The sequence below is a fragment of the Streptomyces sp. NPDC059874 genome (assembly GCF_042731135.1).
GTDB lineage: Bacteria > Actinomycetota > Actinomycetes > Streptomycetales > Streptomycetaceae > Streptomyces.
The window spans coordinates 1-55,690 of record NZ_JBHWJY010000010.1 but is presented as its reverse complement, the minus strand read 5'-3'; the positions used below and the strand labels follow the sequence as shown (position 1 = coordinate 55,690).

General features: G+C 73.9%; 50 protein-coding genes (1 of these 50 cut by a window edge). 28 read left to right on the top strand and 22 right to left on the bottom strand.

Annotation, left to right across the window (positions count from 1 at the left end):
• Positions 1-1,673, top strand: the 3' portion of a protein-coding gene (locus ACFV9H_RS08385; RefSeq protein WP_385395071.1) for an ABC transporter ATP-binding protein. Its footprint begins 43 nt before the window's first position; 1,673 of the gene's 1,716 nt are visible here — the last part of the coding sequence; its start codon lies beyond the left edge, outside the window; the stop codon is at positions 1,671-1,673.
• Positions 1,674-1,806: 133 nt separating this feature from the next.
• Entirely contained in the window at positions 1,807-2,322 is a 516-nt protein-coding gene (locus ACFV9H_RS08380; RefSeq protein WP_385395068.1) for a hypothetical protein, read from the top strand.
• A 70-nt stretch (positions 2,323-2,392) separates the two neighbouring features.
• Here ACFV9H_RS08380 and ACFV9H_RS08375 read toward each other — a convergent pair whose 3' ends face one another.
• Positions 2,393-2,911 (bottom strand): ATP-binding protein, encoded by a 519-nt coding sequence (locus ACFV9H_RS08375; RefSeq protein ID WP_385395066.1) that lies wholly within the window; start codon positions 2,909-2,911, stop codon positions 2,393-2,395.
• Positions 2,912-3,097: 186 nt separating this feature from the next.
• Between ACFV9H_RS08375 and ACFV9H_RS08370 the strand changes: the two genes are divergently transcribed.
• Complete coding sequence (locus ACFV9H_RS08370; protein WP_385395063.1) at positions 3,098-4,057, top strand: alpha/beta hydrolase fold domain-containing protein; 960 nt, start codon at positions 3,098-3,100, stop codon at positions 4,055-4,057.
• A 107-nt stretch (positions 4,058-4,164) separates the two neighbouring features.
• Positions 4,165-4,923, top strand: coding sequence for a phosphatase PAP2 family protein (locus ACFV9H_RS08365; RefSeq protein WP_385395060.1), 759 nt, complete (start codon positions 4,165-4,167; stop codon positions 4,921-4,923).
• Between the two features lie 291 nt (positions 4,924-5,214).
• On the opposite strand, the gene ACFV9H_RS08360 is transcribed toward ACFV9H_RS08365, so the two are convergent.
• From ACFV9H_RS08360 to ACFV9H_RS08345, 4 genes are all read right to left on the bottom strand, one after another.
• Positions 5,215-5,646, bottom strand: coding sequence for a GNAT family N-acetyltransferase (locus tag ACFV9H_RS08360; RefSeq protein WP_385395057.1), 432 nt, complete (start codon positions 5,644-5,646; stop codon positions 5,215-5,217).
• A 93-nt stretch (positions 5,647-5,739) separates the two neighbouring features.
• Positions 5,740-6,747, bottom strand: coding sequence for a LacI family DNA-binding transcriptional regulator (locus ACFV9H_RS08355; protein ID WP_385395054.1), 1,008 nt, complete (start codon positions 6,745-6,747; stop codon positions 5,740-5,742).
• Positions 6,748-6,865: 118 nt separating this feature from the next.
• A complete protein-coding gene (locus ACFV9H_RS08350) occupies positions 6,866-8,440 on the bottom strand; it encodes a carboxylesterase/lipase family protein (protein ID WP_385395052.1) in 1,575 nt (524 codons plus the stop codon).
• Between the two features lie 103 nt (positions 8,441-8,543).
• Positions 8,544-9,236 carry a phosphatase PAP2 family protein gene (locus tag ACFV9H_RS08345; RefSeq protein ID WP_385395050.1) on the bottom strand — a complete coding sequence of 231 codons (693 nt, stop codon included), beginning with the start codon at positions 9,234-9,236 and terminating at the stop codon, positions 8,544-8,546.
• Positions 9,237-10,699: 1,463 nt separating this feature from the next.
• Here ACFV9H_RS08345 and ACFV9H_RS08340 point away from each other — a divergent pair.
• The 3 genes from ACFV9H_RS08340 to ACFV9H_RS08330 all read left to right on the top strand — a co-directional run bounded on the left by ACFV9H_RS08340 (position 10,700) and on the right by ACFV9H_RS08330 (position 14,530).
• Positions 10,700-11,950, top strand: coding sequence for an MFS transporter (locus tag ACFV9H_RS08340; protein ID WP_385395047.1), 1,251 nt, complete (start codon positions 10,700-10,702; stop codon positions 11,948-11,950).
• 100 nt (positions 11,951-12,050) lie between these two features.
• Complete coding sequence (gene surE, locus ACFV9H_RS08335; RefSeq protein WP_385395045.1) at positions 12,051-12,962, top strand: 5'/3'-nucleotidase SurE; 912 nt, start codon at positions 12,051-12,053, stop codon at positions 12,960-12,962.
• Positions 12,959-14,530: a carboxylesterase/lipase family protein gene (locus ACFV9H_RS08330; protein ID WP_385395043.1), complete on the top strand. Its 1,572-nt coding sequence runs from the start codon at positions 12,959-12,961 to the stop codon at positions 14,528-14,530. The genes surE and ACFV9H_RS08330 overlap by 4 nt, the downstream gene beginning before the upstream one ends.
• Before the next feature lie 162 nt (positions 14,531-14,692).
• On the opposite strand, the gene ACFV9H_RS08325 is transcribed toward ACFV9H_RS08330, so the two are convergent.
• Both ACFV9H_RS08325 and ACFV9H_RS08320 read right to left on the bottom strand, forming a co-directional pair.
• On the bottom strand, positions 14,693-15,466 hold the full coding sequence (locus tag ACFV9H_RS08325) for a hypothetical protein (RefSeq protein ID WP_385395040.1): 774 nt from the start codon (positions 15,464-15,466) through the stop codon (positions 14,693-14,695).
• Between the two features lie 66 nt (positions 15,467-15,532).
• On the bottom strand, positions 15,533-16,606 hold the full coding sequence (locus ACFV9H_RS08320; RefSeq protein ID WP_385395038.1) for a DUF2330 domain-containing protein: 1,074 nt from the start codon (positions 16,604-16,606) through the stop codon (positions 15,533-15,535).
• Positions 16,607-16,692: 86 nt separating this feature from the next.
• Between ACFV9H_RS08320 and ACFV9H_RS08315 the strand changes: the two genes are divergently transcribed.
• Together ACFV9H_RS08315 and ACFV9H_RS08310 are read left to right on the top strand one after the other, a co-directional pair.
• A complete protein-coding gene (locus ACFV9H_RS08315) occupies positions 16,693-17,202 on the top strand; it encodes a hypothetical protein (RefSeq protein WP_385395035.1) in 510 nt (169 codons plus the stop codon).
• An 81-nt stretch (positions 17,203-17,283) separates the two neighbouring features.
• A complete protein-coding gene (locus tag ACFV9H_RS08310; protein ID WP_385395033.1) occupies positions 17,284-18,885 on the top strand; it encodes a hypothetical protein in 1,602 nt (533 codons plus the stop codon).
• Here ACFV9H_RS08310 and ACFV9H_RS08305 read toward each other — a convergent pair.
• Entirely contained in the window at positions 18,849-19,562 is a 714-nt protein-coding gene (locus ACFV9H_RS08305) for a response regulator (protein WP_385395031.1), read from the bottom strand. The two genes, ACFV9H_RS08310 and ACFV9H_RS08305, sit on opposite strands and share 37 nt — an antisense overlap.
• Before the next feature lie 518 nt (positions 19,563-20,080).
• Positions 20,081-20,971: a sensor histidine kinase gene (locus ACFV9H_RS08300; protein ID WP_385395029.1), complete on the bottom strand. Its 891-nt coding sequence runs from the start codon at positions 20,969-20,971 to the stop codon at positions 20,081-20,083.
• A 130-nt stretch (positions 20,972-21,101) separates the two neighbouring features.
• Between ACFV9H_RS08300 and ACFV9H_RS08295 the strand changes: the two genes are divergently transcribed.
• Both ACFV9H_RS08295 and ACFV9H_RS08290 read left to right on the top strand, forming a co-directional pair.
• Positions 21,102-21,812: an ABC transporter ATP-binding protein gene (locus tag ACFV9H_RS08295; protein ID WP_385395027.1), complete on the top strand. Its 711-nt coding sequence runs from the start codon at positions 21,102-21,104 to the stop codon at positions 21,810-21,812.
• Entirely contained in the window at positions 21,809-24,115 is a 2,307-nt protein-coding gene (locus ACFV9H_RS08290) for an FtsX-like permease family protein (RefSeq protein ID WP_385395024.1), read from the top strand. The genes ACFV9H_RS08295 and ACFV9H_RS08290 overlap by 4 nt, the downstream gene beginning before the upstream one ends.
• Positions 24,116-24,141: 26 nt before the next feature.
• Here the strand turns inward: ACFV9H_RS08290 and ACFV9H_RS08285 are convergent, their stop codons facing one another.
• On the bottom strand, positions 24,142-24,876 hold the full coding sequence (locus ACFV9H_RS08285; RefSeq protein WP_385395022.1) for an ABC transporter ATP-binding protein: 735 nt from the start codon (positions 24,874-24,876) through the stop codon (positions 24,142-24,144).
• A gap of 173 nt (positions 24,877-25,049) precedes the next feature.
• Between ACFV9H_RS08285 and ACFV9H_RS08280 the strand changes: the two genes are divergently transcribed.
• The 6 genes from ACFV9H_RS08280 (at position 25,050) to ACFV9H_RS08255 (ending at position 35,428) form a co-directional block, all read left to right on the top strand.
• Positions 25,050-28,382: an FtsX-like permease family protein gene (locus tag ACFV9H_RS08280; protein ID WP_385395019.1), complete on the top strand. Its 3,333-nt coding sequence runs from the start codon at positions 25,050-25,052 to the stop codon at positions 28,380-28,382.
• Complete coding sequence (locus ACFV9H_RS08275; protein ID WP_385395016.1) at positions 28,379-31,189, top strand: hypothetical protein; 2,811 nt, start codon at positions 28,379-28,381, stop codon at positions 31,187-31,189. The genes ACFV9H_RS08280 and ACFV9H_RS08275 overlap by 4 nt, the downstream gene beginning before the upstream one ends.
• Entirely contained in the window at positions 31,186-32,145 is a 960-nt protein-coding gene (locus ACFV9H_RS08270; protein ID WP_385395013.1) for an ABC transporter ATP-binding protein, read from the top strand. Before ACFV9H_RS08275 ends, ACFV9H_RS08270 begins: the two co-directional genes overlap by 4 nt.
• A gap of 88 nt (positions 32,146-32,233) precedes the next feature.
• A complete protein-coding gene (locus ACFV9H_RS08265) occupies positions 32,234-32,446 on the top strand; it encodes a hypothetical protein (protein ID WP_385395010.1) in 213 nt (70 codons plus the stop codon).
• A 56-nt stretch (positions 32,447-32,502) separates the two neighbouring features.
• Positions 32,503-33,801 carry an SGNH/GDSL hydrolase family protein gene (locus ACFV9H_RS08260; RefSeq protein ID WP_385395007.1) on the top strand — a complete coding sequence of 433 codons (1,299 nt, stop codon included), beginning with the start codon at positions 32,503-32,505 and terminating at the stop codon, positions 33,799-33,801.
• A gap of 109 nt (positions 33,802-33,910) precedes the next feature.
• On the top strand, positions 33,911-35,428 hold the full coding sequence (locus ACFV9H_RS08255) for a condensation domain-containing protein (RefSeq protein WP_385395004.1): 1,518 nt from the start codon (positions 33,911-33,913) through the stop codon (positions 35,426-35,428).
• Between the two features lie 21 nt (positions 35,429-35,449).
• Here the strand turns inward: ACFV9H_RS08255 and ACFV9H_RS08250 are convergent, their stop codons facing one another.
• A complete protein-coding gene (locus tag ACFV9H_RS08250) occupies positions 35,450-36,682 on the bottom strand; it encodes an RNA polymerase sigma factor (protein WP_385395002.1) in 1,233 nt (410 codons plus the stop codon).
• Between the two features lie 82 nt (positions 36,683-36,764).
• Entirely contained in the window at positions 36,765-37,121 is a 357-nt protein-coding gene (locus tag ACFV9H_RS08245; RefSeq protein WP_385394999.1) for a YciI family protein, read from the bottom strand.
• 183 nt (positions 37,122-37,304) lie between these two features.
• Between ACFV9H_RS08245 and ACFV9H_RS08240 the strand changes: the two genes are divergently transcribed.
• Positions 37,305-37,679, top strand: coding sequence for a hypothetical protein (locus ACFV9H_RS08240; RefSeq protein WP_385394997.1), 375 nt, complete (start codon positions 37,305-37,307; stop codon positions 37,677-37,679).
• A 38-nt stretch (positions 37,680-37,717) separates the two neighbouring features.
• On the opposite strand, the gene ACFV9H_RS08235 is transcribed toward ACFV9H_RS08240, so the two are convergent.
• Positions 37,718-37,987, bottom strand: coding sequence for a hypothetical protein (locus tag ACFV9H_RS08235; protein ID WP_385394994.1), 270 nt, complete (start codon positions 37,985-37,987; stop codon positions 37,718-37,720).
• Positions 37,988-38,083: 96 nt separating this feature from the next.
• Here ACFV9H_RS08235 and ACFV9H_RS08230 point away from each other — a divergent pair, with 96 nt between their 5' ends.
• The 3 genes from ACFV9H_RS08230 to ACFV9H_RS08220 all read left to right on the top strand — a co-directional run bounded on the left by ACFV9H_RS08230 (position 38,084) and on the right by ACFV9H_RS08220 (position 39,436).
• Positions 38,084-38,422, top strand: coding sequence for a thioredoxin family protein (locus tag ACFV9H_RS08230; protein ID WP_385394992.1), 339 nt, complete (start codon positions 38,084-38,086; stop codon positions 38,420-38,422).
• A 100-nt stretch (positions 38,423-38,522) separates the two neighbouring features.
• Entirely contained in the window at positions 38,523-38,876 is a 354-nt protein-coding gene (locus ACFV9H_RS08225) for a DUF1304 domain-containing protein (protein ID WP_385394990.1), read from the top strand.
• On the top strand, positions 38,873-39,436 hold the full coding sequence (locus ACFV9H_RS08220) for a TetR/AcrR family transcriptional regulator (RefSeq protein ID WP_385394987.1): 564 nt from the start codon (positions 38,873-38,875) through the stop codon (positions 39,434-39,436). Before ACFV9H_RS08225 ends, ACFV9H_RS08220 begins: the two co-directional genes overlap by 4 nt.
• Here ACFV9H_RS08220 and ACFV9H_RS08215 read toward each other — a convergent pair.
• Both ACFV9H_RS08215 and ACFV9H_RS08210 read right to left on the bottom strand, forming a co-directional pair.
• Positions 39,433-39,969: an AAA family ATPase gene (locus ACFV9H_RS08215; RefSeq protein WP_385394984.1), complete on the bottom strand. Its 537-nt coding sequence runs from the start codon at positions 39,967-39,969 to the stop codon at positions 39,433-39,435. The two genes, ACFV9H_RS08220 and ACFV9H_RS08215, sit on opposite strands and share 4 nt — an antisense overlap.
• A gap of 124 nt (positions 39,970-40,093) precedes the next feature.
• Positions 40,094-40,300, bottom strand: a complete 207-nt coding sequence (locus tag ACFV9H_RS08210; protein WP_385394981.1) for a cold-shock protein — start codon at positions 40,298-40,300, stop codon at positions 40,094-40,096.
• Positions 40,301-40,489: 189 nt separating this feature from the next.
• Here ACFV9H_RS08210 and ACFV9H_RS08205 point away from each other — a divergent pair, with 189 nt between their 5' ends.
• The gene (locus ACFV9H_RS08205) at positions 40,490-41,512 is read left to right on the top strand and encodes an isopenicillin N synthase family dioxygenase (protein WP_385394978.1); all 1,023 of its coding nucleotides are present in this window, start codon (positions 40,490-40,492) and stop codon (positions 41,510-41,512) included.
• Here ACFV9H_RS08205 and ACFV9H_RS08200 read toward each other — a convergent pair.
• Complete coding sequence (locus ACFV9H_RS08200; protein ID WP_385394976.1) at positions 41,430-41,798, bottom strand: HGxxPAAW family protein; 369 nt, start codon at positions 41,796-41,798, stop codon at positions 41,430-41,432. The two genes, ACFV9H_RS08205 and ACFV9H_RS08200, sit on opposite strands and share 83 nt — an antisense overlap.
• Before the next feature lie 90 nt (positions 41,799-41,888).
• On the opposite strand from ACFV9H_RS08200, the gene ACFV9H_RS08195 reads away from it, so the two are divergent.
• Both ACFV9H_RS08195 and ACFV9H_RS08190 read left to right on the top strand, forming a co-directional pair.
• Positions 41,889-42,422 (top strand): MarR family winged helix-turn-helix transcriptional regulator, encoded by a 534-nt coding sequence (locus ACFV9H_RS08195; RefSeq protein ID WP_385394974.1) that lies wholly within the window; start codon positions 41,889-41,891, stop codon positions 42,420-42,422.
• Positions 42,423-42,492: 70 nt separating this feature from the next.
• Positions 42,493-43,980 (top strand): DEAD/DEAH box helicase, encoded by a 1,488-nt coding sequence (locus ACFV9H_RS08190; protein WP_385394971.1) that lies wholly within the window; start codon positions 42,493-42,495, stop codon positions 43,978-43,980.
• A gap of 60 nt (positions 43,981-44,040) precedes the next feature.
• On the opposite strand, the gene ACFV9H_RS08185 is transcribed toward ACFV9H_RS08190, so the two are convergent.
• The 5 genes from ACFV9H_RS08185 to ACFV9H_RS08165 form a co-directional block, all read right to left on the bottom strand.
• Complete coding sequence (locus ACFV9H_RS08185) at positions 44,041-44,967, bottom strand: class I SAM-dependent methyltransferase (protein WP_385394968.1); 927 nt, start codon at positions 44,965-44,967, stop codon at positions 44,041-44,043.
• Between the two features lie 129 nt (positions 44,968-45,096).
• Complete coding sequence (locus ACFV9H_RS08180) at positions 45,097-45,588, bottom strand: hypothetical protein (RefSeq protein WP_385394965.1); 492 nt, start codon at positions 45,586-45,588, stop codon at positions 45,097-45,099.
• A gap of 135 nt (positions 45,589-45,723) precedes the next feature.
• Positions 45,724-46,395, bottom strand: coding sequence for a GNAT family N-acetyltransferase (locus tag ACFV9H_RS08175; protein ID WP_385394963.1), 672 nt, complete (start codon positions 46,393-46,395; stop codon positions 45,724-45,726).
• Between the two features lie 132 nt (positions 46,396-46,527).
• Entirely contained in the window at positions 46,528-47,034 is a 507-nt protein-coding gene (locus ACFV9H_RS08170; RefSeq protein WP_385394960.1) for an SRPBCC family protein, read from the bottom strand.
• An 89-nt stretch (positions 47,035-47,123) separates the two neighbouring features.
• The gene (locus ACFV9H_RS08165; RefSeq protein ID WP_385394958.1) at positions 47,124-48,143 is read right to left on the bottom strand and encodes an NUDIX domain-containing protein; all 1,020 of its coding nucleotides are present in this window, start codon (positions 48,141-48,143) and stop codon (positions 47,124-47,126) included.
• A gap of 416 nt (positions 48,144-48,559) precedes the next feature.
• Here ACFV9H_RS08165 and ACFV9H_RS08160 point away from each other — a divergent pair, with 416 nt between their 5' ends.
• Positions 48,560-49,012 (top strand): hypothetical protein, encoded by a 453-nt coding sequence (locus ACFV9H_RS08160; protein ID WP_385394956.1) that lies wholly within the window; start codon positions 48,560-48,562, stop codon positions 49,010-49,012.
• A 9-nt stretch (positions 49,013-49,021) separates the two neighbouring features.
• Here the strand turns inward: ACFV9H_RS08160 and ACFV9H_RS08155 are convergent, their stop codons facing one another.
• A complete protein-coding gene (locus ACFV9H_RS08155) occupies positions 49,022-49,966 on the bottom strand; it encodes a helix-turn-helix transcriptional regulator (protein WP_385394954.1) in 945 nt (314 codons plus the stop codon).
• Positions 49,967-50,044: 78 nt separating this feature from the next.
• On the opposite strand from ACFV9H_RS08155, the gene ACFV9H_RS08150 reads away from it, so the two are divergent.
• From ACFV9H_RS08150 to ACFV9H_RS08140, 3 genes are all read left to right on the top strand, one after another.
• Positions 50,045-50,653 (top strand): TIGR03086 family metal-binding protein, encoded by a 609-nt coding sequence (locus ACFV9H_RS08150; protein ID WP_385394952.1) that lies wholly within the window; start codon positions 50,045-50,047, stop codon positions 50,651-50,653.
• A gap of 72 nt (positions 50,654-50,725) precedes the next feature.
• The gene (locus tag ACFV9H_RS08145; protein WP_385395288.1) at positions 50,726-52,501 is read left to right on the top strand and encodes an RNA ligase family protein; all 1,776 of its coding nucleotides are present in this window, start codon (positions 50,726-50,728) and stop codon (positions 52,499-52,501) included.
• Positions 52,501-55,305, top strand: coding sequence for a poly(A) polymerase (locus tag ACFV9H_RS08140; RefSeq protein ID WP_385394951.1), 2,805 nt, complete (start codon positions 52,501-52,503; stop codon positions 55,303-55,305). Before ACFV9H_RS08145 ends, ACFV9H_RS08140 begins: the two co-directional genes overlap by 1 nt.
• Positions 55,306-55,690: the final 385 nt, after the last annotated feature.

The following is a 55,690-nucleotide window of genomic DNA, read 5'->3' as shown; positions in this document are numbered from 1 at the left end:
GACCGCTGCGCCGCACCGTGGTCCTGATGACGACCACCGCGATCGCCGAGGGCGTGTCCTACGCACTGCTGGTTCCACTGCTGCGGGCACTGTTCGGGAGCGATCCCGGCGCCGCCCGACCCTGGCTGATCGCGTTCGGGGTCGCCTTCGCGCTCTACGCGGTGCTGCGCTACCGCAGCGATCTGTCGGGATTCCGTGTCGGGGCGGCGCTCCTGGGCGGTATGTACCGCCGTCTCGGCGATCACCTGGCCCGGCTGCCCGTCGGATGGTACGGCGAAGGCCGCGTCGGGGAGCTGTCCGTACTGGCCGGACGCGGCGTCCTGCAGGCCATGGCCGTGATCGCGCACCTGCTGGCACCGTTCGTCTCGGCCTGCGTGACTCCCCTGACCATCGTTGCCGTGATGCTCGTCTTCAACTGGCAGATGGGCCTTGCCGCGTTGGCCGCCGTACCGGTCGTGGCGGCGATCCAGATCCGGACGGGACGCTCGATGGCCGCCGGTGATGCGGAGCGCGCCGAACGCGACCGTGAGGCCACCGGGAGGGTCATCGAATTCCTCCAGGCCCAGCCGGTGCTGCGGGCCGGCGGCCGGACCGGCGAACGATTCCGGCTGCTCGACGACTCGCTGCGTGAAGTCCGGCGCGCCTCCCGCCGCTCCACGCTGTCCGCGCTGCCCGGTGCGGTGGGCCTGACGCTGGCGGTGCAGGCGATGTTCACGGTGTTGCTGGTGCTGGGCGCCCACCTCGCGCTCGGCGGGAACATCGGCGCGGCGGAGGTTCTGACGATCCTGGTGCTGGCCGCGCGCTGCGCCGATCCGCTGTTGTCGCTGTCGGACATCGGCGGCAAACTCCGCGGGGCCCGGGCCGAACTGGCGAGGCTCGACGCGGTACTGCGCACCGAACCGCTGCCCGAGCCTCGCGAACCGGTCCGGCCGGACCGCCATGACCTGGAGTTCGACTCCGTCGCCTTCCGGCACGGCGACCGCACGGTGATCGACGGCCTCTCCTTGTCGTTGCCCGACGGGCAGCGGCTCGCCGTCGTCGGGCCGTCGGGGGCGGGAAAGAGCACCCTGCTGGAGCTGCTCGCACGGTTCCACGACGTGGACGCGGGCGCGGTGCGCGTGGGCGGCGTGGACGTGCGCGACATCGACACCGGGTCGCTGATGTCGCGGATCGCCTTCGTCTTCCAGAACGTCTACCTCTTCGACGGCACGATCGAGGAGAACGTGCGCCTCGGCCGTCCCGACGCGGACGACGCCGAGGTGCGGGCGGCGGCGACCGCGGCCCGGTTGGACGACGTGATCGAGCGACTGCCCGACGGATGGGCGACGAACGTCGGCGAGGGCGGCGCGCGGCTGTCGGGTGGTGAGCGCCAGCGCGTTTCGATCGCGCGAGCGCTGCTGAAGGACGCGCCCATCGTGCTGTTGGACGAGGTCACCTCCGCCCTGGACCCGGTGAACGAGGCGGCCGTCCACGAGGGCATCGAGCGCCTGATGGCGGGCCGGACGGTGGTGATGGTGGCGCACCGGATGCGGACCGTCCAACGCGCCGACCGTGTCGTCTTCCTGGACGCGGGCCGGATCGCGGAGGAGGGCAGCCACGACGAACTGCTACGCCTCGGTGGCCGCTACGCCGCCTTCTGGCACCTGTCCCTGGCACCGGAGGCGAGCGGCTGAGCCGGTTCCCATGACGTCGGCGCCGGGGGCAAGGGCGGGACTTTGACGACAGGGCCACAACTAGCTCCCCGCGCCGACGTGGCGGCGCACCGCGGCCCGCTGCCAGTCGGTGAGGTGAATGACGATCCACGACATGACGAAGAACGCCACCACCCCTGCCGCGAAGTGCAGCGCCACTCGGGTAGGTGAGGTTGCGCGCGCAGACGATGACCCAGCCGGCCGCGGCGACGAACGACAGTGTGGACAGTGCCGTGTTCACGAGGAAGAACACGAAGCCGTTGCCCAGGCGACCCTCGACGCACGGCACGACGGTCTCATCGAAGAACACCCGCAGCCGCATCCGCTCGAAGGAAGGCCCGACGGCGGCGATGCCGGCCAGTGCCACGATCAGGATCAGGGGTCCCAGCGCCTGGTGTCCGTTCCCCTGCGCCGCCTTCATCGCGTACCGGAGCACGAGGATCACCGCGAGGGCGAGGGGCAGCAGCAGGGCGAACAGCATGTGCCGCCAGGTGTCGCGCCGGAACGGCAGGGCGAGCAGTGCGCCGAGGCGTTCACGGAGAGCCGTCGCGGACGGGGTGGCCGCCTGGGCGGAGCCCTGAGGGTGCGTCATGGCGGCATGCCCCCCCGGCGAAGTGGATCACGACAATGAGGTTTCCCATGCCGGACGGCACCCTTGGGCTCGCCCGGGCATCGCCCGCGTCGGTGGGGCGGCGCCTCGATCAGGGAGCAGCGGGGAGACGAGCGCAAGGCGTGTCGAGTCGCGCCCGACCGGCAGGAATGCGCACCCGGACCGACTTCCCGAACTCACCCGCCACGACCGTGAGTTGACCACCCAACTCGGCCGCCAGCAGCTGCACGATCAGCAGCCCGCGCCCGCCCTCGGCCTCCGGATCGCCCTCCGCGCCGAGAGAGGGCAGCCGCGGCAGGGCGGCGCCCTGGTCGGCGACCTCCAGGCGCAGCCAACCCCCGCCGGAGGTCAAAGCGACCCGCATCCGGCCGGCGCCGACGTGCCGGACGACGTTGCCGACGAGCTCACTCACGGCCAGCAGCAGACCGTCGGCCTCGTCGACGGAGATCCGCCAGCCGGTGAGGATGACCCGCACCCGCGCCCTGACCTGCGGGACGTGGGCGGCGACGGGGTCGGTGACCCAGTGGACGAAGCTGCGGACCGAGGGGACCAAGGGGACCGAGGGGACCAAGGGGGCCGCGGGGTCGGCGGCGGTGGCGATGTGGTGCATGACGTGCTCCCGGGGAGGGAAGGCGCCGCGACCGCTGCATGACTCGTGTAACCAACCCGGAAGCTTGATCGCCCCAGGGCTTGTAGTCAGCGGAAATGCGTCGCTAGAGTCTTGATTACACGTGTAACACGCTACGCCCCTCCCGGCGCTTCCGACAAGCATTTCGGACAAATTGAAAGGCCCTCGATGACGCAATCCCCTCCGGCCGAGTTCGACATCGCCGACATGACCTGGCCCCCACCGCCGTACCAGGCTCCCGTACCGCCCGTGACGGGCGCGGACGGCGTGCGCCACTTCCACGGGGTCACGTACGCGACCACCCCCGGCTACCGACCCCGGTTGCTCGATGTGCAGGTCCCCGCCGGCGAGGGCCCGTTCCCCGCGGTCGTCTGGATCCACGGCGGCGGCTGGCTGGACGGCGACCGCCGCTACCCGCCGCCGACCGTGCCCGCCGCGCTGCTGCACGGGGCGGTGCTGGGAGCCGGGCTCGCCCTGGTCTCCATCGACTACCGGCACAGCCTCGAAGCGCCCTTCCCGGCCCAGTTGCACGACGTGAAGGCCGCGATCCGGTACGTCCGCCGGTTCGCCGGCGACCTCGGCATCGACCCGGAGCGCATCGGCGTCTGGGGCGAGTCGGCGGGCGGCCACCTGGCCGCGCTGGCCGGGCTCGTCGGCCCCGGCAGCCCGGACGGCCCGGCGTTGGAGGGCGCGCACGGCGTCGGCTCCGGCGCGACCGGGGTGCTGGCCGTCGTCGACTGGTACGGCTGCTCCGACCTGGTCGCCCTGTCCGAGCACCCGATGCCGCCGATGCCGTCCGGTGTCGAGTTCCCCGACCCCTACGAGGCACTGCTGGGCGCCGCCGCGTCCGCCTCCGGGTTCCCGGCGCTGGCGCGGGCCGCGAGCCCGGTGACGTACGCCGAGGGCTCGAACCCGCCGCCGTTCCTGCTGGTCCACGGGACCCGGGACGGCCTGGTCCCGTACAGCCAGAGCGAGTCCCTCGCCCAGGCGCTGACGCGCGCCGGCGGCGAGGTCACCCTGCGGCCCGTGGACGGCGCCGACCACATCTTCCTCGGTTCCCCGGACATCGCCTCGATCGTCGCGGAGAGCGTGGCCTTCCTCGCCGGGCACCTCGACGCCCGGGCCTGACCTCCTTTCCCGGTGGGGGCGCGGCACGTGCGGCGCCCCCACTCACCCCTCACCCCGCACACAGCACACACGGGTCGCGGCCACTCCCGCGGCCGCGAGAGGCAGTCATGTCCAGCAATCCCGCCCCCACCCTCCGCCCCTCGAGAGCCAGATCCACCAGATCCGCCAGATCCGCCGGCCGACCGGCGAAGCGCGGCACGGGCGTCCTCGCACTGGCCCTCGCGCTCCTGGGAGCGGCCGGGGTGTCCGCCCTCGTCGTCCGCTCGGACATCACGGATCCGCCCTTTCAGGGCCTGGACGACCGCTGGCTGTCCTGGATGGGCGGCCCGCACGACGGGATCTACGCGGCCGTCGCCTCGGCGCTGAACTGGTTCGGCGGACCCGTCGGGGCCCTCGTCCCGCTCTCCCTGCTGATCCTGCTGCTGGTGCGCCGGCGCCTGGTGTCCGCGGGCTTCCTGCTCGCCGTGTACCTGGGCGGCAACCTCCTCGTCGTGCAGTCGCTCAAGCACCTGGTGGACCGGCCCCGCCCGGCGAACCCGCTCGTCCGCGTCGACCACGGCTCCTTCCCGTCCGGCCACGCGGCGACGGCAGCGCTGCTCGTGGTGGTCGTCGGCGTCCTACTGGTCCCGGCGGCCAGGCGGCGGGCGTGGTGGCTCGGGGGCGCGGTCTTCACGCTGGCCATGATGTGGAGCCGTACGTGGCTGCACGCGCACTGGCTCACCGACACGGCGGCCGGCGCGGCCGCCGGGGCGGGGGCCGGGCTGCTGGCGTGGTGGCTCTTCCAGCCCGCCCTCGCCCGCGAACGCACCCGCGCCGAGGACCGCTGGGAGGCGGCCGTGGGCACTGCGGTGCCGGACGCGGGGTAGCGAGCAGATCGCACCCGTCGGGAAACGGCACCAGGTCGGGAACGCCCCGCGGTGGATCCGCACGACCGGCGCCATCGGCGAATTCTCATGCTCTGGTCACGACGGCCACGGCTCCTCGGCCGGCCGGCGCAGCGGACCGCCCACCGAGCTGTCCCGACACGTCGCTCACCCGCACGCGGGCGCAGCCTCACGGTCTCTTTTCGGAGGGGCACGACCTCGGGAAACAGCTCTTCGACGTCCACGGGACGCGGGGGCGCCCGGCGGCCGACCATCGGCCGGGATCCCCCCCCCTCACGGCGCGGAGCTCATGATCATCAGCTTTTCGGGATCGGGGAACGGCACGAACCCGGCCTTCGCGTAGACCCCGTGGGCGTCGAGGGTGGACAACATCACGCGCTTGAGCGCGTAGGGCGCGAGATGGTCGCGGACGGCTTCGGCCAGCCATGTGCCGAGGCCCGCGCCGCGGTGGTCGCGGTCGACGTACACGTCGCAGAGCCATCCGAAGGTGGCCAGATCGGTGACGACTCGCGCATAGGCGACCTGACGCCCTTCCCTGTCGTAGACGCCGAAATTGACCGAAGCCCGAATCGACTGCTCGACCGTCGCCCGGCTGCGGCCCAGCGCCCAGAAGGCGTCCGTCGACAGCCAGTGGTGCACGAGGTCGACGTCCAGTCGATCCGGATCGACGTCGACCTCGTACCCGTCTTCCCTGCGAGTGATCATGCGACGGAATGGTAGTGCTCGGGGTTGTCCGCGGTCAGAGATCGATTCCGTGCCAGGCGCCACACGCGGTCGGCCAGGGGGCGCAAGGCGGGTTCAGGACGTGCCGCGGTGGACGAGTACGGCCTCCACCGGCGGGACCAGCGGCGCCTTGCCCGATTCGATCAGGGTGTGCACCGTGTCCGCGATCAGCGCCGGCGACGGCAGGTCGAGGCGGATCGTGGTGAGCGGGGGCTCCTGGAGGGTGGAGAGGACGAGGTCGTCCGAGCCGACGACGGCCACGTCGTCCGGCACGGCGATGCCCTCCGCCCGCAGCGCGTGCATGAGCAGGGCGGCGTACTCGTCGTTGTAGGCGAAGACCGCGTCCAGGCCCAGGCTCGGCCACCGGCGGGCCAGCTCCGTAGCGGAGTCGCGCGTGTAGGCCAGCTCCACGGGGGTGACGGTGGCCATGTGGCGGGCCGCGACGGACTCCGCTCCCGCGAGGCGGGGTTGGGCCAGGGTGCCGAGGCCGCGTTCCCGTGGCAGGACCACGCCGATCCTGGTCCGGCCGCGGGCGATGAGGTGCTCGGCGGCGGTGGCACCGATGCGGGCGTGGTCGAAGCCGATGGTGTGCACGCCTTCGACGGGGCGGGCCGCGAAAGCCAGCAGGCCGCGGACCCCGGCGCGGGCGAGGAGTTCGGCCGCCTGGGCGGTGAAGCGGTCGCCGTCGAGGGCGACGACGGCCGCCGGGCGCAGTTCGGCCCAGGCCCGGGCGGCGTCGATGGGGTCGGCGAAGCGGCCCGCGTGCAGCACGGCCGTGTAGCCGCGCTGGTCGAGCTCGCTGTGCAGGTCGTCGACCCAGTCGCTGACGAGCCGGCCGACCGCGGAGATCGACGCGGGCATCAGGACCAGGTTGCTGCGGCCCGCGCGCAGGGACCGGGCGGCGGCGTGCGGTACGTATCCGAGCTGCTTGGCCGCGTCGAGCACGCGGGCGCGGGTGTTCGCACTGACCCGGTGGCCCTGTGTGTCGTTCAGGACGAAGGAGACCGTGGCCCGTGACACCCCGGCGAGGCGTGCCACGTCCGCGCTGGTGATGGACGTGGGGACGTGAGCTTCTTTGGTCATGACGTCCCTCGACGATCCTCTTGCCGCTCGCTCTTAACCTACCTTCTTTAGGTTACACGAGTTAGGAAAGGAGGCCGGGTTCCGGGGTTCCGGGGTCACGCGGGCGGGGCTTCCGGCGTCACGCGGGCCGGCGCCCGGGCCCGTGCAGGAGGCGGGAGGCGCCCGCGAGGTCACCGAGGGCCGTCACGACCGAGTCGAAGCGCATCGTGGTGCGGGTCCTCGTGTCGTACGGGTCCCACGTCGGCATGCCCGGATGGTTCGGGTCGCCCGTCCGAACGAACGCGATCCAGGCCCGGTGCATCGTGTGCGCGAGGCCGTCCCGGACGGCGGGTGCCAGCCCGGTCAGGAAGGGCGCGTGCGACCACTGGTCGAAGTTGTCGAAGACGAAGGGGAGTTCGAGGCAGTGCGCGGCGCCGAGCCGCCCCTCGTGCGCGGGGGTCGGAAGGTCGAACTGGTACGCCCACACCGGTCGGCCCGCCTCGGCCCTGGCCTCGGCCAGGCGGACGGCGGGGACGCGGAAGAGCTCGTCGGTGATGAGGTCCATGAGGACATCGGCCGGCCGGGCTCCGGGGCGGGCCCGCTCGTAGGCCGCGTACACCTCGGCCGCCGCCGACTCCCCGAATGTCTCCGCGATCCGGCCCGTGACCTGCTCGCGGGTGGCGGCGGCGTACCCCTCGTCGAGGGCGAAGCCGAAGTTGGCCTCCTCTCGCGTCCACCCGATCATGACGTCGATACCGGCCGCCGCGGCGGCCGGCAGGGCCTCGGCCGGGTGGTGGCGCAGGGTGATCCCGTCGATCACGGGCAGGAAGGGGGTCGGCCAGTACCCCCAGCGCATCGTCCGGGCGAACAGTCCGGCGCCCGCGCCGATCAGGGCCTGCCAGGGGAGGGCGCGGAGTTCGTGCACGTCCTTGGCTCCCGCCAACTCCAGGTATGCGGCGGTGCGTTCGAGGTACGCGTCCGGGCCGGGGAGCTCCAGCCCGAGGGGTGGGCTCTGCAGGATCACCCGCCGGATCAGACCCCGCGCCTGCGGGTGTCCGGCGAGCGCGGCGGTGGACACCGCGCCGCCGGACTGGCCGGCGACCGTGATGTGGTCCGGGTCGCCGCCGAACGAGGCGATGTTCTCCTTCACCCAGCGCAGGGCGGCAAGCTGGTCGGTGAGCCAGTAATTGCCCCCCTCGTCGGGCGCGTCGGCCGTGTCGGACGCGGCCGTGTCGACCGCGCCGCCCTGAGGACCGAAGTAGAGGTAACCCAGGGGCCCGATGCGGTAGTTGATGCTCACGACGACGAGGTCGCCGTCACGCGCGAAGGTCGCCCCGGAGTAGCCGGGCAGCGAGCCCGAGCCGGAGACGAAACCTCCGCCGTGGATCCAGACGAGCACGGGCCGGCGGGCCGCGTCGGGGGCGGGCGTCCAGATGTTGAGGGTCAGGCAGTCCTCGTCGAAGGGGGGCGCCCCGTGCCCGCCGAGCACCGGGTCGCCCTCCTCCAGGTACATCTGCGGAGCGCTGGGTCCGTCCGTGGTGGCGTCCCGGATCCCGCTCCAGCCGGGGTGCGGGCGCGCGGGCCTCCAGCGGAGGTCACCGACCGGCGGTTCGGCGTAGGGCACTGCCCGGAAGACGGTGACGCCGTCCTCGACCGCCCCACGGAGGCGGCCTGCGGGCGGGTCCACCAGCACATGGTCTGGGGAGTGGGACATGAGCGGATCCTTCCTGGCTGCGCACCGGATGCGGACCGGCAGCACAGTGGTGATTATTGCGTAATTCTCGCGAGCGTCAACACTTCTCGATATCGCTGGGTGCTCACAGCCAGAGGCTGCCCGCGGCCATGCGCCGTGCCTCCTCCTCCAGCATCGGCGCGAAGGCCCGCCACAGCACCAGGCACGTCCCCGCGCCGAGAACGACACCGGCCACGGTGTCGCTGAGCCACTGGGCGTGCAGCCAGACCCGGCTCGCCATCATGGCGACGACGTACGCGCCACCGACCGGCCACCACCAGCGCCGGGCGCGCGGCGGGAAGACCACCACGGCGACGACGATCACCAGCGTGACCGCGCTGAACACCTGCCCGGAGGGGTACGAACCGTCGTTGACCAGCACCGCCGGGTACGGGGGGCGGGGGCGGCCGGCGAGCTGCTTGAGTGGCAGGAGCACGAGCACGTTCGCGACGACGGCCGCGGTGAACACGAACAGCCCTGAGCGCCAGCGTCCGTAGACGCAGAGACAGCCGATCAGCGCGAGCGGCAGGACCAGGCCGAAGGGGCCGCCGAGCCGGTCGAGGAGCAGCACGACCCCGTCGGCCGAGCCGCTCGCCGAGGCGGCCCAGTGGTCGTCGACGCCCTGGAAGAAGGGGCGGCCGCCCAGCCGGAGCATCAGGGCGACGAGGAGCGAGAGGAGCAGGAAACCGATCCCGAGGGCGAGCGCGCCGCGCGGCGGAGGCGCGGGGAGGTGATGACGCGGGGGCGGCAGAAGGGAGGACGGGGACGAGGGCGACATGGTGGGCCTTTCACGATCACGGGGAAAGCAGGAGCGGAGCCTGGGGCCGAGACGCTTGGCGCGGGCGGGGAGCCGGAAGGGGGACCGGAGCGGAGCACGGGCAGGGCGCGCGGGGTCAGGCGACGGTGACAGCGACCGGGCAGAGGGGAGGCCGCGCCCCGGAGTGAGGGCACGAGCGGGACCGGAAGCGAAACGGTCCAGAGCGGGAGCGGGGGCAGAGCAGGGCCGGAGCGGAGCGGGAACCGCGCCGGAGGGGAGCGCAGTAGGGACGGGCCTGGAGCGGTCGGGCGCGGAGTAGGGGAACCGGGCGAAGGGGACCCTGGCCGAAGCGCAGGGGTACACGACGACTGCGGGCCAGCCGCCCCCGGGCACCACCCGAAGGGGCCTGGGGTTCCCCGCGAAGTCCGCGCTGGATCACGCGGGCACGCCGCGGCCGCCGGGGTCACCGGGGTTCACCGGGGTCGCGGGAACCGTCGGGGTCACAGGGGCCGCTGGGGTTGCCGGGGTCGTGGGGATCGTCGGGGTCGCCGGGGTCACCGGGGTCACCGGGGTCACCGGCCACGAGGGATACCCCGAACGGCCCGAGAGGTGCCCCACCCCGCGGATCACGCGGGGACGGAGCCGGCCACCGGGGTTGCCGGCTACGGCGCCACCCAGGAGAGCCCGGAAGCACCCCCTCCAAGTCCTTTGCGGATCACGCGGGCACCCGCCGGCGACCGCCGATGTCGCCGGCCACGGATGCCACCCCGGAGGGGCCGGGAGTGCCCCCCAAGCCCCGGCGGATCGCACTGGCACGCAGCCGGCCACCGGGATTGCCGGCCAGGAGCACCTGGGCGCCCCCTCCGAGTCCCACGTGGGTAACGCGGGTACGGAGCCGGCCACCAGGATGGCCGGCCACGGCGCCACCCAGGAGGGCCCTGGGGTACGCCCGCGAAGTGCACGCCGGATCGCGGCGGTCGGCGGGGTGCGCCGCGAGGCCGAGGAGCGCCCCACGCATCGGACGCCAGTCACCCTTCGGGGCTCCGACAACGCGCCGCGCCAGGCACGCTCTCGGCACGTCGGGTGCGACCGCGCCCTCGCGACACGCCGGGGGCGGTGCGAAGGCGTCGCTCCGCTTCGCGTCGCGGCACGGAGTATTGCGGACCAGTGACGGCCGCCACAAGGCCAACAGGAACATCGGTCGGATCTGCCCTGCTCAGCGCCCTCGGGGCCGCGCACACCCGCCCCCACTCCACCCACCCACCGCCGATCACGATTCACACACCGACCGTCCGGGGGATCTGGCGGAGGCCGGAAATGGGTGCTACACAGTGTCCAGCGCACTTGGTGACACGTGTAACAACATCAAGTGAACCGCGCTCTTCTGCCACACCTCCCGGCGACACGTTCGCCCCCGCGTCCGCTCCCAGGACGCCCCTCCCCCACGCAAGCCACCTCCCCGCTCCGTCCCCCGAGGAGTCGTCATGGCCACGCACGAAGTCGCCGATCCGCCCGTCCCGGTCCCCGCCGAGCCTCCCCGCCAGCGTGGGCTCCTGCCCCTGCTCCTGGTCGCCAACTCCGCCTTGATGGCGGTCTACATGGGAGTCGGCTCCGTCCTCCTCCCCACCCAGATCGCCGCGATAGACCCCGAGAACAAGGTCGCCGTCCTCGGCCTCATCGGCGGAATCAGCGCGATCTTCGCGACCGCCTTCAACCCGATCGCCGGCGCCCTCTCCGACCGCAAGGGCCGCCGCAATCCCTGGATCCTGGGCGGCGCCCTCGGGGCGCTCGCCTGCCTGGCCCTCCTCGGCAACGTGGCCACCGCGCTGCTCGTCGGCATCGGCTGGTGTCTGGTCCAGGCGACCATGAACATCTACCAGGCCGCCGTCACCGCGATCGTGCCCGACCGCGTCCCCGCCGCCCGCCGCGGCACCGCGTCCGCCCTGGTGGGCCTCGGCCTGCCCATCGGCGGTACGGTCGGAGTGCTGGTCGCCTCGCAGACCGCGGCCCACCTGCGCACCGGCTACCTCATCTTCGGCGCGATCGTCGCCGTATCCGCCCTGCTGCTGACCACCCTGTGCCGTGACGTCCCGCGCGCCGAGCCCGCCCCCGCGGCCCCCAAGGCCAAGGGAGCCCAACTAGCCGCCTTCCTCTCGGCGTTGGCGAACCACGACTTCCGATGGGCCTTCATCGGTCGCGCCCTGATGGTCCTCGGCTACTTCTCCGTCGTCGGCTACCAGCTGTACATCCTGGGCGACCACATCAAGCTGCCCTCCGGGCTGACCCCGCCGGCCGCGATGGCCGTGCTCACCCCGGTGTCGATGGTCGCGATGGCCGTCTCCACCCTGCTGGGCGGCATGCTGTCCGACCGCTGGAACCGCCGCAAGGTGTTCGTCGGCGTCTCCGCCGCCCTCGCCGGACTCGTCATGGTGGTCCCCGTCGTCAGCCCGACCTGGACCGGGATGCTCGTGTTCAGCGCACTCAACGGACTCGCCTTCGGCTGTTTCATGGCCGTCGACACCGCGCTCGTCACGCTGGTCCTCCCCAGCGCCGAGGACGCGGCCCGCGACATGGGCGTGCTCAACATCGCGAACGCCGGACCGCAGATCATCGCCCCCTTCGTCGCCTCGGCGATCGTCACCGGCCTCGGCGGCTACACCCCGCTCTTCCTGGCCGGCGGCGCCCTCTCCCTGATCGGCGCGCTCGCCATCCTGCCGATCCGCAGCGTGCGCTGACCTCCCCTGCTCCGGCGGGCGCGCGCCGAGGGTCGCGCGCTCGCCGGTCTCCACCCCGGTTCACCCTCTTCCGCCGCAACTCCCCTCCGAGGAGCAATCCGTGAGTCTCAAGCGAGTTCTGCCCCTGGCCGCCCTGATGCTGTGCACGCCGGCGTTGACCGGGACGGCGCCCGCCCTCGCCTCACCGCAAGAGGAGGCCGCGTCCGGCGGCCCGCTGCGGATCCTGCTCACCAACGACGACGGCTACAACGCGCCCGGAATCCGCAAGGCCTTCGAGCGGCTGACCGCCGCCGGGCACGACGTCACGATCGTCGCGCCGCTCACCAACCAGAGCGGCACCGGTACGAAGATGATGAGCGCCCCCTCGGTCACGGTGAAGCACCCCGAGCCCAAGGTGTGGGCCGTCGACGGCACTCCGGGCGACTCGGTCGCCTTCGGCCTGGCCGAGGTCTTCGCGGACCGGGCCCCCGACCTGGTCGTCTCGGGCACCAACTTCGGCCCGAACGTGGCGGGTCTCGCCACGCACTCCGGTACGGTCGGCGGCGCCGTCGCAGCCCTGGAGCACGGGGTGCCCGCCATCGCGCTGAGCACCGGCGGTGTCTCCGCTCCCGACCCGGTCACCACCGTCAACGCGATGGGCCCGACCCTCGACTTCGCGGTCAAGCTCATCGACCGGCTGCGCTCGCGGGCCCGCTCCGGTCCGCTGCTGCCCCAGGGCGTGGGCCTGAACGTCAACCACCCCGTGGTCGGCGCGGACGGCAAGGGCACCGCGGCCGGTGTGGCCGCCACCTTCCAGGACCCGCAGACCATCCTGGAGCCGGACTTCACGGACGCCGGCGACGGCACTTGGAAGGTGACCGTCAAGGTGGACCTGCGCCCCGCGGCCAAGGGCGGCGACGTCGAGGCCGTGAGCGCGGGCCGGATCGCGGTCAGCCCGATGAACGCGGACTGGAACACCGGTCCCGCCGACACCGCCCTGGCCTCCGTCCTGATCGCAGGGCTCCGTCCGTGAACCGACGGAGCAGACCCCTGCTCTGCACCGCCCTCGCCCTGGCGGCCGCCCTGCTCGGCTCGGTCGTGCCGGCGGCGGCGCAGGGCGGCGGCTCCCCGCGCCCGGTGGTCACCGTCGCGCAGGGCGGCCTGCGCGGTCAGGAGGCGGGCGGAGCACAGGAGTTCCTCGGTGTCCCGTACGCCGCTCCCCCGGTCGGCGCCGCCCGGCTGCGGGCGCCGCAGCCGCAGCCCCGGTGGCACGGGGTGCGGGAGGCCGTCGAACAGGCCCCGGCGTGCCTGCAGTTCTCGCCGTACGGGCTGCGCGATCCGCTGGCCGTCAGCGAGGACTGCCTGTACCTGGACGTGTACCGGCCCCGGACGGCCCGCCCGGGAGCCCGCCTCCCGGTGGTGTTCTGGATGCACGGAGGTGCGTACAGCCAGGGCACGGGGACGCAGTTCGGCGGGCGCACGATGGCCGATCTGACCCAGAGCGTGGTGGTGAGCGTCAACTACCGGCTGGGGCAACTCGGTTATCTGGGGCTGCCCGAGCTGGCCGCGGAGAGCGTGCCGCGCTCCGGGTCCTTCGGGCTGATGGACCAGCTCGCGGCGCTGCGGTGGACGCGGGAGAACATCGCCGCGTTCGGCGGGAATCCGGGGAACGTGACCATCTCCGGGCAGTCCGCGGGCAGTGGTTCCGTGTGCGCGCTGCTCGCCGCTCCGTCGGCCACCGGCCTGTTCCACCGGGCCGTGCTGCAGAGCGGGCCCTGCTCCTTGCTGCGTACGCCCGACAGCGCGAGGGCCGAGGCCGAGGCGCGGGCCTTCGCGGACAAGGTGGGGTGCACGGACCGGGCCGCGGTCACCACGTGCCTGCGCGGCGCCTCCGGTTCGGCCCTGGTCGAGGCCGCCCGGGCGCTGCCCACTTCGGGCCCGGCGTCCGGCGACGGGCTGCTGCCGGTCGAGCCGGCGGCGGCGATCGGGAGCGGGGCGTGGAACAAGGTGCCCGTCCTGATCGGGAGCACCCGTTCCGAGGCCCGCTTCTTCGTCGCGTTGACGCAGCCACGCCTGACGGCCGAGGAGTACGCGGCGCAGATCCTGGCGACGCACGGGGCGGCGGGGCCGGAGGTACTGGCCCGCTATCCGGTGGCGTCGTACGGTTCGCCGTACCTGGCCCTGTCGGCCGTGCTGACCGACTCCTCCTTCGCCTGCCACACCGCGTGGACGGCGCGCACGTTCGCCTCCCAAGTGCCGACGTACGTCTACGAGTTCGACGACCCGGACTCGCCGACGCTGGCGGGGGCGCAGGTGCCGGGACTGGACGAGTCGAACGCGCACAGTGCGGAGCTGGCCTATCTGCACGACTTCACGATGGGCGAGCGGCCACTGACCCCGGTCCAGGTCGGGCTCGCGACTCGGATGAAGCGCTACTGGGGTGCCTTCGCGCGCTTCGGCGCCCCCGTCGTACCGGGTCAGACCCCGTGGCCGGCGGCCGGCTCCGGTGCCACGGTCCTCACTCTCGACCCCGTGGCGACGCGGACGACCACCTCGTTCGAGGCGGACCACCAGTGCGCGTTCTGGCGGTCCCGAGCCTGAGAGGTGTCACCTCGCCAAGGCCGTGACCGCTTGGTTCGCCGGGTCGGCCGGCCGGGCTGCGATGGAGAGAAGGGCGGCCTCCATGGTGGACGCCCTTCTCTCTCTGCTGCCGGCGCGTTCCTTCTGCGGCCGGCCGGCAGGGCATCCCCTCGTGCGGTCCGGTCAGGAAGCGGGCGCGTCCGGCTTCGGCTTCCGCTCGACCTCGGTCACCTGCACGTGCTCCTCCTCCGAAGCTCCGAACGCTTCGACCGTCACCCCGCTGCCGGTGCCGGTGCCGGTGCCGGTGACCTCAAGGGCCAAGTGGCCGCCCATGAAGCGCAAGTCGAGCCTCGCCCGGGGAGCGCCCGCGTGGTTCGGCATCCGGTGGATCCGTGACGCCGGGTAGCCCAGGCCCTGCAGCTTCTCGTGCATCTCCTGGTAGCCGGTCGTCTTCACGTTCTCGAACGCCGCGCTGATGCGCTTGGCGTGCTCGCTGCCGCTGCACTTCTCCATGTCGACCAGCGGCACCTCCTCGACCGGCTTGGGCCTGGCGGCTCCAGGGGTCGGCTCCGGCGGTGCGGGATCGTCGACCAGCGGGACCGGTATGCCGTCCTCGGCGTTCGGGACGCCCGGCGGGGTCTCGCCCGGCCCGTACTCCGGTGTGGGCGAACCCCCGCCCTCCCAACCCGGCAGGTCCTCGGGCTTGGGCACGTCACCCTTGCCGTCGCCGGCCTCGGGGGCGTTCGGGTAGCAGCTCGGCGGGATACGGGTGATCAGCTCGAGGAACCGGATCTCCGGATCGTCGGCGCCGGGCCCGGCCCCGAGCGGGGTCGCCGCCGCGACGGCACTTCCCGCCGGGGTCTGATCCGTGGTGGCGCTCCGAGTGCCGCAGCCGGACAGGACCAGGCAGCCGAGGACGGCCACGAGAACGGACTTCGGGAGGGATGTCGATCGCATGCCCGCATCGTGCAGGACTTCGATCACCGCGCACATGAGTACCCGTACTCACCGCACGTCCGAAGGTCATGACCGCCGGCCGGACCGACGGCGGCGGATCACCACCGTCACCGACACCGCGAGCGCCACGAGCGCGGCGGAGACGGTCAGGAGCCAGACCGGGACGCCGCCCACGGTGAGCAGTTCGCCGTGGTAGACGGTCCTGCGGTACGGGGTGTCCTTGGCGGTGGCGCGCAGTTCGTGGTCGTCGTCGATCCGGCTCGGATCCGGGAACTCCTGGTCGATCGCGGTGAGGAACACCGGTTTGCCGCCCGCGAGTTCGGCGAGCGGGCCGTCGTCGGGGCTGACGGTGCCGGCGAAGGTCACCTTCGGCGCGGCGCCGCCGATCCGGGAGTCGGGTTCCATGCGGTGCTCGGCCAGGACGTAGAGGCCGAGGGACTGCGGGGTCTTGGCCATCCGGGAGAGCCTCATCGGGTAGACCAGCCGGTCGCTGTCGAAGCGGATCCTGAGCGGGTCGAGTTCGCCGCGCAGCTTCTTGCCCGGCGCGCGGGGGGCGAGCCGTACCGCCACGTACTCCCACTTCTGGTCGACGTACGGCTTGACCTCGGTGGCGAGGCGGTCGGGGAGGGTGAAGCCGTTGGACTCCAGCCAGTCCTTCAGGGCGTCCGGGTCGGTGGCGGTCAGCCGGGCGACGTCGAAGTCGCCGAGCCGTTCGCGGCCGACGACGCCGACCGCCGGGTCGCCGGCTCCCGGCAGGGCGGCGCCGGCGCCGTCAGTGATGTTGGAGGAGAAGGGCCAGTCCCTGTCGCGCGGCCAGAAGTAGTGCCGGGTCTTGTGCTGGGGCCGTGTCTGCTCCACCAGCTCGTCGAACAGTTTGCCGTCGCCCAGCTGCACCGTGGCCCGCCCCGGGACCGGCATGATCCAGGCGGCCCGTTCCGCGTCCCCGCGGACGGTGAACCGCATGACGATCTGCTCCGTACGGCCGTCCCAGCGCACGACGGAGGTCTCGCGGTCGACGCCGATCCGGGACTGGCCGTGCGGGACCATCGCCCCGCATCCGCACGCGTAGGCCGGGCTGATGAGGGAGCCCAACTGGGTCGCGAGCAGGGCGAACAGCAGCGTCAGAATTCTTCGTTTCATCCACACGGGGTCTCAGACGGCCGTCCGCGTGATCCGGTTCCTACCCCCCTCGCCGAGGTGCCGGAGCCGGCCTCATACTGTGCTCCATGAAGGGGAGCGAGAAGCCGCAACGTGCTCTGCGGCGCCAGGCCGCGGTGCCGTCGAGCCCGCTGGTTCCGGACGCGGTGGAGGCGGAGATCCAGCGTCACGACTGGGATGCGATCGAGTGCGGCTGCGGCCACTCCGCGGGCCATCTGGTTAATGCGGTGCGTGATGCCGCCGAGGGACATCCCTCCGCGTTCCGCGCGCTGGAGGGGCACGTCTTCTTCGGCGAGGACCTGAAGCCGCCCGCGCCGGCGGCGTGCGGCGTCCTGATGGCCGTGTGGTCCGCGCGCCCGCCCCGGCAGGCGACCCGCGAGGCCCTGCTGTGGACCCTGCTGGCCCTGCTCTGCACCGTGGACGACGGCGGCACCCACGAGGCCGGCCTGCACGGGCAGTGCGCCGCCTTCATCCGCACCGGCATCGACGGCTTCCGCCGCGAACTCACCGCCGCCCCGGGCTCGGGGGCCGCCGCGTACGCCGAGGGCATCCTGGAGATCCTCGGTGTACGGGCCTAGGTGCAGCATCCAACGCCGGTCCCAGCCGTTGACGTGGGCGTCGACGCCCCGACGACGCCCGGCGGCCGCGGGAGCCCGCCCGTGAACCACCTTTTGTGTGGACTCGCCGAGAATCCGGCGCTGCCGGCCCGGCTGGTCGACCGGCTGATCGCGCTCGCCATGGCGGGGGTCGAGGTTCCCGCTCGGTGTCCGTCCCCTGAGTTCCTCGACGAGCTGGTCCGGAACCTGGCCGACCGCGCCGATCTCAGCCCCGCCCAGGTCCGGACCCTGGCCGCGCACCACGAACACACCGCGATCCAGCTCGCCTACGGCGGAACGCTGACCGCCGCCGATGTCGACCCGAAGGTCCAGCCGTACGCGGCCATCGCCCTCCTCGACGAGGGTCGGGGCCTGCCGGAGTGGGCCCGCCTCCTCGCGGTGGATCCGGACCCCGACGTCCGGTGGAAGCTGGCCTCAGTCCCCCAGCTTCCACCGGACGTGTCGGAGACGCTGGCCGCCGACCTCGATCTGGAGGTGGTCGGGGAACTGGCCCTCTGGACGACGAACGAGGCCGTCGCCGCCCGTCTCGCACGACACCCGCACGCCGAGGTCCGCTACGCGACGGCCCGCAACGAGTCCACGCCGTCCACCGCGTTGGCCACCCTCGTCACGGGAGCCGGACTCGCTCCGGCGCGGTCCTGCCTGGTCTGCGACAGCAGGGACGTCCCCTTCGTCCACGACCCGTACTGCCCCGATGCGGACTGCTCGCTCCGGGCGGGCGCCGCCTGCGACGGTACGCACGACTCCACGGTCCACGAGACCTGGCTGGGGGCCCTGCGGAACCCGGCCACGCCGAGCGAGGTGGCGGCCCCGTTCGCCGACTCGCCCTCGATGCTGCTCAGGTGGGCGCTCGCCGAACGGACCGACTTGCCGCAGGACGTGTACGCGCGCCTCGCGCGGGACCCCGTGCCGGGTGTCCGGCAGGCGGTCGCCGGGAATCCGGCGATCGACGAGGGGCTCGTACGGACCCTCGCGGCCGATGCCGCGCGGGAGGAGCTGCGCGCGCTGGCCGGGCATCCGCGGCTGCCGCTGGACGTACTGGTCCGGCTCGCCGGGGCCACGCGGATCGGGCCGACGCTGCTGCCGCGGATCGCCTCCGCCACGGTGGCGGAGCTGGTGGATCTGGCGGCGTCCGCGGACGCCTCCGTGCGCATGCTGGTCGCCGAGCGGCGGGATCTGCCGGACGAGGTGCGGGACGCGCTCGCCGACGATCCCGACGCGGCGGTGGTCAAGGCCGTCGTCCCGCATCCGGGGCTGTCGGAGGGGCAGTTGCGCGCCGTGGTCGCGCGGCACGGCGTACGGGTACTGGCGCGGGCCGCCACCAACCCGGACGCGTCCGGGGGCCTGCTGGCGGAGTTGGCCCGGCACGAGCCGTCCGTGCGGCGGACGATGCGGGCGGTCGCCACGCACCCGAACGCCGGCTCCGAGGCGCTGCTGCCCTGCCTGGCCACCGACGACGAGCGGGCACGGCGCGGAGCGGCCGCCCATCCGGCGCTCGCGGTACCGGTGCTCGTCGGGCTGCTGGACGACGCCGACGCGGACGTCGCCCAGGCGGCGGCCGCGAACCCCTCGCTCCCGCTCTCCGTGATGGAGGACCTGGTCCGCCGCTACGCGGAGCCGGGGGTGACCAGGCCCGTCTCGTAGGCGAGCACCACCGCCTGGGCCCGGTCGCGGAGCGACAACTTCGCGAAGATCCGGGCCACATGCGTCTTCACCGTGGCTTCGCTGAGCGTGAGCTCACGGGCCAGCTCGGCGTTTGAGCGGCCGTGGCCCATCAGGGTCAGCACCTCCCGCTCGCGCGGGGTCAGCGCGGCGAGCTCCCGATGGGCGGCGGCCACCGAGGCGGGGTCCCGCTCGGCGGCGCCCGGCGCGCAGCGTTCCACCAGACGGCGGGTGATCGACGGGGCGAGCAGCGCGTCGCCGGTCCCGACCAGCCGGACGGCGTTGGCGAGGTGTTCGGGGGTGACGTCCTTGAGCAGGAACCCGCTGGCCCCGGCGGCGAGGGCGGCGTAGACGTAGCTGTCGAGGTCGAAGGTGGTCAGCATGATCACCCTGCAGCCGGGGGTCTCGGCGAGGATCCGCCGGGCGGCTTCGAGACCGTCCATGTTCGGCATCCGAATGTCGAGCAACACGACGTCGGGCCGAAGCCGGCGCACCGCGGCCACTGCCTCCACCCCGTCGGCGGCGACACCGACGACGTCGATCCCCCGGGCCATGAGGATCAACCGGAAGCCGGTACGCACGAGCTCCTGATCGTCGGCGATCACGACCCGCGGGGCCGGCGCTGCCGCGGGCGTGGGCACCAGCTCGGACTCGGGCACGGTCCCCCGCACGGGAACGGGCGTCGGCGCGTCGGCAGGCACAGGCCTCTGTTCGGGGTCGGGCGCCGGTGCCGCCGCCGCCACAGGGGCAGCCGTCGGCGTCGGCACGGGCTCAGCCGCAGGCGACGGCACCGGCTCCGACCTCAGTGCCGGCCCGGACGCCGCCGCAGGCACGGGCGCGGGCGCGGCCTCAGGCCCAGGCATCGGGTCGGGCAACAGCCCAGGCACGGGCGACAGCCCCGGCGTCGGGTCGGGCGTCAGCCCCGGCGCGGGCGACAGCCCCGGCGTCGGGTCGGGCGACAGCCCCGGCGCGGGCGACAGCCCCGGCGTCGGGTCGGGCGTCAGCCCCGGCGCGGGCGACAGCTCCGGCGTCAGCCCCGGCGTCGGGCCGGGCGCAACCCCAGCCGGAGGCACTGGCACGGACTCGCCCGCGGGCGACAGCTCCGGCTCTGGCTCCGGCCTCAGTGCGGGCACGGACACGGGCCTCGGCATCGGCGTCGGGTCGGGCTTCGGCGCGGTCACGGGCGGTCCAGGGGGAGGCGGGCCCGGACGCGGTAGCCGCCGCCGAGGCGGCGGCGGGCGTCGAGGTCGCCGCCGTAGACGGCGACGCGCTCGCGCAGGCCGATCAGGCCGCGCCCGGTCCCTCCCGGCTTGGGCGCCGAACCCGTCGAGCCCGCGGAACCGCCCGCAGCCGCCGAACCCGCCGAGCCCGCCGAGCCCGCCGCCGGCGCCGTGGCGGACAGCACGCTCGGCCCGCTGCTCAGCACCTCCACCCGCAGCGCGTGTTCCGCGTACCGCACCGTGACCTCCACCTTGCCCCCGTCTCCGTGTTTGAGCGCGTTCGTCAGCGCCTCCTGGACGATCCGGTACGCCGTGACGTCGATCCCGGCCGGCAGCGGGCGCGGGTCCCCGGATACGCGTACCTCCACCGGCAGGCCGGCGAAGGCGAACTTGTCGATCAGCGGGCTGAGCCTGCCCAGGCTCGGCTGCGGTTCCGTGGCCGCCACGGCGGCGGCCGCGTACGACTCGTCCCTGCCGTCCTGCGCGGGCGCCAACAGCCCGAGCAGGTGGCGTAGTTCGGTCATGGTGGTCCGCCCCGCCGCCTCCACCGCGCTCATCGCCGCCGCGGCCTCCTCCGGGAGGGTGGTCAGCACTTCGCGTGCGGCGCCGGCCTGGACCACCATCAGGCTCACGTTGTGGCTGACGATGTCGTGGAGCTCGGCCGCGATCCTGGCCCGTTCCGCGTCCACCGCGGTACGGGCCGCACTCTCGCGCTCCCGTTCCAGCAGCCAGCCGCGTTCCCCCAGGGCCGCCCGGTGCCCGCGCCGGGCGCGCGCCAAGGCCACGCCCAGCCCGCCCGCCACGGCCGCCGCCACGCATGCGGCGGCCACCGCGATGATCGTTCCCACCCTCGCATCCCCCCGTCCGCTCGGCCGTCATTCTGCCGGACCGCTCGTGTACATCCCCAGGATGACCTGCCCGGACTCTTACATCCGGGGGCTGACGCACCATCCGCGCGCTCCGCCTTAGGTTCGGGCCATGACAACTGATCACGGTAGTGCGGGGCAAGTGGTGGTGCGGCTGGACGGCGTGCACAAGGAGTACGGCGACGCGAAGGCCCTGGACGGGCTGTCGCTGGAGATCCGGGCGGGTGACTCGGTCGCGGTGATGGGTCCCTCAGGCTGCGGCAAGTCCACCCTCCTCAACATGGTGGCCGGCCTGGACCGGCCGACTTCGGGCCTGGTGGAGGTGCACGGCCAGGACCTGGGGCGGCTGAACGAGACCGGACTGGCCCTCTTCCGGCGCCGCAACGTCGGCATGATCTTCCAGTTCTTCAACCTCATCGACGATCTGCCGGCCCTCGACAACGTGTCGCTCGCCGCCCAGTTGACCGGCACCTCGGCCCGGCAGGCCCGCCGCCGGGCCCTGGAGCTGCTCGACGAGCTGGGCGTGGCCGACCGCCGCAACAACTACCCGGCGACACTCAGCGGCGGTGAGCGGCAACGGGTGGCCGTGGCACGGGCCTTGATGAACCGTCCGGCGCTGCTGCTGGCGGACGAGCCGACGGGCGCCCTCGACAGCCGCTCGGGCGAGCAGGTGATGGACCTGCTGATCGATCTCAACCAGATCGGGCAGACCCTGCTGATCGTCACCCACGACCGGCACCTGGCCACCCGCTGCGCCGGCCGGCTGGTCGAGATGGCCGACGGCCGAGTGGCCCGCCAGAGCGCCTTGGAGACGTCGGCGTGAGCGCCGTGTGGAGGGCCTCGCGCGCGGCCGTGAAGCGCCGCCGGGTCCAGACGTTCGTCATCGGGCTGGTCGTCCTGTGCTCCACCACGACTGTGCTGCTCGCGCTGGGGCTGCTCGCCGCCGCCTCGGGACCGTTCGAAAAGGCGTACGCCGCCCAGCGCGGCGCACACGTGGTGGCCTCGTTCGACACCGCGAAGGTCTCGGAGGCCCAACTGGCGCAGACCGCCGGGCGTCCGGGCGTGGAGGCCGCCGCCGGGCCCTTCGGACAGGCCGTCGTCGCCGTTCCCCGGGGCTGGCTCGGGTCACCTGGCGGTTCCCTCAGGGTGGTGGGCCGGGCCGAGCCGGCCGGCCCCGTCGACCGCATCGAGATCCTGCGGGGGCGGTGGGCCACGGCGCCGGGCGAGATCGTCGTCAACTTCTCCTTCGGCGGGACCCCCTTCGCGGAACTGCTCGGCACGAAGCTCACGACCCCCGGCGCCCCGCCCCTGACCGTCGTCGGATTCGCCACCGGCATGAGCAAGTCCGCGGACGCCTGGGTCACGCCCGAGCAACTGGCCGCGCTTCATCCGGCCTCCGCCCAGATGCTCTACCGCTTCACGGACTCCTCGACCGACGCGCAGCTGCGCGACGGGCTCGCCAAGGCGACGGCGGAGCTGCCCGAGGAATCACTGACCAACGCCCAGAGCTACCTCACCCTCAAGCAGGCCTTTTCGGCGCTGGCCGACGCCTATCTCCCCTTCATGTCGCTCTTCGGCGTCCTCGGCCTCCTGGTTTCCGGCCTGATCGTCGGGAACGTGGTCAGCGGGGCGGTCGTCTCGGGGTACCGGCACATCGGCGTTCTCAAGGCGTTGGGCTTCACCCCGAACCAGGTGGTCGCCGTCTACCTGACGATGATGTCCGTGCCCGCGGTCGTCGGCGGCGTCCTCGGCACCCTGCTGGGCAACGCGCTGGCCGGGCCCGTCCTCAAACTCTCCTTCTCGGGCATCGAGACGGGCCGGGCAACCGTCGACACCATCCCCCCGTGGGTGTTCGTCGTCTGCCTGCTGGGCATGCCCGCCCTCGTCCTGCTCGCCGCACTGGTCCCCGCCCTGCGGGCGCACCGGCTGCCCGCCGCCCAGGCGATCAGCGCGGGTGGTGCGCCCCGGACCGGGCGTGGGTTGCGCATCCAGCGGGTGCTGGGCTTCACCGAACTGCCGCGCCCGGTCAGCCTGGGCCTGGGCCAGCCGTTCGCCCGGCCCGGCCGCACGCTCCTGACCGTGGCGGCCATCGTCCTGGGGGTCACCACGGTGACGCTGTCGACCGGGCTGACCAGCACGATGCTCGCACTGGGCAATGCCGGACGGGGCGACGGCGGCGCCCACGTCCTGGTGCACGCGGACGAGCAGGGCGACCGGCCCCTGCCCCTGCTCGGCGACGCGCAGATCGAGGAGCGTCTGCTGTCCCTTCCCGGCGTGCAGCACGTGCGGGCCCGCGGACTGGCCGAGGTGAGCCTGGTCGGGCAGACCCAGCCCGCCTTCGCCAACTTCTACCGCGGGAATCACTCCTTGTACGCCTACGAAATCGTCGAGGGCCGGCTGCCGGACGCGGCAGGGGAGATCGTGGCCGGGCCGTCGTTCCTCACCCAGCGCGGACTGGCGATCGGTGACCGGGTCACCCTGGAGTTGAACGGCAGGCAGGTCCCCACGACCATCGTCGGCAAGCTGATCGAAGGCAACCCGCGGGCCCTGGACGCCACCTGGGAGACCCTGGAGCAGCTGGCACCGGGCTCCCGCGCCATCGAGTACTACGTCCAGCTCTCCCCCGGCGCCGACGCGAACGCCTACGCGGCGGCGGTCGAGGCGGCCGACCCCGGGCTCTCCGTGTCCGTGGGGGGCGGGGGGAGCGCCGCCACGGTCACCGTCGTCACCTTCTCCACGGTGTTCACTGTGCTGCTGGCCCTCGTCGCCTCGCTCGGCGTCTTCAACACGGTCCTGCTGAACACCCGGGAGCGCCGCCGGGACCTGGGCATGCTCAAGTCGATCGGGATGACGCCCCGCCAGGTGGTGGTGATGACGGTGACCTCGGTGGCCGGGCTCGGCGTGGTCGGCGGGCTGCTCGGCATCCCGCTCGGGATACTGGCGCACCGGCTGGTCGTCGACAACGTCGGCATCGTCGCCTTCCCCGAGTACATGAAGGACGTGTGGCACCCCCCGCAGTTGGCCGCGATGCTCCTGGCCGGGGTGGCGATCGCCGTCCTCGGGGCCCTGCTGCCGGCCCGGTCGGCGGCCCGGATGACGATCGCCTCGGTGCTGCACACCGAGTAGGGCGGGCCGCTGCCAAGGGGCGGCCGCTACCTGGGGGAGGCCTCCTGCTCGACGCGATGCTCTTCGACGATGCGACCGTCACGCAGTTCCACGACCCGGTCGGCCAGTTCGATCAGGGCCGGGTCGTGGGTGGCGACCAGGGCGGTGACTCCCTCGCTCCGGACCACCGCCCGCAGCAGCCGCATGATCGACCGGCCGGTCTCGGAATCGAGCTGGCCGGTCGGTTCGTCCGCGATGATCAGGTCGGGCTCGTTGGCGAGGGCGCGGGCCACCGCCACCCGCTGCTGCTGCCCGCCCGAGAGTTCACCGGGCCGCTGGCCCGCGTGTTCGGCCAGGCCCACCAGGGCGAGCAGGGTACGGGCCCGCTCCTCGCGTTGCTGGGCCGGGACCTTCCGCAGCCGCATCGGGACCCCAACGTTCTCCGCCGCCGTCAGGACGGGGATCAGGCCGAAGGACTGGAAGACGAAACCGATCCGGTCGCGGCGCAGCGCCAGCAGTCCCGTCTCGTCCAGCCCGGCGAGGTCGGTGCCGTCGAGGGAGACGGTGCCCGCGCTCGGGGTGTCGAGTCCGCCGACCAGGTTCAGCAGGGTGGTCTTGCCGGAGCCCGACCGCCCCTTGAGCGCGGTGAGTTCACCGCGGCGCACCTCGAAGGAGACGCCGCGCAGCGCGTGCACGGCGTGCGGGCCGCTGCCGAAGCTGCGGTGGACGTCGTCCACGACCACCATCGGCGCGGCGGCCGGATCGTCCTGGTGCTCAGTCATGACGTGTGCTCCCCCTGGAACTAGGACCGGCCGAAACGGACACGCTGGGCCTGTCGTTCGAATTTGCTCACCCGTCACGTCCTTCGCGCAAGTCCCTTCCCCTGTGCGTTCGAATCTGACAACATCGTCCGCTATCCGGTGCCTGAGGTCCGGACGGGGGAGGAACACGGCACATGCTCGGCTTCGTCGTGCGCCGGCTGCGCGGACGACTGCCGCTCGCCGCCGCCGTACTGCTCACCGTACTGATCACCACGACCGTGCTGACCGCCCTGTTCGCGTTCACAAGTGGTGTGGGCGAGGCCGGACTGCGCCAGGCGCTCCAGGGGCCGGGCCGGACCCGGACCACGGTCCTGGTGACCGACGAGCATCCGGCGACCGCGCGCGCCAAGGACGACGAGACCGTACGGGCCTTCGCCGGCGAGCTGTTCGGTCGGCTCCCTGTGGTGGTCGAGAGCCTCGCGCGCAGCCGTTCGTACGGACTGCCCGGCGCACGCACCCCCGGCAAGGACAGCGATCTGACGCTGCTGGCCTCCCTCGACCGGGAGCGGGTGCGGCTCCTCGCGGGGCAGTGGCCGCAGCCGGTCGCGGGGCCGGGCTCCTCGCTCACGCAGGTGGCCGTTCCACCGGCCGCGCTGACCCGGCTCGGACTGACCGAGGCGGCGCTGCCCGCCGAGGTCCGCCTCGACGACCGGTACGGCGGAGCCCCGCTCACCGTGCTCGTCACGGGGGTCTACCGGGCGGCCGACCCCGAGTCCCCGTACTGGCGGCTCGACCCGCTCGGCGGCCGAGAGGTCCAGGTCAGCGCCTTCACCACGTACGGACCGCTGCTCGTCGACGACTCCGCGTTCACGGCGGGCGGGCTGCCGCAGAACAGCCGCGGCAGGCTCCTCACCGCCGACTTCACCACCGTGCGCGCCGCCGAGGCGGCGGCGGTCCGGGAGCGCGCGGCCGCGTCGGCGCCCGGCGCCCGCGGTGGTGCCGGCGGCGGTGCCACCGGGGTGAAGGTCCCGGACGGCTTCCAGGTCAAGACCGAACTTCCGCAGCTGCTGGGCGAGTTGGCTTCCGGGCAGCGCGTCGCCCGGTCCACCCTGCTCGTCGGTGCGCTCCAGCTCGCCGTCCTCGCCGCCGCCGCACTGCTGCTGGTCGCCCACCTCCTGACGGAACGCCAGGAGCCCGAGCGGGTCCTGCTGACGGCGCGCGGCGCCTCACGCCTCCGTCTCGGCGCCCTCGGTGCGGCCGGATCGCTGCTGCTCGCACTGCCTGCCGCCGTGCTCGCGCCCCTGCTCACCCCGCCCCTGCTGCGGCTCCTCGCCGGATTCGGCCCGCCGGTCCGGGTGCCCCTGGACACCTCCGGGACCTGGCTGCTCTGGCCGGTCGCGGGCGGCTGCGCCCTGGGGTGCGTCCTGTTGACCGCGCTGCCCTCCGTACTGCGCGGCGCGGGGGCCGCCGCCCTGCGGCGCAGCGGCCGCCGCCAGGCGGTGGTCGCCGGGGCCGCCCGGTCCGGGGCCGACCTGGCGCTGGTGGCGCTCGCCGTCCTCGCCTACCGGCAGCTCGCGCAGTACAGCGGCGACGACCTCGCGGCCACCGCGTCGGCCGGCGGGCCGGGTGTGGACCCGGTGCTGGTCGCCGCGCCGACCCTGGCCCTGTGCGCGGGCACGTTGCTGGTGCTGCGGCTGCTGCCGTTCGCCGCGCGCCTCGGCGGACGGATCGCCGCACGGGGCCGGGGACTCGGACCGGCGCTGGTCGGCTGGCAGCTCGCCCGCCGGCCGGGACGGGCCACCGGGCCGGTGCTGTTGCTCGTCCTCGCCGTCTCCAGCGGGGTTCTTGCGCTGGGTCAGCAGACCGCCTGGTCCGCATCCCAGCGCGACCAGGCCGAATTCGCCACCGCGGGGGGCCTGCGGATCTCCGGGAGCGCCCTGGCCCCGCTGGGCCGGGGCGGGTTGTACGCGTCACTGCCCGGCGGCGATCGGGTGATCCCGGTGGTCCGCGCCCAGCAGGACCTGCCGGGCGGGCGGGCCGGGCAGGTCCTCGCGCTGGACGCGTCAGGAGTGGCCGAACGGGTGCCGCTGCGCGCCGACCTGCGGGACGGGCGCTCCATGCGGGAGCTGTTCGCCCCGCTCACGGAGGGTGGGTCGGCGGGCGCTTCGGCCGCGGGAACCGGCATCGAACTGCCCGGGCACCCTCGCCGGATCGATCTGGACATCACGGTGCGGACCCCCGATGCGGTGGGCCGCCCCGGCCTCGGGCTGCTGCTGCGCGACCGGTTCGGCCTGACCTACCGTTCGCCGATGCTCCCGCTTCCCGAGTCCGGGGACGCCACCCTCTCGCTGGACCTGGACACCCTGGCCGGGGCCCCGCTGGGGTCGGCCGCCGCGCCACTGCGGATCGCCGGGCTCGTGCTCTCGTACGGGATGCAGGACCTCGGTCCCCGGCCGGACGGGTTCCCGGAGCCCGACGGGCCCGAGCAGTCCGCGGAGCTGACCTTGCGCCGGATCGCGGCCGCCGACAGCCCGGACGGGGCGGCCGTGCCGGTCTCGGGCGCCGCCCCCGACTGGACGCTGAAGGCCCCGCCGCCGACCCGTGGCGGCCAGGCTGCCGAGCTGCTCCCGGCCGGGCCGGAAGGATCGGGCGGCCCCGCGCTGCTCCGGGTCCGCTACCGGGGCGGCACGGGCACCGTCGGGGGTGTGCAGCTGGGGCTGTTGGTGGGCGCCGCCCCGGCGGCCGAGGTGCCGGGGATCGCCACCCGCGCCTACCTCGCCGCGGTCGGCGCGGCCGTGGGCGACCTCGTGCCCGTGCCGCTGGGCGGGGCCACGGTGCCGGTGCGGATCACCGCGGCCGTCGGTTCGCTGCCGGTGGCCGGTGACACCGCCGTGGCCGTCGATCTGGCCGCGGCCGGGCGGCTGTTGGCGGCCGACGGCGGGCGGGAGCTGCCCGCGACCGCCGAGTGGTGGCTGCCGGCGGCCTCCGCCGACGACCCGGCCCCCGCGCGGGCCGCCGCCGAGCTGCGCTCCGGTGCGGGGGCGCAGCAGGTGGAGCTGCGCGATGAGGTGGCGGCGGCGCTGCTGGACGATCCGCTGAGCGCGGGCCCGCAGAGCGCGCTGGCCGCCCTCGCGGTGGCCTGTGCGGTGCTGGCCGCGATCGGTTTCGGGGCGTCCGCGGCGGCGGCCGGGCGGGAGCGGACCGGGGAGTTCGCGGTGCTGCGGGCGCTGGGGGCGCCCCGGCGGAGGCTGGCCCGGACGGCCGCTGCCGAGAGCTGTGTGCTGGTCGGCCTGGGGACGGCCGTCGGGGTGGGGCTGGGCGCGGCCATCGTCCACCTGGTGGTGCCGCTGATGGTGCTGACACCCGCCGCGCGGCGTCCGGTCCCGCGGGTGCTGGTGGACCTGCCGGGCGGAGAAACGTTGCTGCTCGCCGTCGCGATCGCCGCGGTGCCGCTGCTGTCGGCCGTACTGGGCGGCCGCCGAGACCGAGGCGTGGCCGACCGGCTGCGGCACGTGGAGGAGTCATGAGCCGCCCGCCGTCATCCGGGGCCCGGGCCGGGCGGGACCGTGCCGTCACGGGTCGGCCCGCGCCCTGGGTGTGGACTCGACTGCGTGCGGCGCCGCTGAGCGCGTTGCTCGGTGCCGCGCTCGTCTTCGTTTCCGTCCTGCTGGCGGCCGCCCTGCCCCGGGCCGTCGACCGCGGCGCCGACCAGGCACTGCGCGCGTTCCTGCACGACCAGGGCCCCGGTCCGACGAGCCTGTTCGCCAACACGACCTCCCGGGGCGGGCTCGCGACCCCGCAGGAACTCGACTCCGCCCTGGCCACCCTGACCGAGACGACGCGCACCCGCGGTTCGTTCCGGCTCGCCCCCAGCGGTCCCGTGCACGGCGCCGTCGGCGTGAAGGCCCGCGACCTGGCGAACCCGGGGTTGTCCCGGCCCGAGGGCATCGACCCCCGGCTGACCCTGGCGTACCTGCCCGAGGTGGCCGCCCACGTGTCGCTGGTGGCGGGGCGCTGGCCGGCGGGCACCGGCTCCCCCGACGGCCCGATCCAGGTGGTCCTGTCGCGTGCCGCCTCCGAGACCCTGGGGGCCCCGCTCGGTACCGTGCTGGAGTCCACGCCGACCCTTTCCGGCACGATCCGCGCCGAGGTCGTCGGCCTCTACGACGCGGCCGACGCCGGCGGCGTCTACTGGACCGACCTGCCCTGCCTGACCAAGGCCTGCCAGACCCTGACCACCACCTCCCCGCCTCAGGCGTACTGGGCGACCGCCGCCCTCGTCGGCCCGGAGGGGCGCGACCGGATCGCCGCCTGGGGCGAGGGCATCCAGTACTTCTGGCGGCTCCCGGTGGACACCGCCGCGCTTCGGGCCGATCAACTGCCGCGCACCGGCACGGAGATCGCCTCCTTCGTCGCCGGCCCCACCGCCTCCGAGCTCGGATCGGCGCTCAAACGGCCCGACCTGCACATCGCGTCCCGCCTTCCGGAGCTCTTCCAGCGGGCCGAGGCCCGGCGGCAGGGCGCCGCCCCGCTCGCCGCGATCGGCCCCGCCGGGGTCGCCGGGGTGGCCGTCGTCGTCTTCTGTCTGACCGCCGCGCTGGGCGGCGACCGGCGCGAGGCCGAGCTGCGGCTGCTGCTCGCGCGCGGCGGCTCGCGCCGCTCCATCGTGCGCCGCCTTCTCGGCGAGGGTGCCGTCACCGTCCTGCCCGCGGCCGCGGCGGCCACCTGGCTCGCCGTGGCCCTGCTGCCGACACCGCGGCTGACGGCCTCGCTGATCGCGGCGTCCGCCGTCACCCTGCTCGCGCTCGTGGCCCTGCCCGTACGGGCATACGCGCTGCTGTCGGGTCCGCGCGGGCCGAGCCCGCGCAGGCGGCTCGTGGCCGAACTGCTGGTCTTCGCCGCCACCGCGGCCGCCGTGTTCGAGGTGCGCACGCGCGGGGTCGCCCCCGAAGGCGCGGGGCTGGACCCGCTGCTCGTCGCCGCCCCGCTGCTGCTCGCCCTGTCCGGCGGGCTCGTGCTGGCCCGGCTCCAGCCGGCCCTCGTCGGAGCGCCCGCCCGGGCGGCGGGCCGACGCTCCGGCCTGGTCGGGTTCCTCGGGCTGGCCCGCGCCGCGCGGGGCGCCGGAAGCTCCGGGGTCGGGGCCGGCGGGCAAGGGCAAGGGCGGGGGCGGCCCTCGGCGCTGCCGCTGATCGCGCTGCTGCTGGCCGTCACCACGGGCGGCTTCGGCGCCACGGTGCTGGCGGCGGTGGACACCGCCCGGCTCCAGGTGGCCCGGCAGGCGGTCGGCGGCGACGCCCACATCGCCGCGCCCCCCGGGGACGCGGTGCCGGAGGAACTGGTCAAGGCCGCCGGCGCGCTGCCCGGCGTACGGACCGCGACCTCGGTGCGGCTGGACGACGACGCCTTCCTCTTCGGCACCGGGCGCGGCTCCACGCACGTCACGGTGGTGGTCGTCGACCCGGAGTCCTACGCACGCCTGTCCCGGACCGTCGGGCGAGGCCGGTTCGACCCGGCCGTGCTCACCGCCGGCGCCTCCGGCGCTCCGATCCCCGCGCTGTTCAGCAGTGACCTGATGGGGCGGCAGGATCTGGCCGGGCGGGCCGCCGGGGAAGCCTTCCGGCTCCTGGTCGGCGGTGAGGAACTCCGGGTCACGGCCGCCGGGGTGATCAACGGCACGCCGGCGATGCCGGGCCCCGGCACCGCCACCCTGGTCCTGCCGGTCGGCCCGACCGCGGCCGTGACCCCCAAGGCCGCGCATCCCAACCGGTGGTACGCGATCGGCCCGCTCGACGGCGACCGGCTGGCCGAGTTGGTCCGCGCCAAGGCTCCGGCCGCGGCCGCCGAGCACTACCTGGTGGGGACGAGCGCCGCCTCGGTCGCGGAGCTCGCCGGGGATCCGCTCCAGCACTCGGCCGGACGGCTTTTCTGGGCGTCGGTGGCGGGCGCCGCGGGATTCGCCCTGCTCGCCGTGCTGCTGACCCTGGTGCGCGCCGCGCCGGAGCGGGCGGCGCTGCTGGCGCGGCTGCGCACGATGGGCCTGCGGCCCCGGCAGGGCGTGGCGCTGATCCTGGCGGAGGCACTGCCACAGGCGCTGCTCGCCGCGTTCGGCGGCGGACTGGTCGCGGCGGCGGCCGTGGCGTTGCTGGGCCCGGCCGTGGACCTGTCCGCACTGGTCGGCGCGGACGTCCCGATCGGGATGCCGATCGCCGCGGCGCCGGTGCTGACGCAGGCGCTGGGCGTGGCGGTCCTGGTCGCCGCGGCCGTACTGGCGGAGGCGGCGATATCCGGCAGGCGACAGATCACCACCGAGTTGAGAGCGGGAGACCAGCGGTGAACACCGACCAGCCGACCTACGAAGAGCTGCGCCGGCAGGCCTTGGCCGCCGCCGAGCCCCGTACGACCGGGGCGGACACGGCGATCGCCTGCGACCGCCTGGTGCGCATCTTCAGCACCGCGGGGGTCGAGGTGCAGGCCCTGCAGGGGCTCGAACTGACCGTGGCCCGGGGCGACCTGGTGGCGCTGGTCGGCGCCTCGGGCAGCGGGAAGTCGACGCTGCTGAACATCCTGGCCGGCTTGGACGTCCCCACGGCGGGCACGGCCACCGTGGGCGGCTACGACCTGCTGGAGATGTCGGCCAAGGAGCGGTTGCGCTACCGCCGCGAGGCGGTGGGCTTCGTCTGGCAGCAGACGGCCCGCAACCTGCTGCCTTTCCTGACGGCGGCTCAGAACATCGCCCTGCCCATGCAGTTGCGGGGACGCATGTCGCGCGGCGCGTCCGGCCGCCGCGCGCAGCGGGTGGGGCAGCTGCTCGACGCCCTGGAGATCGGCGACCTCGCGGGCCGTCGCCCGGCCGAGCTGTCCGGTGGCCAGCAGCAGCGGGTGGCCATCGCCGTGGCCATGGCCAACGACCCGAAGGTGCTGCTCGCCGACGAGCCCACCGGTGAGCTGGACTCCGAGACCGGCGCCGCCATCTTCGAGTCCTTCCGCACCGTCAACCGGGAACTGGGCGCCACCGTGGTCATCGTGACCCACGACCCGCTGGTCGCCGGCGAAGTCCGCCGTACGGTCGCCATCCGAGACGGCCGCACGAGCAGCGAGGTCCTGCGGCGCACGGTCACCGACGAGCACGGCGAGGAGTCGGTGAGCGAGCGCGAGTACGTGATGCTGGACCGCACCGGCCGCGTCCAGCTCCCCCAGAAGTTCCTGGAGGCGCTGGGCATGGAACACCGGGTGGCGGTCGACCTGGCCGCCGACCACATCGAGGTCCGCCGCGACGATGCGGAGTCCTGAGCGCGTACGGCCCGTCGGACGCGGAAGGCCTCCTCGCCGGGCAGGGAACGCTGTCCTCCGCCCCCGCTCCCCTGCGACCATCCGGGGCATGACGTCTCTCCTCGCACGCGCCGCCGCCCTCACCCTGCCCGCTGTCCTCCTCCTCGCACTGTCCGGCGAGCTCGGCCCGGCCTGGGCCGGCGCCGGCGCTCCGCAGGTGGTGGCGGGCAACTGCTCGCCTTGTTGGCCGTACGACGTCGCCCTGCCCGACGGCTGGAACGGGGACTACGGCCACGCCTACCGGGGCGTGGCCACGACGTAACCGGATCGGTTTCGTCACGGCTGTCACATTCGATCGCCGTCCCGGGTCAAAGGGGCATGAACGCGAAGACGATCGCCCTCGCCGTCCCGCTGGCCGCCGCGCTCCTCACAGCGACCGCCACCGCCCCCGCCTCCGCCGCGTACGGCGGTCCCTGGAGCAGCGCCTGGGGCACCTCCCCGCAGACGCCCACGCACACCCCCTGGTTCGCCAACTGGTCCGAGGAAGGCTTCGCCGACCAGTCCGTGCGCCAGGTGATCCGCGTCGGAGCCGGGGGATCGGAACTGCGCGTGCGGGTCACCAACCTCTACGGGAAGACCCCGCTCAAGCTGACCGGCGCCACGGTCGCCAGGACCGCCGGCGGGGCGGCCGTGCAGCCGGAATCGGTGCGGGCACTGCGCTTCGACGGGGCGCAGTCGGTCACGGTCCCGGCCGGCGGGCAGCTCTCCAGCGATGCGGTCGCGCTGCCCGTGAAGGCCTTCGAACAGCTCACCGTCACCTTCTACTTCGAGGGGCCCACCGGCCCGGCCACCTTCCACAACGTCGCCATGTCGCTGTCCTACCGGGCCACCGGGGACCACCGGCGCGACGCCGCGGCCGATGCGTTCGCCGCCGGCCCGCCGAGCCTCTCCTGGTCCTACCTGGCCGGGGTCGACGTGAAGAACGCCCGCCCGGGCGGAGCGGGCGACGCGGGCGGGTCCCGGAAGGCGGTCGTCGCCTTCGGTGACTCCCTCACCGACGGGTTCGGAGCCACTCCCGGCGCCGACCGCCGCTACCCCGACGAGCTCGCCAAGCGCCTCGCCGCGGAGGGTCGTTCGAGGCCCGTGCTCAACGCGGGCATCGGCGGGAACAAGGTGCTGAACGACTCGGACTGCTTCGGCGAGAGCGCACTGTCCCGTTTCCGGCGCGACGCGCTCGGCCGCCCCGACGTGGGCACCGTCGTCCTCCTGGAGGGCACCAACGACATCGTCCAGCCCGAGGGACCCCAGGACCACTGCACCGCGGGCAGCCCGAAGGTCACCGCCGAGGAGATCATCGCCGGCTACCGACAGCTCATCCGCGAGGCCCACACCCGCGGTGTCAGGGTCATCGGCGCCACCATCCCGCCCTTCCACGGCTCGAAGTACTGGACCGAGCGCGGCGAGGACGTCCGTACGGCGGTCAACCACTGGATCCGCACCGGTGGCGCGTACGACGGCGTCGTGGACTTCGACCGGGTGCTGGCGGCGCCCGCCGACCCGGCGCGCCCCAAGGAGGTCAAGGTCAAGGAGGAGTACGTCCTCGAAATGGACCACCTGCACATGAAGGACGCCGGGTACAAGGCGATGGCCGACGCCTTCGATCTGAACTCCCTCTGACCGACGTCCCGAATGCCGGACCCGACCCCGGGCGGGTGATTTCGTCACCTCCCCGGGCCGGGGGTCGTTAGCGCCTCGGGGTCGGCTCGGGGGCGAAGGGATGACGGTTATGCGGCAGTTTCCTCTGGAGATGCACCACGTGACACCCGGTCGGGTGGTCGAGTGGCGACTCAAGTGCACGGCGACGGACGCGGAGGCGGACCTCCGGGCGGACGTGCGGGCGCAGGCCGACGACCAGGACGTCCGAGCGGGCCGGAAGGCGTCGTTCAACCAGGACAAGCACTTCACGGTCGCCGAGGAAAGCAGGGCCGCCGACGACCCGGTCGCCTCGTGGATCGCGGTCACCTTCGAGGTGTCGGGTCCGCTCGACGAACCGGCCCTGGCGCAGGCGCTGCTGGCCTTCGTCCAGCGGCACGAGGTGCTGAGGTGCGCGTTCCGCAGGCTCGCCGGGGAGGTGGCGTGCGAGCCCTTCGACCCCGCCGAACTCGCCCTCGACGCCGAGCCCGTGGCCGCCTTCGACAGTTCCGACCTGTTGCGCGAGTTCCTCGTCGAGCGGTTCAAGCGGAGCATCGACACCCTCTCCTGGCCCCTGTTCATCATGGGCGCCGTGCTCCGCGAGGACTCCGCCACCGTCTACCTCGCCTTCGACCACATCGTGTGCGACGGCATGTCGATGCCGATCGTCGTCCACGAGGTGCTCACGGCCTACGAGGGCCTGTGTCGCGGCGAGGCGATCGCGCTGCCGCCCGCCCCGTCCTATCTCGACTTCGCCGACGAGCAGCGCCGCCGCTACCTCTCCATCGACGCCCGCGACCAACGCCTCGACTACTGGAAGTCCTTCATCGAGCGGGGTGGCGGCGAGTTCTTCCCCCGCTTCCCCCTCGACCTCGGTGTGGAGCCGGACCGGATGTACCCGATCGTGAACGAGGCATCCCAACTGCTCGACGCCTCCGACGCGGAGGTGTTCGAGAAGACCTGCCTGACGGTCGGCGGCAAGCCCTTCATGGGCGTGCTCGCCTCCGTCGCCGTGTGCCTCCGCGAGGCGGGCGGGCCCGGGGTCTACCGGGGTCTGATGCCGGTGAGCGAACGCGGCCGACAGACCTGGACGGACTCGGTGGGGTGGTTCGTCAACACGATGCCCATCGAGTTCGACGCCTCCCCCGGCCGGGACTTCGCCACGGTCATGGCCGGGGTCCGCGCCGGATTCGGCGAGATGATCGGCCACATCGACGTGCCGTTCGTCCGGGCGTGGGAGCTGCTGGCGCCCGAGGAGTTCGCGGCCCGCTCCTGGCCCTATCCCGTGAACTTCTTCTCGTACATCGACATGCGCAAGTGCCGCGGCGCCGAACGCCACGACGAGTGGCGGCCGACCACCCACGTGTGGTCGGCGCGGGCGAACGGGGCCTGCTCGTGGTTCCAGCGGGACGCGGACGGGCTGCACATGAACTCCCTGTACGTGGACACGCCGGCGGCCCGCCGCACCATGGGCGACTTCCAGGAGGCGTTGCGCCTGACGGTGCGGGAGATCGCCCGCGCGGGCGGATTCCGCCGACCCGTGGCGCTGACCCCGCCGCGGCGGCCCGCCCGCACTCCGCTCGACGTGGCCGCGTACGCCCGCCGCGGCTGAGGCGGTCGTACCGCGGGCGCTCTACGAGAGACGGGCCGCGCGGCCCAGCAGCAGGTCGCGCTCCCGCTCGTTGCGCGTGAGCGAGGCCGCCCGCTCGAACTCGGCACGGGCCTCCTCCGGCCGGCCGAGCCGCTCCAGCAGGTCTCCTCGTACGCTCGGCAGCAAGTGGTAGGCGCGCAGGGCGGGTTCCTCCGTCAGGGCGTCGACGAGCGGCAGCGCCGCCTCGGGCCCCTGGGCCATGGAGACGGCCACCGCGCGGTTGAGTTCCACCACGGGTGACGGGACGAGCAGGACGAGTCGGCCGTACAGTGCGGCGATCGTGGGCCAGTCGGTGTCCTCGTAGCGGACGGCCGCCGCGTGGCAGCCGGCGATCGCGGCCTGGAGGGCGTACGGGCCGCTTCCGGCGTGGCTCAGCGCCCGGACGCCCCGATGGACGAGCATGCGGTTCCACTTGGCCCGGTTCTGGTCCGCGAGCAGCACCGGTTCCCCGTCGGGGCCGGTGCGGGCGGTGATCCGGGAGGCCTGGAACTCCAGGAGCGCGGCGAGGCCGTGCGCCTCCGGTTCCTTGGGCATCAGGGCGGCGAGGAGGCGGGCGAGGCGCAGGGCGTCCTCGCACAGGGCGGGGCGGACGAGGTCGTCGCCCGCGGTGGCCGAGTAGCCCTCGTTGAAGACGAGGTAGATGACTTCGAGGACGGAGGCCAGTCGCGCCTCCCGGTCGGTCCCGTACGGGACCTCGAAGGGCACGCCCGCCGCGGCCAGGGTCCGCTTCGCCCGGACGATGCGCTGGGCGACGGTCGGCTCGGAGGACAGGAAGGCGCGGGCGATCTCCTGTGTCGTCAGTCCGCCCATCAGTCGCAGGGTGAGCGCGATCCGGGCGTCGGTGGCGAGGACGGGATGGCAGGCGGTGAAGATCAGCCGGAGCAGATCGTCGTCGATGTCGTCCGGGTCCGCCGGTTCGGCGGGCGGCGGGGCGTCCTCCAGGCTCCGGCCGACCTCGGCGAGCTTGCGCGCGTACGTCTCCTTGCGGCGGACGAGGTCGATCGCGCGGTTCTTGGCGGTGGCCATGAGCCAGGCGCCCGGCCTCTCCGGGACGCCCGACTCCGGCCACTGTTCGAGTGCGGCGACGAGGGCGTCCTGCGCGAGTTCCTCGGCGATGCCGACGTCCCGCACGATGCGGGCCACACCGGCGATGATGCGCGCGGACTCGATCCTGAACACCGCTTCGACCGCCCGGGCCGTATTCGCTGCCGTCACGGCCACCCATCAGAGCAGCCGTGACGAGGCAGGGCAAACGCGGCGCGGACGCCCGGGGCCGGAACCCCGGGGACCCGGCGGCTCACATCTCCTGGATCTCCCGGACCTCGGCGCTGACGTTCCAGTGCGTGGGGTGGATCTCCAGGAAGCGGCGGGTCCACTCCACGGCCTCGGCCTTGTCCTTGCACTGGGTGAGGGAGTAGCCGCCGACCACTTCCTTGGTCTCGGTGAAGGGGCCGTCGGTGTAGCTGATCTTCCCGCCGGACCAGCTGAGCCGGGTGCCCTCGGAGGTGGGGAGCAGGCCGGCGGTGTCGAGCATGACCCCGGCCTTGGTGATCTCCTCCAGGAGGGCGCCCATGCGCTGCTCGAAGTCCGCGGGGAACTCCTCGGGCGGCAGGTTCTGCTCGTCGATGCGGATCATCGTCAGGAAGCGCGGCATGGTGACTCCTCGGTCGGGAGGGCGGGGGCTCTCCCCGCCTCTCACCCCTGCGTCGAACGGGAGGGGCCCGGATCGACAGCTCCCCGAGAATTCTTCGAAGATTTTTCCCGAGGAGCCGAACGACACGGCCCTACTGGTGAGTAGGATCGCGGTCCCGACCGCCCCCGAGAGGACTCGACACCCATGCCCCGCCCGCTTTCCTCCCCGCTGCTGCTCGCGGGCCTCCTCGCCGGCGCGGCCGTCGCGCACGCCGCGGTGCCGAAGCAGTTCGACGCCATCGTCCCGCGCTCGCTGCCGGGCAGCCCGCGCCGGTGGACGTACGCGAGCGGCGCCGCCGAACTCGCCCTCGCCGCCGGGGTCGCCCATCCGCGCACCCGAAAGGCGGCGGCGATGGCGGCCGCCGCCTTCTTCGTCGGCGTGTTCCCGGCGAACGTCAAGATGGCCGCCGACGCCCGCCACCGCTCCCCCGCACTGCGGGCCGTGGCCTACGGCCGACTGCCGCTCCAGCTGCCGTTGGTGCTGTGGGCCAGGAACGTGAGCCGCGAGGCGGTGCGCTGACCCTCGCGCACGGCCGCACCGCCCGGCCCGGGGCGGCCTCAGCGGCTGTCGCCCACCCAGTCCCAGTGGCCCGGGTCCTGCGTGCGGCGGCGGTAGTGGGCGCGCCCGCCCGCCCCGTAGCGCCCTATCTCCGTCGGGAGCCGGGCCTCCTCCGCGAGCTGGGGCGCGCTCCAGCCGGTGATGTCGAGCAGGAGACCGTCGAGGGGTCCGCCCACGAGCTCGCCGTAGACATGGCCGGGTCGCGGGCCGGGGTCGGGGTCTTCGTGGTCGGCGCCGTAGACCCGGCGCCGGAGCATCCTGTCGTCCATGGCAATCAGCTTCACAGGCGCCACTGACAACGGGCGATGATGGTGGCCGGCCGCCTCCCCTGCCGAGGAGGCATCAGGGAGCGAGGAGCGGTACGCATGGCACGTCGGGTACACCAGCCACTGGAGGACCAGGAGTTCGACTTCGTCCTCTCCATGACGACGGGACCGGTCCTCGCCTACTTCTGCGGGTCCTGGCCGAAGGCCCTCGACGCCTGCCGCGCGATGGACGCGATCGTCGCCGAGCTGGCGGTGGAGTACGGGACGCGGTTCACCGCCGTCCGCACCGACATGACCCGCTGCCCAGGCCCGACCAGGCGTTACGGGGTGACCGGCGCCCCGACCGCCGTGCTCATCGAGGACGGCGAGGCGATCGCGACCCAGGCCGGTCCGATGACGCGCGAAGAGTTCCGGCAGTTCCTGGACGCCCACCTCTGAGCGGTTACACCTCCAGTGGAGGGTCGGCGGGTGAGTTCCTGTACAGTTGTCCAGGAAGTAGGGTCCCCTGATCCCTGGGCAATGAGAAACGGAGGCGGTCGTGGACACGGTCGCTCTGATACTGATCGGCCTCGTGGCCGCGCTGCACGCGTACTTCCTGGTCCTGGAGATGTTCCTGTGGCAGCGGCCGCCGGGCCGGGCACTGTCCGGCTTCGACGCGGACACCGCCCGCCTCACGGCGCCGCTCGCCGCGAACCAGGGGCTCTACAACGGGTTCCTCGCCGCGGGGCTGATCTGGGCGCTGGTCATCGACTCGCTCGCCACGCAGGTCTTCTTCCTCGTCTGCGTGATCGTCGCCGGGGTGTTCGGGGCCGTGACCGCCAACCGACGGATCCTCATCGCCCAGGCCCTGCCCGGCGCACTCGCGCTCGGCGCGGCCCTGGCGGCCGCGTGAGCCCGGAGGACCCGCGCACGGCCCGCACGAAGGCGCGGCTGCGCGAGAGTCTGCTCGCGGAGTGCGCGGACCGGCCGCTCGCCGAGGTCAGCGTCTCGGCGGTGGTCCGCCGCGCCGGGGTCGGTCGCGCCACGTTCTACCTGCATTACGACGACCTCCCCGCGCTCGCCGTGGACGCCTGCGCGGACGTGGTGCACGCGGCGGTCGACGCCCTGCACGCCTGGCAGACCGGGCCGGGATCACGAGCCCCGGTCCGGCCCCCGGAGGCATTGGCCGCCTTCTTCGCCGGCGCGGCCGGGCACGCCCCGCTCTACCGCACCCTGCTGCTCCCGGGCGGCGCGGGCCCCCTGGGCGACCGCCTCCACCTCGAGTTGCGGGCCCGCGCCCACGCCGAACGCACGGCGGTGGGCGCCCCGCACTCGGACCTCGTCGCCTCGGCGGTGGCCGCCGCGTTCACCGGTGTCCTGGCGGACTGGCTGCACGGGCACATCCCGGCGACGCCGCCCGAGCTGGCCGACCAGGTGTGGTCACTCCTGCTGGCCCTGCACCGAGCCGTCTAGACGGCCCCGTCACCGGACTCCGTTCCGAGCCCGGACTCGCGCATGATCCGGCCCACGGTCGCGTCGAGGGAGTGCTCGGCCGGGATGACGCTCTCCATCCCGCCCGGCAGCAGGTCCAGCGGGCGGTACCACTCCCGCAGCTCCGGCTCGCCGAAGGCGTCGGCCTCGGGTTTGGTCGCGTGCCGCCGCAGGGTCTCCTCGAACGGCACGTCGAGGTAGTAGAGGCGCGTGGAGCCCCGGTGGGCCCGCGTCAGGGCGTCGAGCATGGGGCCGTAGCGGTCCGCGTAGAGGATGCCCTCGACGATGACGTGGTAGCCGTGGTCGAGGGAGTAGCGGGCCACGGAGCCGATCAGCCCGATGTTCGCCGCGCCGGGGGTGTCGCGCTCGCGCAGGATCACGCGGCGCAGATTGTCCTGCGCGACCAGGGCGATGCCGCGGCCGTGGCGGGAGCGGATCTCCTGCGCGACCGAGGACTTGCCCGACGCGGAGTTGCCGCGCAGCACGATCAGTCTGGTGTCCGGGGTGCCCGTCATCACCCGGACGACGCTACCGGCCGGGACCGGGACCCGGTAGCGGGCGAAACGCGGAAGCCCCGCCGGGCGGGCCGGCGGGGCTCGGCTCACGGCGCGGGCTCAGGGCCCGCCCCGTGAAGCGGTACTACCCGATGGGAACCACCCGCTCGGCCTGGGGGCCCTTGGGGCCTTGGGTGACGTTGTACTCGACCCGCTGGTTCTCCTCCAGCGACTTGAAGCCGGTGGTCTCGATCGCGGAGAAGTGCACGAACACGTCGGGGCCGCCGTCGTCCTGCTGGATGAAACCGAACCCCTTCTCCGAGTTGAACCACTTCACGGTGCCTGTTGCCATCTGGCTGATCCTTCTCAACGTTCCACTGCGGGCCGCTGAACGCGGCCGTTTCGATCCTGCCCAACCGTCCCGCCCGGCACACGCCCAACGCGGCCAACCGGGGGCGTGCCGCGCAATCGAACTTCTGGCCGCCATGTCCGTGAAAAGAGGGAGAGCTCCTGCGGCAGACGCCTTCGAGAGGGGACGGACATGAGCGGGTTCGCGACGTTCCGCGTGCCGGAGCACGTGACCGGCACGGCGGCGGACGAGGCACTCGGCCGGGCCATGACCGCGGCCTGGCGGCGTGACGGAATCTTCCAGATCTCGGCCGACGCCGGGCAGCGGGCGCGGACCCGGGACGCGCTGGCGGCCAGTCGGCGGTTCTTCGCCCGGCCCCTGGCCGAGAAGGCGGCATGCGTCAACGACACCTCGTACAGCGGGTACATCGCAGCCGGGGAGGAGGTCACCGCCGGCGAACGGGACGCCTCGGAGATCTTCACGATCACCCCGGACCTGCCGGCGGCCGATCGCCGGCTGCCGTGCCACGGGCCGGTGCCTTGGCCCGATGCCGCGTACCGGTCGGCCATGGAGGCCCATCTCGCCGGGGTCGGATCCCTCGGCGAACGGCTGCTGCGGCTCGTGGCGCTAGGGCTGGGGCTCGGCCCGGCAGGCATCGACCGCCTCGCCGGGCTGACCCGCGACGGCTGGCACCACATGCGGGTGCTGCGCTTCCCGGCGGCCTCACGGACCACGGAGCGCGGGATCGGGGCGCACACCGACTACGGGCTGCTCGTGATCGCCGCGCAGGACGAGGTCGGCGGGCTGTTCGTGCGTCCGCCGATCGACGGCGAGCGCAGGCCCCGGAACTGGCTGCCGGGCGAGAGCTCGGCGGGCTTCGCCCAAGACTCCCCCGGCTGGACGTACGTGACGCCCGTCCCGGACGTCCTCACCGTGTTCCCGGGGGACATCCTGCAGTTCCTGACCGGCGGCGAGCTGCTGTCGACCCCGCACAAGGTGCGCCTCGCGGACCGGGAGCGGTACACGTTGGCCTATTTCCACGAGCCCCGCTTCGGCGCCCGGATCCGCCCCTTGAGCCCGGATCCGGAGGACTCCACGGTGATCCACTACGGGGAGCACTTCACCCGCATGTTCATGCGCTGCTATCCGCGGCGGGCAACGACGCGGCGGATCGAGGCCGAGGGGCTGATGCGAGGGCTCGCCGGGGTCCGCTGACCCGGCAGCCGACGCAGTCCGCGTGGCCGGCGTGCGCGCCGGTGTCGCGGACGCGCCAGTCCCATTCGCTCTCGGGGCGGGGGCCGCTGGGCTTGCCCCACCCCGCGAGGTGCAGCAGCCAGGTGACGAGCCCGGCCACGGCGACGAGACCGAGGCCGAGCCATATCCCGGGCGTCCAGGCCAGGCACACGGCGAGACCCGCTCCGGTACAGCCCAACAGGGCGAGGGCGGTACCGGTCCAGCCGGCCACCGTGTGGCCGAGGTCGACGTGACCGTGAGCGCTCATGGTTCTCCCTGGTCGAAGGGTCGGCAGTAGGCTCGGAGCAGGATCTTTTATCTCACGAGCTAAGTAACTTAGATGCTAAGGAGTATCTGCGTGCAGGGCAAGCCCCGCCCCGCGGCCACGGCCGGGGAGGCACTTTCGCGCATGGACCAGTACGTCGCCCTCGGAGTCATCGCCCAGCAGGAGGTGGCGCAGATGCTCGGGCTGAACGTCACCGACCTGACCTGCCTGGGCCACATCCTGGGCGCCGGGAACACCCCCCTCTCCGCCGGCGACCTCGGCCGGCTCACGAACCTCACCACCGGCGCCGTCACCGGGGTGCTCAACCGCCTGGAGCGCGCCGGATACGCGCGTCGCCAGGCCGACCCGGCCGACCGGCGCCGGGTCCGGGTGGTGGCCGACGCGGCGGCGAGTGCGCGGATCTTCGCCGTGTACCAGCCCTTCTACGACCGCCTCGGCGCGCTGTTCGCCGACTACACGCCCGACGAGGTCGCCGTGATCGCCGACTGGTTCGGCCGGGCCGCGGACGAGGTCCGCGGCCACCTGGCACAGGTGCGGTCCGGCGAACTGGCCGCCGGGCCGCCGCAAGGGGTGGCCCGCGGCCCCGCTGGTACCATGGGCGGTTGACCATCTTCTTTTTCCCTATGCCTTCCCCTCCTCTTTCCCGTCGCGCATTTCTTGCTTCGAAAGGTCCTGCATGAGGAACCCGTCAGCTCATGGCCGATTCGGTGTGAAGGGCGGTGCCAGGCCCGGTGCGAAGACCGCGGCCAAGGCCCCCCGGAGCGTCGGGCCGCAGGGTGAGTTCACGATGCACGAGCCGAAGGTGCCGGGGCTGGCGCCGGTGGCCTCGTTCTCCGAGCTGGACCTGCCCGCCGAGCTGGTGACCACCATGGCCGAGCTGGAGGTCAAGGAACCGTTCCCCATCCAGGCCGCGACGCTGCCCAACGCCCTCGCCGGTCGGGACGTCCTGGGCCGCGCGCGGACCGGCTCCGGCAAGACCCTCGCCTTCGGCCTGGCCCTGCTGGCCCGCACGGCGGGGCAGCAGGCCGACCCGAAGCGCCCGCTGGCGCTGGTCCTCGTACCGACGCGCGAGCTGGCGCAGCAGGTGACCGAGGCGCTGGACCCCTACGCCAAGGCCCTGAAGCTGCGGATGGCCACGGTGGTCGGCGGGCTGTCGATCGGTCGCCAGGTCAGCGCGCTGCGCACCGGCGCCGAGGTCGTGGTGGCCACCCCGGGGCGCCTCAGCGACCTGGTCGGGCGGCGTGACGTGCACCTGGAGCGGGTGCGGATCACCGTGCTCGACGAGGCCGACCAGATGTGCGACATGGGCTTCATGCCGCAGGTCACGGAGATCCTGGACCAAGTGCACCACGCGGGGCAGCGGATGCTGTTCTCGGCGACCCTGGACCGCAATGTGGACCAGCTGGTCCGCGGCTACCTGAAGGACCCGGTCGCGCACTCGGTGGACCCGCAGGCGGGCGCGGTGACCACGATGGACCACCACGTGCTGCACATCCACGCGGCCGACAAGTACTCGGCTGCGACCGAGATCGCGGCGCGCGACAACCGGGTGCTGATGTTCCTCGACACCAAGCACGGCGTCGACCAGTTCGTGAAGCACCTGCGGGCCATGGGCGTACGGGCGGAGGGCCTGCACAGCGGCAAGTCACAGCCGCAGCGCACCCGGACCCTGGCGCAGTTCAAGACGGGGGCCGTCACCGTCCTGGTCGCCACGAACGTCGCGGCGCGCGGCATCCACATCGACGACCTCGACCTCGTGGTCAACGTGGACCCGCCCGCGGACCACAAGGACTACCTGCACCGTGGCGGCCGTACCGCGCGGGCCGGCGAGTCCGGGCGGGTCGTCACCCTCGTCACCCCCAACCAGCGCCGGGACATGGTCCGGCTGATGTCGGACGCGCGGATCCGTCCGACGATCACTCAGGTGCGGTCCGGGGAGGCGGCGCTGAGTCGGATCACCGGGGCGAAGGCACCCTCCGGGGTTCCGCTGGCCGGCGCCGCGCCGACCGACGCCAAGGGCAGGCCTTCCGGCTCGGAGCTCGGCTTCCGCGGGATGGGCACCCGGCCGGGGCGTCCGGGCAAGGGCAAGGAGTCCCGCAAGACGCTGGAAGCCCGCCAGCAGGCCGAGGCCCGCCGGGCGGCCAGGGTGCGCAAGGGCATCTGAGCCGCGTACGCGGCGTACGCCGGACCTCGCGGGGGCGCGGTCCGGCGTACGCGGCGGCGGTCAGCCGCGCCGGCGGCGGCGCCAGGCGATGATCGCGCGGGTGACGACCGGCGGCAGCAGGTCCTTGGCGAGCTTGCGCCCGCGGGCACCCGGCCTTCGGGCGGGGGCGGTGGCAGCGGGGGCCGGCGCGGGCGCGGCGTGCAGCGGCTGCGGGAGCGCCGGCGGCCGGGCCCCGGCGTCCGAGATGTGCACGAGGGACCGGCCCGCGATCATGTCCACGCCGTAGCCGAGGTCCGAACGGCCGTCCAGCCAGTCCAGGAGGGCCTTCTGGTGCGCTTCCGGGTCGCCCCAGGTCGCGTAGAGCTTCATGTCGGAGGCGCAGATGGGGTTCAGCCCGCCCGAGACCACCGCCGACCAGACCGCGGCCGCGACCCCGGGACAGTGCGCGGAGCGGTAGTCGTCGAAGACCACCACGGCGCCGGGGGTCGCCACGAGCCGTGAGGACTCGATGTCCGTGACGACGTGCTCGTAGAGGTGGGACGCGTCGATATGGACGAACCGGCAGCTCGCCGGGCGCACCTCGGCGCCGACGACGGAGGTCGGGGCCTGGATGACGGTCGGCAGTGCCTCGTGGAAGGCCAGGTAGTTCGTCTCGAACCCGCGCCGGGTGAGGGTGGGGTACGACTGGCGGTTCTCCGCGAGGTTCAGCTCGTCCACGGCGGGCGAGTCGAAGAGGTCGCAGACGGTGAACTCCTCGCCCTCCCGCAGATAGCGGCCGAGGAAGATCGCGCTCTTCCCCATGAACACGCCCAGTTCCAGAAGGTCGCCCGACAGGGCGGCGCCGCTGTTCTGGCGGGTCAGGAACCAGTCGAAGAGCACCTGGTCGGAGGCCGAGAACCAGCCTTTGACCTCACCGTATGCGGTGGGTACGGGCAGGTCCTGCTCGCCGTCGGGGGTGCTGACGGGAGCATGCGAAACGTGCGACACGAAGAGTCATCCTCCAGCGGAGTGGCATCGATTCAACGCTGATACCCGGCCGGGTTAACGGCACCCTAGACGCCGAACAGACGTGTGACGAGACTCTCGGCACATTTGCGTGGAATCAATGGCGTCGGCTCACACGGAGGTCGCGGCCGCCGTACGGCGACTCAGACGGCCGGCGGCGGCGTTGCGGACGCGGCGGGTGCGGGCGGCGGCCGCGAGCAGGGCGAGGGCCTCGGCGGAGGCCGTCGACTGGGCGGCGGTGCGCTGGCACCAGTCCGAGGCGTGGGTGAGCTCCGCGTCGGACCAGGGCTCGCCGCGGGTGATGGCCTTGAGCAGGGTCCATTCGCGCAGCCGCCGCTCGGGGAAGGCCCGGCCGGCGAGCACACCGGTCAGGGCCTGAGCCCAGGCGGAGAACCCCTCGTCGACCAGGAGCCGCGCCGCACGCCGGTCCAGGTGGGTGACCACCGCACTCTCGGCCATCACCGGGTCGGGGTCGCGCAGCACGGCGGCCACCGCCGCGGCTTCGGCGCCCGCACCGCACGCCCCGGCCAGGGCCTCCAGGTGTCGGCCGTACCGCCAGTGCTCCGGTGACGTGCCGGCGCTGCCGCCGTCCGGGCGGCTCATCGCTTGAGGCCTTCGCGAACGTGCCCGGCCCTCGCACCCTCCGGCATGCCGATGGCGGGCCGCTGCTTCTTCATCCCTCTCCCCATGGCATCCATTCCACACGACCGCCAGGGGCGGCCGGCGGTCAGGGTGCCGCTACCGGTGCGCGGTGGCCTGGGCGGGGGCCAGCATCAGGGACTCGGCGCCGATCGGGCGGTAGCCGGCGGCCTGGAAGACGCGGATGCTGCGCGCGTTGCCGGTGGCCTGCTGGGACCAGACCGGTGCGCCGGCGGGGACGAGGTGGCGGGCGGCCACGGCCAGTTCGCGGCCCAGGCCCCGGTCGCGCACGCCCTCGTCCACCTCGATCGCCGCCTCCCAGCGGCCCGCGACGCCCCGGCCGAGGACCAGCACCCCGCCGTCCGCCGCCCAGACCCGTACGTCGTCGCGCCGGCCGAGGGCCCGTCGTACGCGGGGGTGGTCGGGGTCGTCGATCTCGCGCAGGTCGAGCGGGGGTTCGCCGGGCAGCGGGTCGGCGACCGTCAGCAGGTCGATCGTGTCGGTGCTGCGGCCCGTACGGTCGAGCAGCGCGGCCAGGAACCGGGCGTTCATGGTGGCGGCGAGCGCATCGGCGTCGACCGCGGCGAGGGTGGACCGCACCCAGTCCGGGTCCTCGTCGGTGAACACCACGGAGTGTGCCGTGAAGGCGATGACGCCCGCGTCGCGCCGGTTCTCCTGCGGAACCACGGTCGTCCCGCCGTCCGGGGGCGGGAAGCGCCCCGCCGCCGCAGCGTCCAGGATCTCCGCCAGCGTCCGTCCCCTGCCGCCCATGCCGCCCGTCACGCTCCCGATGTGTGGTGGGCACACATGATCTCAGCTAAGGGAAAGGACAGTTCGGCCGGGTCCGCCGGGCCGACGGGAGAGCCGGCCACGGGACGCGCGCCGGCCCTCCCCGCCCGCGGATCAGCTACCGCCACCGGACTCCTGCCCCGGTTCGGGCAGCGGGGCCCCGGTCTCCAGCAGGGTCTTGAGGCTCGACGCGAGCATCGGCCAGGCCCGCCCGCACATGCCGATCAGCGTGCCGCCCGGCTCGAAGCCCTCGTGGAGGATGGTCAGCCGGGCGAGGGTGTCGCCGACCGGCTCGATCTCGTACGTGACCTTCGTGCGCGGCGCCTCGGCCAGTTCGGCCCGCAACTCCTCGCCGATGCCGGCCGCGGCCGCCCACTGCGCGGTGAAGGTGTGCCAGGTGTAGGAGAGCATCCGGTCCGGGACGCAGCCGAGGACCACCTGCTCGGGGTCACTGGTACGGGCCCCGCGTTCGACCCAGTCCATCGGCGAGCCCACCGCCCAGTCGGTCTCGAAGCTCAGGCCCCAGTACCGGCGGGTGAAGGCGGGCTCGGTGAGGGCCTGCCAGACCCGGGCGGGATCGGCCTGGATGTACAGGGTGTAGGTGATCGCACTGTCGCTCATGGCCCCATGCTGCGGGACCGTGGACCGCGGACGTCGGATTTCCCGATCACGGCGGTGACGGAAACCGGCCGGGGCGGGCGCCCGCTGCCCTACCAGCGGGTGCCCGATTCCGGGAGTTCCGTGGGTGGGGTGCGGGTGGGAGCGGGAAGGGCCAGGCGAGTGCGGGCCGTGTGGACCGCGGCCAGCTCCTGGGCGCCCGCCGGGCCCCAGTCGCTCAGCTCGCGCACCTGTTCCGCGGTGGCCAGCAGACGGGCGTACGCCGGGTCCGCCGCCGGGGGGAGGGAGCCGAGGCGGGCCGCCGTGCGGACGTGGGCGCCCTGGTCGCCGTACCGGTAGCCGAGCGGGGCGGCGCCCGTGGTGGGCGCGCTCGTCAGGGGCGGGAGGTGGACGGCTCCGGTGGCCCGGGCGACCAGGATCAGGACCCTGCCGTCGGGGGCGAACAGCCAGCCGGAGCGGTCCCGTACCGGCAGGTGGGCGGGGACCGGGCCCGGATGCCAGGGGCCGCGCTGCGGGATCCGGCGGGTGCGGAGCACGCCGAGCCGGTCCAGGGCGGTGGGTGCGGTCGGTCTGCCGTCCTCCAGCAGGGCGGTGCCCGAGCCGTTGACGCGGGCGCGCAGGGCGGACAGGGCCCGGCGGGCGTCGCCCGCGTCCATCAGGGCGGGCAGATCGGCGGGCTCGGCGAAGTGGATGCCGGTCACCTCCTGGGCCGGGAGGCGGACGGAGTCGATCCGCTCCGGGGTCCAGGTACCGCCGTCGTAGACGTGCAGGATCTCCCCGGGGAACCGCATCTCGGGCGGAAAGCCGGGGGTGTCGGCGGGGATCCAGTCCACGGCGAGCCCGCGCCGGTAGTCGCCCTCGACGCCGAGCTCCTCCCACATCTCGCGGGCCGCAGCCGCCGAGGGCGACTCCCCCGCGTCCACGGCTCCGCCGGGCAGCAGCCGGTCGGCCCGGTAGTCGACGCTCTGGACGAGCACCCGTCCGTCGATGTCGGTGACCAGGACCACGGCCGCGGTCCACACGGCGGCGCGTGAGGCGCCGTACGCGGCGGGGGTCATCCAGGTGCCCGGTCGCGCCTGCGCCTCATCGGTCTGCTGCGACATCTGCGACATCGGGACTCCGTTCACCGTGGGTGGGCCGCCGGCTGTGCAACAGCTCGCGCGGCCCCCTGGTTACGGCGACTCCGAGGCAGGGACCGACCGAACCCCCTTTACCCTCCCCATACCTTCCATACCTCCTTATTACCGGGTTATGCGGACCCTGGTACGGTCTTCGAGCGGACTGGCGGCGTGAAACCCACCGGTCCGACCACGTGACCGGACGGAGGACTGCTCCCGTCCGGTGAGGACGTCGCCCCGGGCACCCATGTGCGCGGGGTCGACATGGACGGAATGATCCGGGCCGAGGCTCAGCCTCGCTCGGCGTGCGGCGAGCTGCGGGATGGGGACCCCCGCTCCACGCGGCCGGCGGGGCACTCGTACGGGTGATGGGTTCGGTTCGAGCGGCGCCGGTACGGCAGGGTGGGCGGATGCAGCTGCGCCGGGCCTTGCCCCTGACCCTTGCCGCGCTCCTCATGGCCACCGGATGCGTGACCGTGCACCCCGCCGCCCCGCCGGACCCGGCACGCCTCGCGCCCGCCGCGGCCCGCACGCAATCCCCGCTCCCGGCCGCCCCCGCTCTGCCGTTGGGAACCCTGCCCGCGGCGCCCGCGCCCGAGTCCGAGTCCGCTCCGCCGGTGCCCGCACGGCTCCCGGTGTCGGCCGCCGCCCGGCCGAACCGTCCGCCGCGGGCGAAGCCGGCCAAGCCCGCGAAGCCCCCGAGGGCCGCCAAGCCGGCGAAGCCCGCACCCGTGAAGCCCCGCAAACGGAAGCCCTCCCCCGTGAAGGCCCGGCCCGCACCGCTGCGGACGTACGACATGGCCCCGCTGTGCGCCGCGGCCAAGGGCACGGTGTCCCCGGACATCGTGGCCCTGTGTCGCTAGTGCTGTGCCCTACTCCCCGTACAGTCCGACGAGTTCGGCGCCCAGGCGGGCCAGCCATTCCCGTACCTCCGGCGGGTCCAGCACCTCCACGCGGTTCCCCAGCCCCGACAGATGGGCGGCCAGCGCCCTCGGTGCCGGGCCGTCGATCCAGATCTCGGTCCAGCCGTCGGGCAGCGGGTCCCCGACGCGCAGGCGGCCGCCGGAGAGCCGGGCCAGCCGGGGCAGCACCTCGGGGTCGACCCGCGCCCGGGCGGTCACCGCGTACAGCCGGTCCTCCATGGCTCCGGCCAGTTCCCGCCAGGCCGTGGCGAGGTCGAAGTCCGGTGGCCGGTGGGCCGGTTCGCCGGTCGGTTCGACCGAAGTGACCCGGCTGAGCCGAAAGGTCCGCAGCCCTTCCTCCGTACCGGCGACCAGGTACTCGATGCCCGCCTTGGCCACGAGCCCGAGCGGGTCGACCACGCGGACCCGGGCCGGTTTGCCCACGCCCGCGTACCCGAGCCGGATCCGCTCGCCCTCCACGGCGGCCCGCTGGAGCGCCGAGCGGTGCGGGCCGGCGGCCGTGACGGGGGTGCGCGCCCAGTCCGTGCCGTCGACGGCGGTGGCCCTGCCGGCGGCCTCGGCGTCGCCGCGGAGCGGGGCGGGCAGGGCCCGGACCAGCTTGCGCAGGACGGTGCGCAGTTCGGGAGTGGCGGCGAGCGGGCCCGTGATGAGGAACAGCGCCCGGATCTCCTCGGCGGTCAGGCCCGTGAGATTGGTGCGGGCGCCGCCGACCAGGGACCAGCCGCCGCCGCGCCCGCGTTGCGAGTAGACGGGGATGCCGGCCGCGGCCAGGGACTCCAGGTCGCGGCGCGCCGTCCGCTGCGACACGTCGAGTTCCGCGGCCACTTCGGCGACCGTGACGCGCCCCCGCTCCTGGAGGAAGAGCAGGGTGGCCACCAGCCGGTCAGCCTTCATGGGGGTCGTTTCGCATGGAGAGGATTCTCCCCGGAAAAGTGGCCAGAAGGTGGCCACTTTGGCCTCCAGGATGAGGTCATGACCGAAACCGAGCAGTTCACCGCACCCCTGTCCCCCGCCGTCGACACCCGTCCGGGTCTCGCGGCTGCGATCGCCCTGGCCGGGCGTACCCTGGCCGCCGTCCGGCCGGACCAGTACGACGCCCCCACCCCCTGCGGCGAGTTCGACGTCCGGCGGCTGTCGAGCCATCTCGTGGGCGTGCTGCGGCGGATCTCGGTGATCGGGCGGGGCGAGGACCCGTTCAGCGTCTCCTCCTTCGCCGACGAGCTCGCCGACGGCGAATGGGCGGCGGCCTGGGGTCCGGCCGCCGACGAGGCGGTGAAGGTGTGGGCGGATCCGGAGCTGCCGGCCCGGGAGCTGCGCCTGCCGATGGGCGTCATGCCGGGGGCGGTCGCCGCGGCCGTCTACACCAACGAGCTGACCCTGCACACCTGGGACCTGGCCACCGCGACCGGGCAGCGGCCGGACTGGGACACCGACCTGCTGGAGCGGCTGGTCGACGTCATGATCCGGACGCTGCCGGCCGAGACCCGCGGCGGCCGGATCCCGTACGGCGAGGTGGTTCCGGTACCGGCGGACGCTCCCGCCCTCGACCGGCTGGTGGCGTGGTCGGGCCGTCGCCCCTGAGTTATTCGATGGATGGGCCGGCTCCGCATACCTACAGTGACGAGGCACCACGTCGTCGAGCAGGAGCGGATCATGCGCACCCACTATCCCCGTACGCCGCATCTGCCCTGGTCCCCCGGGGCGGCGGCGGACGACGTCCGAGCCACCGGTCTCGCGGGGCTGGCCGGGCGCGAGGTCGTGGTGACCGAGAAGCTCGACGGCGAGAACACCACGCTGTACGCGGACGGCCTCCACGCGCGCTCGCTCGACTCGGCGCACCATCCCTCGCGCGCCTGGGTCAAGGGCCTCCAGGGCCGGATCGGTGCCGGGATACCTGACGGTTGGCGGGTGTGCGGGGAGAATCTGTACGCCCGCCACTCGATCCCGTACGAGGACCTCGACAGCTGGTTCTACGGGTTCTCGGTGTGGGACGGGGAGCACTGCCTGGACTGGGACCGGACCGTACGGTTCCTGCGCGGCCTGGGCGTGCCCACTCCGCGCGTGCTGTGGCGAGGCGTCTTCGACGAGCGCGCGCTGCGCAAGCTGCGGCTGGACACCGCGCGGCAGGAGGGGTACGTCGTGCGCACGGCGGACGGCTTCGCCCGCGAGGACTTCGGGCGGTGCGTGGCCAAGTGGGTGCGCGGTGGCCACGTACAGACCGACGCGCACTGGATGTTCGCGCAGGTGGTACCGAACGGGCTGGGTCCGGCGGCTCCGCTGTGGTCGGTGCGGTCGGGGGCGGAGGCCGATGTGGCGGGGTTGTGCGAAGCCATCGGGATGAGTGGCACCGATGGCGACGAGGTCGCCGAAGTGGCCGCCCGGATCGATGCGTCGGGGCGGACCGGGGACGAGCGGCTGGCCGGTGTGCTGGCCGCCGTGCTGCGCCGTGAGCCGCGCGCCCGGATCATGGCACGGCTCGCGGCGGGACCGCTGGGGATGCCGCTCGCGCGGCGGGTGGGCGACCTGGTGGGGCTGTATCCGTACCTCCAGCGGCCGTTCCCGGACGCGGAGCGGCGGGCCGGGCTGGTCCGGATGGCCGCCGCGGCCGATCTCGGGGTGCTGCACGCTCTCGCCGGAGTCCTGGCCGATGGCCAGGAGGCACGGGAGTGCGTGGAGTGGTCCGCGCTGTGGGCCGAGGAGACCGGGCTGCTCGGCGGCCCGGATCCGCTGGAGTCCTTGCGCGCCGCACTGCGGGAGCCCTTCGCAGGACTGGACGCGGACGCGGCCGACCGCTGCTGGGCGGAGGCTCGGCGCGCGTTCGGACAGGGCAGGATCGCGGGCACGCGCCTCGGCTGGGGTCCCGGTGTCAGCTGCATCGTCGTCGAGGAGGCGGTGGCGGCGACGTGGAAGTGGCGCGAGGGAACGTTCCCCCGGCTGGTGCAGCTCAGCGGGCCTTCGGGCAGCGGGAAGAGCACCTTCGGCCGCGCCCTGCCGGGCGTGGACGCCTACGTCAGCCTTGACGATCTGCGCACCGCCCGGGGTTCCCGCGCGGACCAGCGGGCCAACGCGGAGGTGCTGGGCGAGGGCCTTGACCGGCTCGACGCGGCGCTGGCCCGCGGCGGCACCGTGGTGTGGGACGCCACCTCGCTCACCGACCAGCAGCGCGGACTGGCCGGCTCGGTCGCGCGGCGCCGGGACGCGCTGGTGACGCATGCCGTGCTGCTGGTCGACGAGAAGGAGCTGCTGCGCCGCAACTCCGTGCGCCCGCACCCGGTGCCGGGCCAGGTTCTCACCTCGCAGTCGCACCGGTTCAGCCCGCCGTATCCCGGCCAGGCGCACCGTACCTGGTACGTCGGCGCGGACGGAAAGGTCGCCGACACGGCGGGCGTCCTGGCCGCGGCGTCACACACGGAGAGCGGGGACTTCTGATGCGCACCAGCGAGGAGCTCTACCACCAGGTCCGCTGGGACCCCCGGTTCGACCCGGCGCGGTTCGTGCTCGGTCTGCTGCAGCGCGGGGCCGCGCCGAAGCGGGTCCCGCTGCCGTCCTTCGTGCCCGGCGGGGACATCCCCTGGCACCGGGTGCTGTTCGTCGAGGCGGACGGCGAGCTGGTGTGGGACCGGGCCTCCGGCACGGACCGGATCGACGTCACCCGGGCGGGCCGGGTCCGCGACCCGCGTCTGCTGCGCGCGCCGTTCTTCACCGCCCGCACCCCGCACGCGTGGGATCCGGCGGGCGGCGCCTGGCGGCCGGCCGAGGCCCGGAGCGCGGCGGACTCCCCCGCCACCGTGCGGCTGCTCACCTGGAACACCCTCTGGGACCGCTACGACTCCCCGCGCATCGCCACCGCCCGGCGCAGGCCGCTGCTGCTGGCCGAGCTGGCGGCCGCCGATGCCGATGTCATCGCCCTCCAGGAGGTGGAGCCCGAGCTGCTCGGCATGCTGCTGGCGGCGGAGTGGGTGCGCGCCGAGTACACCGTGGACACGGATCCGCGCGGCCGCGACGTCGCCGAGTGCGGGCTGCTGCTGCTGAGCCGGCTGCCGGTACGGGAGGCGGGGCTGCACATGCTGGGCCCGCACAAGGCGGTCAGCGCCGTCAGGGTGGACACAGCGGGCGGCCCTCTGGTCGTCGCCGCCACCCACCTGACCAGTGACCACACCGAGCGCGGGGACCTCCGGCGCGAGACCGAACTGGCCCGACTCGCCGAAGGGTTGGGCGGGATCGACGCCGAGGTGGCACTGCTGGGCGACTTCAACGACGGCCGCTCCGGGGCCGAGGGGCCCGCGGCCGCGCTCGGGATGCGGGACGCGTGGAACGACGTACACGGGGCAGCGGACGACACGCCGACCTTTGACCCGGTGGCCAATCCCCTCGCCGCCGTTGGCTCCCTGACCGGGCGGTCCTCCCGGCTGGACCGGATCCTGCTGGGCACCGCCGGAGCGAGGGTGACCCGGGCGGCACTGCGCGGCGACTCGCCGGATCCCGAGGGCCTGTTCGCCTCCGACCACTACGGGGTGGAGGCGACGCTGGAGTTCGGGGCCGGCGGGCCCGCACGTCTCGACGTACCCGCGACGGCGCGCACGGCAGTGGCCTGGCTACCACCGCAACTCCCGGACGCCGTCGACACATTGCGCAGGGAACACGACCCGCAGGCCGATCGGTGGCCCGCACGCGTGAACCTGCTGTTCGGCTTCGTACCGGAATCCTCCTTCACCGAGGCCCTGCCCCTGCTCGCCGAAGTGGCCGCCGGGACAAGCCCGTTCGACGCCCTCCTCCAGGGCGTGTACGAGTTCGGGCACCGCGAGGACGCCACGCTCTGGCTGGACCCGGCCGCCGCCGGTGACGCGCCGTGGCAGGATCTGCGGCGCGCCCTGACGGAGCGGTTCCCGGGCTGCCGGGGCCGCGCCGAGGGCTACACCCCGCACCTCACGCTGGGCCGCAGCCGCGATCCCCGCCGAGCCGCCGGGGAGTTCACCGCCCGGCTCGGCGGCGGGATGTCCGCGCGGGTCGGGGAGCTGGCCGTGCTCTCCCGACGCGGGGACGGACCCATGCGCGTGCGCGCCACCGTGACCCTGGGGACCGGTGAGGTGCGGTGGATGCCGGAGCCGGAGTACGAGCCCGCAACCGAGGGCGACGCCGAGCGGGTGACGGCACGCCTGCGGGCAGCCCTGGGCGACGCCCGGCTGCACGTCGCCGGATCCCGCCGCATGGGCTGCGCGCTGCCCGGGGCCGACCTGGACCTGGTGGCGGCCCTGTCGGGACCCGGCGACATGACCGAGCTCCGGGACCGCGTGGCGGCAGCACTTCCGGAGGCCCTCCGGCTGCGCGAGGTGACGGGGGCGCGGGTGCCGGGGCTGCGGTTCCGCGTCGGGGCGCTGGACGTGGACCTGGTGGCCGTCGCCACCGGCGCCGACGACCCGGCGCACGCGGTGACGCGTCGCGCCGAACTGGGCGAGGCGGCGGCCCTCGCACTGAGCGCGGTGAGCGACGCCGACACGCTACGGGACTTCGTGGGCCCGGAGCACGCGGCATTCGCCGGGCTCGCCAAGCAGGTGAAGGCATGGGCCCGGGCCCGAGGTCTGGACTCCGCGCCGTTCGGCGGTCTGCCGGGGCTGGCCTGGTCGGTGCTGGCGGCGCGCACGGTCCGGGAAGCCACCGACCGCTCCCCCGACACCCTGCTCCTGGACTTCTTCGGCACCTGGGCCGCCTGGGACTGGCGCGACCCGATCGCCCTGTCCCCCTCCACGCCCCTTTCACCCCCGGCCCCGGTCACGGTACTGACCCCGTCCCACCCTCTGCGCAGTTGCACCGCCCAGGTGGGTCCCGGCATGCGGGAGCTGCTGGTCCGGGAACTGTACGAGGCGTGGGAGCTCCTCGCCACCCACCCCTCGGCCTCCACCACCGCCCCGCCGGCACTCCACCGCAGGCACGCCGCGTGGGCGGTGGTAACCGTACGGACGGCTCCGAACGGAGACTTCGAGGAGACCCTGGGCCGCATGCGCGGCAGGCTGCGGGCGCTCCTCGCCGCCCTGGAGGAGGCCGGGGTCGCGGAGGCCCACGCCTGGCCCCGCCCGTTCGAGTCCGCCCCGGGCCTGGCCCGCTACGCGATCGGCCTCGGCTCCACTCCCCCCGACACGACGCGGCTCGCCGCTGTGACCGCACCGTGGGCACGGGGCCTGCCGGGTGTCGAGGTCACCCGAGCGTCGTGCGGCGACGTCCCGGACCTGCGCTGAGCCGACTCCGCCGGGGTCGGGTGCGCGGTGGGGCGTCCCGCAGGGCGCGGACCGCCTCCGCCGGGGACGGGCGTGCGTCGGGGCGTCCCCGCAGGACCCCGCCCGCACCGCCGGTGCTGGGTGCGAGCCGGCATGCCCCCCCAGGACCCCGCCCGCACCGCCGATGCTGGGTGCGCGCCGGCATGCCCCCGCAGGACCCCGCCCGCACCGCCGGTGCCGGGTGCGCGCCGGCATGTCCCCGCAGGACCCCGCCCGCACCGCCGATGCTGGGTGCGCGCCGGCATGCCCCCGCAGGACCCGGCCCGCACCGCCGGGGTCGGGTGTGCGTCGGGGCGTCCCCGCAGGGCGTCGAACGCAACCACCCTCGGCCCTCCGACCCCTGGAA

Bases quoted from the DNA above. Each gene is read 5' to 3' on its own strand.
- ACFV9H_RS08345 (WP_385395050.1), bottom strand. From the start codon at position 9,236: ATGTCGCCCTCGTCCCCGTCCTCCCTTCTGCCGCCCCCGCGTCATCAC.
- ACFV9H_RS08245 (WP_385394999.1), bottom strand. From the start codon at position 37,121: ATGCCGCGCTTCCTGACGATGATCCGCATCGACGAGCAGAACCTGCCG.
- ACFV9H_RS08315 (WP_385395035.1), top strand. From the start codon at position 16,693: ATGAAGGGGAGCGAGAAGCCGCAACGTGCTCTGCGGCGCCAGGCCGCG.
- ACFV9H_RS08155 (WP_385394954.1), bottom strand. From the start codon at position 49,966: ATGAAGGCTGACCGGCTGGTGGCCACCCTGCTCTTCCTCCAGGAGCGG.
- ACFV9H_RS08375 (WP_385395066.1), bottom strand. From the start codon at position 2,911: ATGCACCACATCGCCACCGCCGCCGACCCCGCGGCCCCCTTGGTCCCC.
- ACFV9H_RS08165 (WP_385394958.1), bottom strand. From the start codon at position 48,143: ATGTCGCAGATGTCGCAGCAGACCGATGAGGCGCAGGCGCGACCGGGC.
- ACFV9H_RS08285 (WP_385395022.1), bottom strand. From the start codon at position 24,876: ATGACTGAGCACCAGGACGATCCGGCCGCCGCGCCGATGGTGGTCGTG.
- ACFV9H_RS08275 (WP_385395016.1), top strand. From the start codon at position 28,379: ATGAGCCGCCCGCCGTCATCCGGGGCCCGGGCCGGGCGGGACCGTGCC.
- ACFV9H_RS08380 (WP_385395068.1), top strand. From the start codon at position 1,807: ATGACGAAGAACGCCACCACCCCTGCCGCGAAGTGCAGCGCCACTCGG.
- ACFV9H_RS08210 (WP_385394981.1), bottom strand. From the start codon at position 40,300: ATGGCAACAGGCACCGTGAAGTGGTTCAACTCGGAGAAGGGGTTCGGT.
- ACFV9H_RS08280 (WP_385395019.1), top strand. From the start codon at position 25,050: ATGCTCGGCTTCGTCGTGCGCCGGCTGCGCGGACGACTGCCGCTCGCC.
- ACFV9H_RS08140 (WP_385394951.1), top strand. From the start codon at position 52,501: ATGCGCACCAGCGAGGAGCTCTACCACCAGGTCCGCTGGGACCCCCGG.
- ACFV9H_RS08215 (WP_385394984.1), bottom strand. From the start codon at position 39,969: ATGACGGGCACCCCGGACACCAGACTGATCGTGCTGCGCGGCAACTCC.
- ACFV9H_RS08145 (WP_385395288.1), top strand. From the start codon at position 50,726: ATGCGCACCCACTATCCCCGTACGCCGCATCTGCCCTGGTCCCCCGGG.
- ACFV9H_RS08360 (WP_385395057.1), bottom strand. From the start codon at position 5,646: ATGATCACTCGCAGGGAAGACGGGTACGAGGTCGACGTCGATCCGGAT.
- ACFV9H_RS08350 (WP_385395052.1), bottom strand. From the start codon at position 8,440: ATGTCCCACTCCCCAGACCATGTGCTGGTGGACCCGCCCGCAGGCCGC.
- ACFV9H_RS08235 (WP_385394994.1), bottom strand. From the start codon at position 37,987: ATGGACGACAGGATGCTCCGGCGCCGGGTCTACGGCGCCGACCACGAA.
- ACFV9H_RS08295 (WP_385395027.1), top strand. From the start codon at position 21,102: ATGACAACTGATCACGGTAGTGCGGGGCAAGTGGTGGTGCGGCTGGAC.
- ACFV9H_RS08205 (WP_385394978.1), top strand. From the start codon at position 40,490: ATGAGCGGGTTCGCGACGTTCCGCGTGCCGGAGCACGTGACCGGCACG.
- ACFV9H_RS08355 (WP_385395054.1), bottom strand. From the start codon at position 6,747: ATGACCAAAGAAGCTCACGTCCCCACGTCCATCACCAGCGCGGACGTG.
- ACFV9H_RS08340 (WP_385395047.1), top strand. From the start codon at position 10,700: ATGGCCACGCACGAAGTCGCCGATCCGCCCGTCCCGGTCCCCGCCGAG.
- ACFV9H_RS08230 (WP_385394992.1), top strand. From the start codon at position 38,084: ATGGCACGTCGGGTACACCAGCCACTGGAGGACCAGGAGTTCGACTTC.
- ACFV9H_RS08365 (WP_385395060.1), top strand. From the start codon at position 4,165: ATGTCCAGCAATCCCGCCCCCACCCTCCGCCCCTCGAGAGCCAGATCC.
- ACFV9H_RS08370 (WP_385395063.1), top strand. From the start codon at position 3,098: ATGACGCAATCCCCTCCGGCCGAGTTCGACATCGCCGACATGACCTGG.
- ACFV9H_RS08170 (WP_385394960.1), bottom strand. From the start codon at position 47,034: ATGAGCGACAGTGCGATCACCTACACCCTGTACATCCAGGCCGATCCC.
- ACFV9H_RS08325 (WP_385395040.1), bottom strand. From the start codon at position 15,466: ATGCGATCGACATCCCTCCCGAAGTCCGTTCTCGTGGCCGTCCTCGGC.
- ACFV9H_RS08175 (WP_385394963.1), bottom strand. From the start codon at position 46,395: ATGGGCGGCAGGGGACGGACGCTGGCGGAGATCCTGGACGCTGCGGCG.
- ACFV9H_RS08180 (WP_385394965.1), bottom strand. From the start codon at position 45,588: ATGAGCCGCCCGGACGGCGGCAGCGCCGGCACGTCACCGGAGCACTGG.
- ACFV9H_RS08190 (WP_385394971.1), top strand. From the start codon at position 42,493: ATGAGGAACCCGTCAGCTCATGGCCGATTCGGTGTGAAGGGCGGTGCC.
- ACFV9H_RS08265 (WP_385395010.1), top strand. From the start codon at position 32,234: ATGACGTCTCTCCTCGCACGCGCCGCCGCCCTCACCCTGCCCGCTGTC.
- ACFV9H_RS08200 (WP_385394976.1), bottom strand. From the start codon at position 41,798: ATGAGCGCTCACGGTCACGTCGACCTCGGCCACACGGTGGCCGGCTGG.
- ACFV9H_RS08260 (WP_385395007.1), top strand. From the start codon at position 32,503: ATGAACGCGAAGACGATCGCCCTCGCCGTCCCGCTGGCCGCCGCGCTC.
- ACFV9H_RS08160 (WP_385394956.1), top strand. From the start codon at position 48,560: ATGCAGCTGCGCCGGGCCTTGCCCCTGACCCTTGCCGCGCTCCTCATG.
- ACFV9H_RS08150 (WP_385394952.1), top strand. From the start codon at position 50,045: ATGACCGAAACCGAGCAGTTCACCGCACCCCTGTCCCCCGCCGTCGAC.
- ACFV9H_RS08255 (WP_385395004.1), top strand. From the start codon at position 33,911: ATGCGGCAGTTTCCTCTGGAGATGCACCACGTGACACCCGGTCGGGTG.
- ACFV9H_RS08320 (WP_385395038.1), bottom strand. From the start codon at position 16,606: ATGAAACGAAGAATTCTGACGCTGCTGTTCGCCCTGCTCGCGACCCAG.
- ACFV9H_RS08240 (WP_385394997.1), top strand. From the start codon at position 37,305: ATGCCCCGCCCGCTTTCCTCCCCGCTGCTGCTCGCGGGCCTCCTCGCC.